Annotated in this window: 40 protein-coding genes and 1 pseudogene; 16 read left to right on the top strand and 25 right to left on the bottom strand. The window is 61.4% G+C overall.

Going from position 1 to position 45202, the window contains the following annotated elements:
• Positions 1-122: 122 nt before the first annotated feature.
• Positions 123-1739: an NADP-dependent glyceraldehyde-3-phosphate dehydrogenase gene (locus tag DYL61_RS24120; protein WP_135310415.1), complete on the bottom strand. Its 1617-nt coding sequence runs from the start codon at positions 1737-1739 to the stop codon at positions 123-125.
• 127 nt (positions 1740-1866) lie between these two features.
• On the opposite strand from DYL61_RS24120, the gene DYL61_RS24125 reads away from it, so the two are divergent.
• Positions 1867-2742 carry a Dyp-type peroxidase gene (locus tag DYL61_RS24125; protein WP_135310416.1) on the top strand — a complete coding sequence of 292 codons (876 nt, stop codon included), beginning with the start codon at positions 1867-1869 and terminating at the stop codon, positions 2740-2742.
• A 21-nt stretch (positions 2743-2763) separates the two neighbouring features.
• Here DYL61_RS24125 and DYL61_RS24130 read toward each other — a convergent pair whose 3' ends face one another.
• From DYL61_RS24130 to xylA, 4 genes are all read right to left on the bottom strand, one after another.
• Positions 2764-3900, bottom strand: a complete 1137-nt coding sequence (locus DYL61_RS24130; RefSeq protein ID WP_135310417.1) for a sugar ABC transporter permease — start codon at positions 3898-3900, stop codon at positions 2764-2766.
• Positions 3901-5457: a D-xylose ABC transporter ATP-binding protein gene (xylG, locus tag DYL61_RS24135; RefSeq protein WP_420825089.1), complete on the bottom strand. Its 1557-nt coding sequence runs from the start codon at positions 5455-5457 to the stop codon at positions 3901-3903.
• Positions 5454-6446, bottom strand: a complete 993-nt coding sequence (xylF, locus tag DYL61_RS24140) for a D-xylose ABC transporter substrate-binding protein (protein WP_135310419.1) — start codon at positions 6444-6446, stop codon at positions 5454-5456. Before xylF ends, xylG begins: the two co-directional genes overlap by 4 nt.
• Positions 6447-6655: 209 nt before the next feature.
• Positions 6656-7972, bottom strand: a complete 1317-nt coding sequence (xylA, locus tag DYL61_RS24145; protein WP_135310420.1) for a xylose isomerase — start codon at positions 7970-7972, stop codon at positions 6656-6658.
• Positions 7973-8111: 139 nt separating this feature from the next.
• Between xylA and DYL61_RS24150 the strand changes: the two genes are divergently transcribed.
• Positions 8112-9290 carry a XylR family transcriptional regulator gene (locus DYL61_RS24150; RefSeq protein WP_135310421.1) on the top strand — a complete coding sequence of 393 codons (1179 nt, stop codon included), beginning with the start codon at positions 8112-8114 and terminating at the stop codon, positions 9288-9290.
• Between the two features lie 105 nt (positions 9291-9395).
• Here DYL61_RS24150 and dctA read toward each other — a convergent pair whose 3' ends face one another.
• Together dctA and DYL61_RS24160 are read right to left on the bottom strand one after the other, a co-directional pair.
• Positions 9396-10712: a C4-dicarboxylate transporter DctA gene (gene dctA / locus DYL61_RS24155; protein WP_135310422.1), complete on the bottom strand. Its 1317-nt coding sequence runs from the start codon at positions 10710-10712 to the stop codon at positions 9396-9398.
• 82 nt (positions 10713-10794) lie between these two features.
• Positions 10795-11964, bottom strand: coding sequence for a mandelate racemase/muconate lactonizing enzyme family protein (locus DYL61_RS24160; RefSeq protein WP_135310423.1), 1170 nt, complete (start codon positions 11962-11964; stop codon positions 10795-10797).
• A gap of 99 nt (positions 11965-12063) precedes the next feature.
• Between DYL61_RS24160 and DYL61_RS24165 the strand changes: the two genes are divergently transcribed.
• Positions 12064-12933 carry a LysR family transcriptional regulator gene (locus DYL61_RS24165; RefSeq protein WP_135310424.1) on the top strand — a complete coding sequence of 290 codons (870 nt, stop codon included), beginning with the start codon at positions 12064-12066 and terminating at the stop codon, positions 12931-12933.
• Between the two features lie 73 nt (positions 12934-13006).
• Positions 13007-13984, top strand: coding sequence for a sugar-binding transcriptional regulator (locus DYL61_RS24170; protein ID WP_135310425.1), 978 nt, complete (start codon positions 13007-13009; stop codon positions 13982-13984).
• 184 nt (positions 13985-14168) lie between these two features.
• Here DYL61_RS24170 and dhaL read toward each other — a convergent pair whose 3' ends face one another.
• From dhaL to DYL61_RS24195, 5 genes are read right to left on the bottom strand one after another with little or no spacing between them, the layout of a single operon-like run.
• Positions 14169-14816, bottom strand: coding sequence for a dihydroxyacetone kinase subunit DhaL (dhaL, locus tag DYL61_RS24175; RefSeq protein ID WP_135310426.1), 648 nt, complete (start codon positions 14814-14816; stop codon positions 14169-14171).
• 3 nt (positions 14817-14819) lie between these two features.
• Positions 14820-15821: a dihydroxyacetone kinase subunit DhaK gene (locus DYL61_RS24180; protein WP_135310427.1), complete on the bottom strand. Its 1002-nt coding sequence runs from the start codon at positions 15819-15821 to the stop codon at positions 14820-14822.
• A 36-nt stretch (positions 15822-15857) separates the two neighbouring features.
• Positions 15858-16616 (bottom strand): SDR family oxidoreductase, encoded by a 759-nt coding sequence (locus DYL61_RS24185; protein ID WP_135310428.1) that lies wholly within the window; start codon positions 16614-16616, stop codon positions 15858-15860.
• Positions 16617-16630: 14 nt separating this feature from the next.
• Positions 16631-17608: an ABC transporter permease gene (locus DYL61_RS24190; RefSeq protein ID WP_105699094.1), complete on the bottom strand. Its 978-nt coding sequence runs from the start codon at positions 17606-17608 to the stop codon at positions 16631-16633.
• Positions 17605-19092 carry a sugar ABC transporter ATP-binding protein gene (locus tag DYL61_RS24195; RefSeq protein WP_135310429.1) on the bottom strand — a complete coding sequence of 496 codons (1488 nt, stop codon included), beginning with the start codon at positions 19090-19092 and terminating at the stop codon, positions 17605-17607. The genes DYL61_RS24190 and DYL61_RS24195 overlap by 4 nt, the downstream gene beginning before the upstream one ends.
• A gap of 244 nt (positions 19093-19336) precedes the next feature.
• Between DYL61_RS24195 and rpiB the strand changes: the two genes are divergently transcribed.
• A complete protein-coding gene (gene rpiB / locus DYL61_RS24200) occupies positions 19337-19822 on the top strand; it encodes a ribose 5-phosphate isomerase B (RefSeq protein WP_135310430.1) in 486 nt (161 codons plus the stop codon).
• Between the two features lie 6 nt (positions 19823-19828).
• On the opposite strand, the gene DYL61_RS24205 is transcribed toward rpiB, so the two are convergent.
• From DYL61_RS24205 to DYL61_RS24230, 6 genes are all read right to left on the bottom strand, one after another.
• Positions 19829-21094, bottom strand: coding sequence for a carbohydrate porin (locus tag DYL61_RS24205; protein ID WP_135310431.1), 1266 nt, complete (start codon positions 21092-21094; stop codon positions 19829-19831).
• Between the two features lie 58 nt (positions 21095-21152).
• Complete coding sequence (locus DYL61_RS24210; protein ID WP_135310432.1) at positions 21153-23561, bottom strand: glucose/quinate/shikimate family membrane-bound PQQ-dependent dehydrogenase; 2409 nt, start codon at positions 23559-23561, stop codon at positions 21153-21155.
• A gap of 194 nt (positions 23562-23755) precedes the next feature.
• Positions 23756-24517 carry an SIR2 family NAD-dependent protein deacylase gene (locus DYL61_RS24215; protein WP_135310433.1) on the bottom strand — a complete coding sequence of 254 codons (762 nt, stop codon included), beginning with the start codon at positions 24515-24517 and terminating at the stop codon, positions 23756-23758.
• 22 nt (positions 24518-24539) lie between these two features.
• Positions 24540-25019 (bottom strand): DUF4760 domain-containing protein, encoded by a 480-nt coding sequence (locus DYL61_RS24220; RefSeq protein WP_135310434.1) that lies wholly within the window; start codon positions 25017-25019, stop codon positions 24540-24542.
• Entirely contained in the window at positions 25012-25440 is a 429-nt protein-coding gene (locus DYL61_RS24225) for a DUF1810 domain-containing protein (RefSeq protein WP_135310435.1), read from the bottom strand. The genes DYL61_RS24220 and DYL61_RS24225 overlap by 8 nt, the downstream gene beginning before the upstream one ends.
• 211 nt (positions 25441-25651) lie before the next feature.
• Entirely contained in the window at positions 25652-26695 is a 1044-nt protein-coding gene (locus DYL61_RS24230) for an LLM class flavin-dependent oxidoreductase (RefSeq protein ID WP_105699084.1), read from the bottom strand.
• Between the two features lie 188 nt (positions 26696-26883).
• On the opposite strand from DYL61_RS24230, the pseudogene DYL61_RS31965 reads away from it, so the two are divergent.
• A pseudogene (locus DYL61_RS31965) lies at positions 26884-27912 on the top strand (cache domain-containing protein); the annotation flags it as partial.
• A gap of 201 nt (positions 27913-28113) precedes the next feature.
• Positions 28114-28818, top strand: a complete 705-nt coding sequence (locus DYL61_RS31970) for a methyl-accepting chemotaxis protein (RefSeq protein WP_420825090.1) — start codon at positions 28114-28116, stop codon at positions 28816-28818.
• 170 nt (positions 28819-28988) lie between these two features.
• Here DYL61_RS31970 and DYL61_RS24240 read toward each other — a convergent pair whose 3' ends face one another.
• Positions 28989-29474: a flavin reductase family protein gene (locus DYL61_RS24240; protein ID WP_135310437.1), complete on the bottom strand. Its 486-nt coding sequence runs from the start codon at positions 29472-29474 to the stop codon at positions 28989-28991.
• Between the two features lie 323 nt (positions 29475-29797).
• On the opposite strand from DYL61_RS24240, the gene DYL61_RS24245 reads away from it, so the two are divergent.
• From DYL61_RS24245 to DYL61_RS24255, 3 genes are all read left to right on the top strand, one after another.
• Complete coding sequence (locus tag DYL61_RS24245) at positions 29798-31204, top strand: purine-cytosine permease family protein (RefSeq protein ID WP_135310438.1); 1407 nt, start codon at positions 29798-29800, stop codon at positions 31202-31204.
• A 172-nt stretch (positions 31205-31376) separates the two neighbouring features.
• Complete coding sequence (locus tag DYL61_RS24250; RefSeq protein ID WP_135310439.1) at positions 31377-32372, top strand: hypothetical protein; 996 nt, start codon at positions 31377-31379, stop codon at positions 32370-32372.
• A 2-nt stretch (positions 32373-32374) separates the two neighbouring features.
• Positions 32375-32734 (top strand): hypothetical protein, encoded by a 360-nt coding sequence (locus DYL61_RS24255; RefSeq protein ID WP_135310440.1) that lies wholly within the window; start codon positions 32375-32377, stop codon positions 32732-32734.
• A 5-nt stretch (positions 32735-32739) separates the two neighbouring features.
• On the opposite strand, the gene DYL61_RS24260 is transcribed toward DYL61_RS24255, so the two are convergent.
• On the bottom strand, positions 32740-33336 hold the full coding sequence (locus tag DYL61_RS24260) for a helix-turn-helix domain-containing protein (RefSeq protein ID WP_167497995.1): 597 nt from the start codon (positions 33334-33336) through the stop codon (positions 32740-32742).
• Positions 33337-33602: 266 nt separating this feature from the next.
• Here DYL61_RS24260 and glnT point away from each other — a divergent pair, with 266 nt between their 5' ends.
• The 5 genes from glnT to DYL61_RS24285 all read left to right on the top strand — a co-directional run bounded on the left by glnT (position 33603) and on the right by DYL61_RS24285 (position 39398).
• Positions 33603-34937 carry a type III glutamate--ammonia ligase gene (glnT, locus tag DYL61_RS24265; RefSeq protein WP_135310441.1) on the top strand — a complete coding sequence of 445 codons (1335 nt, stop codon included), beginning with the start codon at positions 33603-33605 and terminating at the stop codon, positions 34935-34937.
• 22 nt (positions 34938-34959) lie between these two features.
• Complete coding sequence (locus tag DYL61_RS24270; protein WP_105699136.1) at positions 34960-35862, top strand: class II glutamine amidotransferase; 903 nt, start codon at positions 34960-34962, stop codon at positions 35860-35862.
• Positions 35863-35871: 9 nt separating this feature from the next.
• Entirely contained in the window at positions 35872-36546 is a 675-nt protein-coding gene (locus DYL61_RS24275) for a GltB/FmdC/FwdC-like GXGXG domain-containing protein (protein ID WP_105699137.1), read from the top strand.
• 15 nt (positions 36547-36561) lie between these two features.
• Positions 36562-37884, top strand: coding sequence for an FMN-binding glutamate synthase family protein (locus DYL61_RS24280; RefSeq protein WP_135310442.1), 1323 nt, complete (start codon positions 36562-36564; stop codon positions 37882-37884).
• Between the two features lie 203 nt (positions 37885-38087).
• Entirely contained in the window at positions 38088-39398 is a 1311-nt protein-coding gene (locus tag DYL61_RS24285; RefSeq protein WP_135310443.1) for an ammonium transporter, read from the top strand.
• 134 nt (positions 39399-39532) lie between these two features.
• On the opposite strand, the gene DYL61_RS24290 is transcribed toward DYL61_RS24285, so the two are convergent.
• The 5 genes from DYL61_RS24290 to ribBA all read right to left on the bottom strand — a co-directional run bounded on the left by DYL61_RS24290 (position 39533) and on the right by ribBA (position 44783).
• A complete protein-coding gene (locus DYL61_RS24290) occupies positions 39533-40687 on the bottom strand; it encodes an ABC transporter ATP-binding protein (protein ID WP_135310444.1) in 1155 nt (384 codons plus the stop codon).
• Between the two features lie 17 nt (positions 40688-40704).
• A complete protein-coding gene (locus tag DYL61_RS24295; RefSeq protein WP_105699141.1) occupies positions 40705-41514 on the bottom strand; it encodes an ABC transporter permease in 810 nt (269 codons plus the stop codon).
• A gap of 6 nt (positions 41515-41520) precedes the next feature.
• Positions 41521-42426, bottom strand: a complete 906-nt coding sequence (locus DYL61_RS24300; protein WP_135310445.1) for an ABC transporter permease — start codon at positions 42424-42426, stop codon at positions 41521-41523.
• Entirely contained in the window at positions 42423-43448 is a 1026-nt protein-coding gene (locus DYL61_RS24305) for an ABC transporter substrate-binding protein (protein ID WP_135310446.1), read from the bottom strand. Before DYL61_RS24305 ends, DYL61_RS24300 begins: the two co-directional genes overlap by 4 nt.
• Positions 43449-43673: 225 nt before the next feature.
• The gene (gene ribBA / locus DYL61_RS24310; protein ID WP_135310447.1) at positions 43674-44783 is read right to left on the bottom strand and encodes a bifunctional 3,4-dihydroxy-2-butanone-4-phosphate synthase/GTP cyclohydrolase II; all 1110 of its coding nucleotides are present in this window, start codon (positions 44781-44783) and stop codon (positions 43674-43676) included.
• Positions 44784-44853: 70 nt separating this feature from the next.
• On the opposite strand from ribBA, the gene DYL61_RS24315 reads away from it, so the two are divergent.
• Entirely contained in the window at positions 44854-45147 is a 294-nt protein-coding gene (locus tag DYL61_RS24315; RefSeq protein ID WP_135310448.1) for a DUF1330 domain-containing protein, read from the top strand.
• The last annotated feature ends 55 nt before the right edge of the window (positions 45148-45202 follow it).

Consider the following 45202-nt stretch of genomic DNA (forward strand, 5'->3'; position numbering starts at 1 on the left):
CTGGCATTAGGGCAAGCCCCCGATTGCAGGAGTTCAGCCAGCACATCTGTGATTGACCGACCGCCATCGGGGGCAAGTCGAATCGTCGCACCGCCCCTCCCACATTGTTGCTCTGCGACCATTCAGAAGATGTAGTCGGTCGTCAGGAAGCTCGAGTCACGGTTTCGCAGAATATCGCTGACCAACGCCTTGTTGCTCTCCTGAAACTTGGTCGCCACCAGGGTGCGGATCGAAAACACCCGCAACGCGTCATGTACCGACAACGTGCCCTCGGCCGAGTTCTTGCGGCCGTTGAACGGGAACGTATCCGGCCCGCGCTGGCATTGGGCGTTGATATTGATGCGACCGACCTGGTTGGCGAAGGTGTCCACCAGGCGCCCGACTTCCACGGCGTGGGTGCCGAAGATGCTCAGTTGCTGGCCAAAGTCCGAGTCCAGCACGTACTCGATCACGGTCTCCAGGTCGCGGTACGGCACGATTGGCACCACCGGGCCGAACTGCTCCTCGTGGTACACGCGCATCTGCGGGTTCACCGGGTACAGCACCGCCGGGTAGAAGAACGAGCCGCGGCTTTCACCGCCGTTGGGGTTCACCACCCGGGCGCCGTGTGCGGCGGCGTCGGTCACCAGGCCGTTGAGGTAATCCACCTTGCCCACTTCCGGCAGCGGCGTCAGTGCTACGCCGTCGTCCCATGGCATCCCCGGCTTGAGGGTGGCGAGCTTCTGGTTGAATTTCTCGATAAAGCTTTCGACCACATCCTCATGCACAAACAGGATTTTCAACGCGGTGCAGCGCTGGCCATTGAATGACAGTGAGCCGGTGACGGCCTCGTTCACCGCATTGTCCAGGTCTACCTCGGGCAGCACGATGCCTGGGTTTTTCGCATCCAGGCCCAGCGCCGCACGCAGGCGGTGTGGCTTGGGGTGCAGTTTTTTCAAATCGCTGGCGGCCTTGTTGGTGCCGATAAACGCAAAGATATCGATCTTGCCGCTGGCCATCAGCGCGCTGACGGTTTCGCGGCCGCTGCCGTAGATCACGTTGATCACCCCGGCCGGGAAGCTGTCGCGGAACGCTTCCAACAGTGGGCGGATCAGCAACACGCCGAGCTTGGCCGGCTTGAACACCACGGTGTTGCCCATGATCAATGCCGGGATCAGCGTGGTGAACGTCTCATTGAGCGGGTAGTTGTAAGGGCCCATGCACAGCGCCACGCCCAGCGGCACGCGGCGGATCTGGCCGAGGGTGTCCTGTTCCAGCTCGAAGCGGCTGGAGCGGCGGTCCAGTTCCTTGAGGGCGTTGATGGTGTCGGTGATGTAGTCACAGGTGCGGTCGAACTCTTTTTGCGAGTCCTTGAGGTTCTTGCCGATTTCCCACATCAGCAGCTTGACCACCGTGTCGCGCTGTTCGCGCATGCGCCGCAAAAACGCTTCGACGTGCTGGATGCGCTCGGCCACGCGCATCGTCGGCCACTCGCCCTGGCCACGGTCGTAGGCGCGCACGGCGGCGTCGAGGGCGGTGAGGGCGGTGTCGGCGTCCAGCAACGGCGTGCTGCCGATATGTACCCGCGTGTCGCCCAACTGCACCGGGCTTTGCACCTTGGCCAGCGGGCCGTCCCACACCTGCAACTGGCCGTCGACCAGGTAATCACGCTGTTCAATGGGCGCGCCGAGTTGGAATTGCTCGGGAATCTCGGCGGCGGAGTTGGGAAACAGCTGGGCGAGCAGATTGCTGGTGGTCATGTCGCTACCCCTGGAATAGTTGCAAAACATGACTAGAGAGTCACCCAACAACAGGCTCTATGGCAAGGCTTGCGCGCTTTCTTGTTCATCGCCGGGTAAACTGCGCGGCTTTCTTGAAGGAGTTCACATGAGTCAGTACCAGCCGGGCATTCTTGCCGCACCGGTGCCATTGCAGGCACGCCATCTGTTTTTTGCCGTGGATTCCCTGGCCGCTGTACCCGCTGCGCTGGACGCACTGGTGCAGTTGACCGATTCGGCGGCAGTGGTCGGGTTCGGCGAGCCGCTGGTAAGCGCACTGGGTGCACAGGTCGAAGGCCTGCGCAGTTTCCCGACCGTCAGCGGGCCGGGGGCGCATAACCCGTCGACCCAGCAAGCGCTGTGGGTGTGGCTGCACGGCGAGGATCGCGGTGAACTGTTGCTGCGCAGCCGTGGGTTTGAAAAGGCCCTGTCCCCGGCCTTTCGCCTGGTGCAGATGACCGAAGGCTTCCGCTACAAGACCGGTTTCGACCTCACCGACTACGAAGACGGCACCGAAAACCCCCACGACGACGCCGCCGTCGAAGCCGCCCTGACAGGCAGCGGCGCCAGCTTTGCCGCGATCCAGCAATGGCAGCACGACCTCGACGGTTTCGCCGCATTGCCGGCCCAGGAGCGCGACCACATCATTGGCCGCCGCCATGGCGACAACGAAGAACTCGACGACGCCCCCGCGTCCGCCCACACCAAGCGTACGGCCCAGGAAAGCTTCACCCCGGAAGCCTTCGTGGTACGCCGCTCCATGCCATGGGCCGAAAACGGCCAGGCAGGGTTGATGTTCCTGGCGTTCGGCCATTCCTTCGAGGCGTTCGAAGCGCAATTGCGCCGCATGAGCGGGCTGGAAGACGGCATTGTCGATGGCCTGTACCGCATCAGCACACCGTTGACCGGTGGCTATTACTGGTGCCCACCCATCAAGGAGGGGCATCTGGACCTGAGTGCGTTGGCGGTTACCCCTAACAGCTGACTGTGTGAGCGGGGCGACGACTCACCGTCGCCCCGCTCGCGTACTCACATCCACCCAGACCGCTACCACCAAAATGCTGCCCTTCACGATCATCTGCCAGTAACTGTCCACGTCCAGCATCGACATACCGTTATCCAGACTGGTAATCACCAACGCCCCCAGCAACGCGCCATACACCGTGCCCGAGCCGCCGCGCATCGAGGTGCCGCCGATAAAACACGCGGCGATGGCATCCAGTTCGCCCATATTCCCCGCAGACGGTGACCCCGCCGCAAGGCGTGCCGTGTTGACCAAACCGGCGAGCGCGCACATCACGCCCATGATGCCGAAGATCCACAACTTGACCGCCTGCACGTTGATACCCGACAGGCGCGTGGCTTCCATATTGCTGCCCACCGCATAGACGCGACGGCCGAATACGGTTTGGCTGGTGACGTAGCTGAATACGCCCAACAGAACCAGCAATAGCAGCACCGGCACGGGAATGCCGTCATAGCTGTTGAGGGTGCTGACAAATCCGGCCAACACCGCACCGATCACCGCAACACGCACCAGATCACGTACCAGTGAGTGCGCCGCCAACCCATGCAGTGCGCGATTGCGCCGCTGTTTCCAAGTTAAAAAAAGCGTCAACGCAAACAACAAAACGCCGAGCCCGATACCTACCGAGTGGGGCAAATACCCCTGGCCCACATACACCAGCGATGGCGACACCGGCGCAATGGTGGTGCCGCCGGTAATCCCCAGCAGAATCCCGCGAAACGCCAACATCCCGCCCAGACCGACGATAAACGAGGGGATACGCAGATAGGCCGTCATGTACCCATTGGCCAACCCAATCATCAGCCCGCACAACGCCACCAGACTCAGGTTGGCCAGCAACGGCACGTGATACACCACGTCCAGAATCGCCGCCAACCCGCCCAATAATCCCAGCAACGAGCCCACCGATAAATCAATCTCGCCGCTGATAATCACCAGCACCATGCCGCACGCCAATATCCCGGTGATCGACATCTGCCGCAGCAAGTTGGACAGGTTGCGCGGCGTGAGAAACCCACCCTCGGTCTGCCAACTGAAAAACACCCAGATCACCGCCACGGCGATCACCAGGGCGAGCATTTTGTAGCGGGTAAACAGCTGTTTCACCTGGGTCATCTACGCGGTCTTCCGATCATTATTGTTGTTATGGCTGAGCGCGGCGGCGAGCACCTGTTCCTGGGTGAGGCCTTGGTTGATGAAGTCGCCGCGCAACTGACCTTCGCCGATCACCAGCACGCGGTCGGACACCCCCAGCACCTCGGCCAACTCCGAGGAGACCATGATGATCGCCACCCCTTCAGCCGCGAGGGCGCCCATCAACTTGTAGATCTCATACTTGGCGCCCACGTCCACGCCGCGTGTGGGTTCATCGAGGATCAGCACACGGGGCTTGGCCATGAGCATTTTTGCCAGCACCGCTTTCTGCTGATTGCCGCCGGACAGGCTGGTGATCGGCAGGAACGGGCTGGCGGTTTTCAGGTGCATGCGGGCGATTTGCCGGTCGATACTGCCCAGTTCGGCCTCGCCGTCGATGCGGGTCATGTTGGCGTAGGTGTCGAGCACCGCCAGGGTGATGTTCTGGCCCACGCCGAAGTCGGGGATGATGCCTTGGCGCTTACGGTCTTCGGGGACCATGCACAGCCCGGCGCGGATGGATTTGAGCGGGGTGCGCGTGTCGATTACCTGGCCGTCCAGCCACACTTCAGCGCTGTAGCGGCCGGGATAGGCGCCGAACAGTGCCGACACCAACTCGGTGCGCCCGGCGCCCACCAGCCCTGCGATACCAAGGATTTCCCCGCGCTTGAGCGCGAAGGAAATATCGTCCACGCGTTTGCGCTTGGGGTTGTCCACGTCATAACAGGTGACGTTGCGTGCCTCGAAAATCACCTCGCCAATGGTGTGCGGCTCAGTGGGATAGAGGTTGCTCATCTCACGGCCGACCATCTGGGTGATGATCTTGGTGATGTCCATCTCAGCCATTGCGGTGGTCGCGATGTGCTTGCCATCGCGAATCACCGCAATGGTGTCGCACACCGCCGCCACTTCATCGAGCTTGTGGGAAATGTACACGCAGGCCACGCCCTTGGCCTTGAGGCCTCGGATGATGTCCAGCAGCACTTCGATTTCCGAGCGGGTCAGGGCCGAGGAGGGCTCGTCGAGAATCAACAGGCGCGCCTGTTTGTTGAGGGCCTTGGCGATTTCCACCAGTTGCTGGTAGCCGCCGCCGTACTGCGACACCGGCAGCGCCACGTTCATGTCCGGCACCTTGAGTTCACGCATCAAGGCTTCGGCGCGGTGGAGCATGGCCGGGTAGTTCATGCGCCCGCCGGGCAAGGTCAGCTCGTGGCCCATAAAGATGTTTTCAGCCACGGAGAGGTCGGGCACCAGGGTCAGTTCCTGATGGATGATCACGATCCCGGCGGCCTCGGTTTCGCTGATGGACTGGGCCTTGAGCGGTTGCCCGTCCCAGAGGATTTCGCCCTCCCAGGTGCCGTGGGGATAGACCGCCGACAGCACCTTCATCAAGGTGGATTTTCCCGCACCGTTCTCGCCGCACAGGCCGACGCATTCCCCCGGCCGCACGTGGAGGTCGATGCCGTTGAGGGCTCTGACACCGCCAAAGGTTTTGACGATGCCGTTCATTTGCAGCAGGGAGTCGGGCATGGCGGTCATTGCCCGGCAATCTGCTCTTTGGTATAGAAACCGTCCTTCTCCAACAGATCGATATTGGCCTTGGTCAGCGGTGTGGGGGTGAGCAGGATGGTGTCGACCTGTTTGCTGCCGTTGTCGTATTGCGAGCTGTAGGTGGGTTTTTCATTGCGTGCCAGTTGCACCGAGAGCTTGGCGGCTTCCGAGGCGATCAGCTTGAGGGGCTTGTACACGGTCATGGTCTGGGTGCCGTCGATCACGCGTTTGATGGCAGCGAGGTCGGCGTCTTGCCCGGAGATCGGCACCTTGCCCGCCAGTTTCTGCGCGGCCAGGGCCTGGATCGCACCGCCGGCGGTGGCGTCGTTGGAGGCGACAATGGCGTCGATTTTGTTGTTGTTACGGGTCAGGGCGTTTTCGACGATGCTCAGCGCCTCGGTGGGGTTCCATTCCTTGACCCATTGCTGGCCCACCACCTTGATATCGCCCTTGTCGATGGCCGGTTGCAGCACCTTCATCTGGCCTTCGCGCAGTACCTTGGCGTTGTTGTCGGTGGGCGCGCCGCCGAGCAGGAAGTAATTGCCCTTGGGCGCCGCTTGCAACACACCGCTGGCCTGCATTTCGCCGACCTTTTCGTTATCGAAGGAGATGTAGGCGTCGATATCGGCGTTAAGGATCAGACGGTCATAGGACACCACCTTGATCCCGGCCTTCTTGGCCTCGGCCACGGCGTTGGTGAGTACGGTGGCGTTGAACGGCACGATGACGATCACATCGACGCCACGGGAGATCAGGTTTTCGATCTGGGATATCTGTTTTTGCTCATTGGCATCGGCCGATTGCACGAAGACCTTGGCGTCGAGTTTTTCCGCAGCGGCGACGAAATAGTCACGGTCGCGGGACCAGCGTTCCAGGCGCAGGTCGTCGATGGAAAACCCGATTTTCGGGTGGGCCGAGTCGGCCATCACCGGCAAGGCGAGCAGGGCGAGGGCAGTGGCGATAAGCGTGCGTTTCATGGTTGTGCGTCCTTTTATTTTTGTTGGAAGACTCAAAACAAACACTTACTTGTTGTAGTGAGCGGGCTTGCCCCGCGCTGGGCTGCGAAGCGGCCCCAACCCAGGCACCGAGTTTCTCCAGTTACAACGAGATGTCAGGTTTTGGGGCGGTTTCGCCACCCAGCGCGGGGCAAGCCCGCTCACTACAATTGCATCGTCGTGACACAGGGTTAACGATAAATAAACCGATTCACGATCCCTTCAAGCATCTCCTGTCGACCACTCACCGCTTGCGGGTTCAGCTCATTGGCAAACGCATGCTCAGCCAACGACTCCAGGCTGAATTCCCCCGCCAACACGGCCTGGCCCAGCGGCTGCTGCCAACCGGCGTAACGCTGGTCCTTGAACTGCTGCAATCGGTCGTTCTGCACCATGGCTGCGGCACGTTCCAGCGACAGGGCCAGCACATCCATGGCGGCTACATGCCCGTGGAACAGGTCCACCTCATCCAGGCTCTGGCGACGGACCTTGGAATCAAAGTTATAGCCGCCATTCTTGAAACCACCAGCCTTGAGGATTTCATAGGTGGCCAGGGTCATCTCCTCGACACTGTTGGGGAACTGGTCGGTGTCCCAGCCGTTCTGCGGGTCGCCCCGGTTGGCGTCGATGCTGCCGAAGATCCCCAGGGACACGGCAGTGGCGATTTCATGATGAAAACTGTGCCCGGCCAGGGTGGCGTGATTGGCCTCGATATTGACCTTGATTTCGTGTTCCAGGCCGTACTCATGCAGGAAGCCGAACACCGTGGCGCTGTCGTAATCGTATTGGTGCTTGGTCGGCTCCTGGGGCTTGGGCTCGATCAGCAGGTCGCCTTTAAAACCTATCTTGTGCTTGTGCTCCACCACCATGCGCATAAAGCGCCCGAGCTGTTCGCGCTCGCGTTTCAGATCGGTGTTGAGCAGGGTTTCATAACCTTCACGACCACCCCACAGCACGTAGTTGGCACCCTTGAGACGCCGTGTTGCATTCATCGCACTGAACACCTGGGCGGCCGCCACGGCGAATACTTCCGGGTCCGGGTTACTGGCGGCGCCGGCGGCAAAACGCGGGTTGCTGAAGCAATTGGCGGTGCCCCACAGCAGCTTGATCCCCGTTTGTTCCTGATGCCGCTCCAGGTGATCGACCATCTGCGCGAAGTGGTTGCGGTATTCCTTGAGTGAGCTGCCTTCGGGGGCGACGTCCGTGTCGTGAAAGCTGTAGTAATCGATGCCCAGTTTGGAGAAGAACTCAAACGCCGCCTCCGCCTTGCCGATGGCCACTGCCATGGGCTCGCCGCTGCGTTGCCAAGGGCGCTTGAACGTGCCCACCCCAAACATATCTGCGCCTGGCCACACAAAGGTGTGCCAATAACAGGCCGCCATGCGCAGGTGTTCGCGCATGGGTTTGCCGAGGATGAGTTTATTGGCGTCGTAATGGCGAAAGGCGAGGGGAGAATCGCTGTCGGGGCCTTCGAAGCGAACCTGCTCGACACCGGGGAAGTACGGCATGGCGTTTTCCTTATTGTTCTTGGCGGTGCCTGGATACTAGCAACGGGGCTGGGGGCGAAAATTATGAAAATCACCAAGGGGTGGTGCGATTTTGAGTGGCGAGGTCTAGTCTGTCTCGACCGGCCTCAGGACAACAACAATGAAAACCCTACCGCCCGTGCACCGCATCGCCTTGCTCTTCAACGGCAGCAAAATCTACGACCGCGGCATCATCGCCGGCATCGGCAATTACCTGAGCAGCACCCGTGCGTCCTGGGACTTGTTCCTCGAAGAGGATTTTCTGTGCCGTCTCAAGGGCATCGAGCGCTGGCAGGGCGACGGCATCATTGCCGACTTCGATGACCCGTTGATCGGCGAGGCGCTGGCGGGGAGCACGTTGCCAGTGGTGGCGGTGGGGGGCTCGTATGCCGATGGGCGGGCGTATCCGAAGGGCATTCCCTACGTGGCGACTGATAACCATGCCTTGATGAAGTTGGCCTATGAACACTTGATCGAGGCCGGCCTGACCCGCTTTGCCTGTTTCAGCCTGCCCGAAGCCCAGGCCAACCGCTGGGCCCAGGAGCGGGAAAAAGCCTTTCGCAGCTTGATGCAACGCGATGGTTTGCCGGTGGAGATCTATCGCGGGCTCGGCACCAGTGCGCCGTTGTGGGACAGCGCCGTGGAGCAGCAGATCGCCTGGCTGCAAAGCCTGCCCAAACCCATCGGCATCATCGCCGTCACCGACGCCCGCGCCAGGCAGCTATTGCAGGCCTGCCTGACCGCCGGGATTGCCGTGCCGGAAGAAGTCGCCTTGATCGGCATCGACAACGACCCACTGACCCGCACCCTCACACGGGTGCCGCTCAGCTCGGTGATCCAGGGCACGGAAACCATGGGCCGCACTGCCGCTGCACTGTTACACCAGATGCTTCACGGCAAACCCTGCACCGCCGAGCAGATCCTGGTGCCGCCGGAGGCGATCAATGTGCAGGCGTCCAGTCTGCATCAACCGTTGGGCAACCCCTACGTGATGCAGGCCTTGTTGTTTATCCGCCAATACGCGTGCCAGGGCATCAAGACTGCCCAGGTGGCGGCTTATGTTGGGGTGTCGCGCTCATCGCTGGAATCGCACTTTCGCAAGGAGCGCGATTGCAGCGTGCATGACGAGATCCTGCGCTTCAAACTCGCCAGCGCCGCCAAGGGCCTGCAAGGCAACCGCCTGGCGATTGCCGATATTGCCCAGCAGTGCGGGTTCAAGTCGGCGCAGTACCTGCACACGGTGTTTCGCCGCGAGTTTGGGTGTACGCCTCGGGAGTATCAGCAGGGGGTTTCGCTATAGGTGTCGGTATCTACTGTGGGAGGGGGCTTGCCCCCGATAGCGGTGGGTCTGCTGGCAGGTGTGCTGACTGACAAGACGCTATCGGGAGCAAGCTCCCTCCCACACTCATGATTTGCTCTCCTGGGCCACCAACGCCTTGCGCGACGCCTTCTCGTGTTTCATCGCCGCAATCTCACGCTCACACGCCGCCACGTCAAACGAGTTGTCCCACTTGGCAATGGCCAGGGTGCCAATACCGTTGCCGATCAGGTTGGTGACCGCCCGCGCTTCATTGAGGAAGCGGTCGATACCCAGCAGCAAGACCAGCCCCACCAACGGGATCGAGTGGATGGTGGTGAGTGTTGCTGCCAAGGTGACGAAACCTGCACCGGCCACGCCCGCCGAACCTTTGGAGGTCAGCAGGAACACCCCCAGCAGAATCATCTGGTCCATGAACGTCAGCGGCGTGTTGGTGGCCTGGGCGATAAAGATCGCCGCCATGGTCAGGTAGATGCACGTACCGTCCGCGTTAAAGGTGTAGCCGGTGGGCAGCACCATGCCGACCACGGACTTCTTGCAGCCCAGTTTTTCCAGTTTCACCATCATGCGCGGCAGCACCGCCTCGGTGGAGCAGGTGCCCAGGGTGATGAGGATTTCATCCTTGAAGTAACGCAAGAACACCATCAGCGGCATGCCCGACCAGCGCGCCACCGCGCCCAGCACCACCACGATAAATATCAACGTGGTCACATACAGCGCCACCAGCAGTTGGCCGAGGGAGAGCAGGGTGCCGATCCCGTATTTACCGATGGTGAAGGCCATGCCCGCACCGGCGCCGAGGGGCGCGAGGCGCATCACCATGGCCACGATCTTGAACAGGCCTTGCAGGAACAGGTCGATGGTATTGATCAGCGGCTTGCTGGTTTCACCCATTTGCACCAGGGCCACACCCATCAGCACCGACAGCAGGATGACTTGCAGCATCACGCCATTGGAAAACGCACCCAGGAAGGTGTGCGGGATGATATTCAGGAAAAAGTCGATGGTGCCGCCTTGCTCGCTCGCGGCCTGGCTGTACTTGCTGATGGCGCTGCCGTCCAGCGTGCCGGCGTTGATGTTCATGCCTTCACCGGGCTTGACCAGGTTGACCACGATCAGGCCGATCACCAGGGCGATGGTGGACAAGATCTCAAAGTACAGCAGGGCTTTGACGCCGATTCTGCCGACCTCCTTGATGCTGCCCATTTTGGCGATACCCACCACCACCGTGCCGAAAATGATCGGCGCCAGCAGCATCTTGATCAGCTTGATAAAACCATCGGCAAACGGCTGCAATTTGGCACCGAACTGCGGTTGCAGGTAGCCGATGGCGGCGCCGATCACGATGCCGATCAGCACTTGGACATACAGCTGGCTGTACCAGCGGGATTTGGAGTTTTCCACGGGAGCACCTCATTTTATTGTTGTGATGGTGTGTGTGGTTAAGCCCGGGCCTCTGTTGCCAGGAGGCCCGGGCCTGTGATCATCAGCCTTCGCCCAGCTCACGCATCACGGCGTACAGCGCGGACTTGGCTTCAAAGCCGACGCCTGGAATATCCGGCAGGCCGACATAGCCGTTCTCGACGCGAATACCGTCGGCAAAACCGCCGAATGGCTGGAACACGTCCGGGTACGACTCGTTGCCGCCCAGGTGCAGGCCGGCGGCGATGTTCAGCGACATCTGGTGACCACCATGGGGCACCACGCGGCGCGACGACCAGCCCATGTCTTCCATGACCGTGAGGGTGCGCATGTACTCCACCAGGCCATAGGACAGGGCGCAGTCGAACTGCACAAAGTCGCGGTCCGGGCGCATGCCGCCGTGGCGCAACAGGTTGCGCGCGTCCTGGTGGGAGAACAGGTTTTCGCCGGTGGCCATCGGCAGGTCATAGTGGTTGGCCAGTTCGGCTTGCAATGCGTAGTCGAGCGGGTCGCCGGCCTCTTCGTACCAGAACAGGTTGTACGGCTTGAGGGCTTCGGCATAGGCAATGGCGGTGGCCTGGTCGAAGCGACCGTTGGCATCCACCGCCAGGCGGCGACCGTCGCCCACCACCTTGATCACCGATTCGATACGGCGGATATCGTCCGCCAGCGGTGCGGCACCGATCTTCATCTTGACCACGTCATAGCCGCGATCCAGGTAGCCGCGCATTTCGTCTTGCAGCTTGGCGTCGTCCTTGCCTGGGTAGTAGTAACCGCCGGCGGCGTAGACCCAGACTTTGTCGTCGGCCACGCCGTTGCGATAACGGTCCGCCAGCAGGCGGTACAGCGGCTTGCCTTCGATCTTGGCCACCGCGTCCCACACCGCCATGTCGATAGTGCCCACGGCCACTGAACGCTCACCGTGGCCGCCGGGTTTTTCGTTGGTCATCAGGGTTTTCCAGATGGCAAACGGGTCGAGGTTGTCGTGCTCCTTGTCCAGCAGGGATTCAGGGTCGGCTTCGGTGATACGTGCCAGGAAACGGTCGCGCATCAGTGCGCCTTGGCCGTAGCGGCCGTTGGAGTTAAAACCGTAGCCGATCACCGGTTTGCCGTCGCGAATCACATCCGTGACAACGGCGACCACCGAGCAGGTCATTTTCGAGAAATCGATATAGGCATTGGCAATGGGCGAGGCGATGGAAACGGTTTTTTCGCGGATGTCTACGATACGCATGACGGGTTCCTCTTGTTGTAGGTGGCCCCACGTTAGGCGTTGCGAGGGCACCCGCCCAATGCTATTAATGCCGCGCCCTATGCACAGGAGGCATGGCCCTTGGAATTGGTTTGGCTTGAAGATTTTTCCGCCCTGGCCGAGTACGGCAGTTTCGTACGGGCCGCCGAAGCGCGGCATGTGACGCAACCGGCGTTCAGCCGCCGCGTGCGCTCCCTGGAGCATTGGATGGGCGTCGAGCTGTTCGTGCGCACCCCGCAAGGCGCCACGCTGACCGAGGCGGGCCGGCAGATTCTGCCGGGTGCCCAGGAGGCCGCGCGGCGCTTGTATCGCCTGCGCAACGAGGCCCAGGAAGTCGCCGGGATGGCCGCCAAGACTCTGAATTTTGCCGCTACCCACTCGTTGTCATTCACCTTCTTTCCGCGCTGGTTGCGCAATGCGGAGAAGGGCGCGCCCATCGAGGCGGTGCAACTGCATTCGGACAGCATGGTGGTGTGCGAACAGATGCTGATCCACGGGCAGGTGCAATTCCTGCTGTGCCATCGTCATCCGGATGTACCGCCGTTGCTGGCGCCGGATCAGTTCATCAGCAAGAAGGTGGGTGAGGATGTGCTGGTGCCATTGGCCAGCCCCTCGGCCAACGTCGACACCTCTCCAGCGGCATTGCCGTATCTGGCCTACACCCATGAGTCGGGCCTGGGGCGTATCGTCGGTCATCGCCTGCGCGGCAAGGAAGACTACCTGCACCTCAAGCCCTTGTTCAGCAGCCATCTGGCGGCGGTGTTGATGTCCATGGCCCTGGAAAGCAAAGGCGTGGCCTGGCTGCCCAAGAGCCTGACCGAGCAGGAAGTGACCGACGGCCGCCTGGTACGGGCGCTCGATGAGAGCTGGGATATCCCCTTGGAAATCCACCTCACGCGGCCCTCGGCGCCCATCAGTTCTTCGGCGCAAGTGTTCTGGGACACGCTGTAAGGCGCATTCGCCGCTGGACTTGCACCGCAGAGTCTAGGGAGAATGGTTTTTTGTGGCGTAAATGGAAGCTCCCATGACCGACAGTGCCCAGCGTGCCGCCAGCGACATCGACCTGATGACCGAAGTGGCCATGCTTTATTACCTCGACAACATCACGCAGGAAGCCATTGCCAAGCGCTTCGACCTGTCCCGGGTCAAGGTCAGCCGCTTGCTCAAGCGCGCCCGTGATGAAGGGGTGGTGGAGGTTCGGGTGTTGCAGCATCCGGCCTTGAACACTGAGCTGGAGCAGGCGTTGGTGGCGCGCTTCCAGTTGGATCGGGCACTGATCGCGGTGGACCACGGCGACCCCGACACCCAGCGCTCGGCCGTGGCCAGCCTGGTCGCCAACTACCTGAACAAGACCCTCAGCGACGGCATGATCGTCGCCGTGGGCATGGGCCGCAACGTCGGCGCGGTGGCCGATAATGTGTTCCTGCCGGTGACGCGCAACTGCACCTTTGTGTGCGCGATTGGCGGCTCGCTCAAGGCCGGCGAATACATGAACCCCGACCATATCTGCCGGCGCCTGGCGTTGCGCTTCGGCGCCGAGAGCGAAACGTTGTACGCCCCGGCCCTGGTGGCCAACCCGGAACTGCGCAGTGTGCTGATCAACAACGACACCGTGCGCTCCACCCTCGACCGTGCGCGCCGCGCCGATATCGCCCTGATCGGCATCGGCGACATGAGCGAGAACAGCAACATGGTGCGCATGGGCTGGTTCTCACCCCAGGAAATCGCCCAGGCCCGGGTGTCCGGCACCGTCGGCGACATGATGGGCTACGACTTTATCGACATCCACGGCCAACCGGCGATCAACGCCATGCAGGGCAGGGTGATCGGCTTGACGGTGCAAGAGCTGGTGCGTATTCCGGACGTGGTGGCGATTGCCAGCGAAAACACCAAGGCCGCAGCCACCCTTGGCGCGTTGCGTTCTGGGGTGATCAATACGTTGGCGACGACTGTGTCGAATGCCTACACGATCCTCGCGCTGGATGATGCGACACGGCGGTAGGTCTACAGATGGGGGGAGGGGCGGTGTGCTTGGTTTTCGAGCCAGGCACAGAGCTAAATGTGGGAGGGGGCTTGCCCCCGATAAGGGTGTGTCAGCCAATAAATCTGTTGCTGATACACCGCTATCGGGGGCAAGCCCCCTCCCACATTTGATCTCATGCATCAGGTCGAGGGCGGTGTGTCCGTTAGGCCACCAAGCGCGCTTCGACCGATTCGGCGAGGTTGGTGAGGATCAGGCAGCACGACACCGCACCAGCATCCAGCACACCAAGAGAGCGTTCCCCCAGACGACTGGCGCGACCAATCCTGGCCACCAGATCTCGGGTGGAATCACGGCCCTGGGACGCTGCGCTTTTCATCTGGTTCAGGGCATCACGGAACGACGCGCCACTGGCTTGCGCGCGTTCAAACGCTTCCACCGCCGGAATCAGCGTATCCATCAAACACTTGTCGCCCACCCCCGCATCACTGATGTCCTGCAATGAAGTCAGGCCTCCCCGCAGCAGTTTGGCGAAGGTCGCCGCATCGATGCTATCGCGGCCACGCACCTCGTCGGCCATGCCGATAAACAGGCTGCCGTAGAGCGGCCCCATGGAGCCGCCGATGCCTTCCATCAGCGCCAGGGTCAGTTCGTCCAGCGCTTCGGCCAAGGAGAGTTCACGACCTTCCAGGGTCTTGCCACAACGGGAAAAGCCCTTGGCCATGTTGATGCCGTGGTCGCCGTCGCCGATGGCGCCGTCTACTTCGCTGAGGTATTCGCGATTGGCAACGATGATCGACACCAGGTTGGTAACGATAGCGCTGCCGGTATTGCTGGGGAAATGCTCGCTCATGGGCTACTCCGCCTGGGTCATGCCGATGGACCGGCAGGGTTGGTCGATCAGGTTGCTCAGTTCGGCATCGAGGCCGAGCAGGGTCAGGGTCACGCCCATCATTTCCAGCGAAGTGAAGTAGTTGCCCACGTAGCAACGATGAACCCGCAGGCCCTTGGCGCGCAGTTGTTGCTCGACCTCGGCGTAGAAAATATACAGCTCCATCACCGGCGTGGCGCCCAGGCCCGACACCAGCACCACCACGCTCTGGTCCTGGTTGAAGTCGCGGTCGGCCAAGATGGGCGCGAGCATGCGCTCGGCCATGGCCGCGGCCGACTCCACCGGCACTACTTCGATGCCCGGCTCGCCATGGTGGCCGATGCCCAGTTCCATCAGCCCATCGGCAATCTGGAAGTTCGGCTTGCCCACCGCCGGGATGGTGCAGGGCGTGAGGCCCACGCCGATGGAGCGGCAGTGGTCCACGGCTTTCTGTGCCACGCGGATGACGCCGTCGAGGTCGTAGCCTTGGGCAGCAGCGGCACCGCCGATCTTCCACATGAAGATCTCGCCGGCCACGCCGCGACGCTTGGCGATATCGGCGGGCGGGGCGGAAGCCACGTCGTCGTTGGCCACCACCGTGCGGATCTGAAGGTCTTTGCTGGCGGCCATTTTCATCGCCAGCTTCACGTTCATATTGTCGCCGGCGTAGTTGCCGTACAGACACGCCACGCCCGCGCCCTGGTCGGCGGCGCGGAATGCATCGAAGAAACTTTTGGCGGTGGGCGAGGAGAAGATTTCACCGACCGCCACCGCGTCTACCAGCCCCGGGCCGACATAACCGAGAAACGCCGGCTCATGCCCCGAGCCGCCACCGGTCACGATGCCGACCCGTCCGGCGGGTGAGGTTTTAGCCTTGCGAATGACCCGTGGGTTGCTTTCGTACTGCACCAGTTCCGGGTGCGCCAGGAGGATGCCCGCGAGCATGTCCTCGACCACCAGGTCTGGATCATTGATGACTCGATTCATAGGGTGTGTCCTTGTTCTTATTCGTCTGGAATCGGATTACTGAATGCTGTAGCCGCCGTCGATCACCACGTTTTCGCCGGTGATCATCTTGGCCGCGTCGCTGACCAAATACAGCACCAGCCCGGCGATTTCTTCTGGCTGCGCGAAGCGGCCCACCGGGATCTGCAACTTGGCCCGTTCCCCCAGCTCACCGGCCCAGGCTTTCTTGCCCAGGGCGGTTTCGACGATGGTCGGCGATACGGCGTTGACGTTGATGCCATGGGGTGCCCATTCCATCGCCAATACCTTGGTCATGCCCACCACCGCCGCCTTGCTGGCGCAGTAGGCCACATGCCGGTCCAGGCCGATTACCGCGGCTTGGGAGGCAAGGTTGACGATGCGCCCGCCACCGCGCTCGATCATGTGTCGAGCGCAGGCCTGGGCCACGAAAAAACTGGCCTTGAGGTTGATGTCCAGGGTGGTGTCCCAGGCGCTTTCGCTGACGTCCAGCGCCTTGTCCAGCAGCGCGACACCGGCGCTGTTGACCAGGTAATCAATGCGCCCAAGCCCGGCGACGGCTTGATCCACTGCAAGCTGTACCGATTCCAGCTGGCGCAAGTCGGCGACCAGCCCTAAATGACCGCTGCCAAGGCTGGCCGCCACGTCGACCACCGACGGATCACGATCCAGCAAGGCGACCCTGGCGCCACGCTCCACCAACAAATTGGCACAGGCCAGGCCGATACCGGCGGCGCCCCCGGTGATCACGGCGCAACGGCCGGTGAGGTCGAACGCCTGGTTCCAGAAATTGGACATTGCACACACTCCACTTAGCGTTTTTTCTTGCGCCAGACATCGATCAACACCGCCAGCACGATGATCAACCCCTTGGCCACTTGTTGGTAATACGAAGACACCCCGAGCAGGTTCAAGCCGTTGTTGATCACGCCGATCAGCAGCGCGCCGAACAAGGTGCCGACAATGCTGCCGGTGCCACCGGAGAGGCTGGTGCCGCCGATCACCACCGCCGCAATCGCGTCCAGCTCATAAGACACACCCGCCTGGGGCAACGCCGAGGTGGTCCGCGCCGCCAGCACCACACCGGCCAGGCCTGCCAACAGCCCGGAAATCACATACACCGAAAACGTCACCTTGCGCACGCCGATGCCGGAGGTGCGCGCGCTTTTTTCATTGCCGCCCACCGCGTACACATAGCGCCCGTAGGTGGTGTAGCGCAGCACCATCCAGAAGATCAGCGCCACCACCGCAAAGATAATGATCGGCACACCGATAGGCCCAAGCTTACCGATGCCCATGGCGAGAAACGCGTCCGGCAGGTCAGTGACCGGGCTGCCGTCGTTGAGGATAAACGTCATGCCCCGCGCCACGCTGAGCATGCCGAGGGTGGCCACGAACGGCGGGATACTCAGGTTGGCCACCATAAAGCCGTTGACCACGCCCAGCATGGCCCCGGCAAACATCCCCGCGCTCACCGCCGCCAGCAGGCCGTAGCCCTGGGTGGCGACCAAGGCGCTGCACAAGCCGGCGAAGGCCAGGATCGAGCCCACCGACAGGTCGATGCCCTTGGTCAAGATCACGTAGGTCATGCCCACGGCGAGGATGCCGTTGATGGAGGTCTGGCGCAGGATGTCCATCCAGTTGCGCCAGGTCATGAAGTATTCGCTGGAAAACGCCATCACCACGCACAGCAGGATAAACACCAGCGGCAGGCCGAAGCGGTCGAGGGACAGGCGCAGGCGATTGCGCGGCGGGGCAGTGACGGGGGCGGCAAGGACTTTACTGTTCATGAGGCAAGACTCAACAAGGCTTCCTGGGAAAGGGCGGTGTCGCTGCTGACGGTCACCAGGCGGCCGCCCTTGAACACCGCGATTCGGTCACTCAGGTGCAACAGCTCCGGCGCTTCAGACGACACCACAATCGCCGCGCCACCGGCCCGCACGAACTCGTCCAGCAGGTGATAGATCTCCTGCTTGGCGCCCTCGTCGATGCCGCGTGTGGGCTCATCGCACAACAGGCAGATCGGCTGGGTCGACAGGCATTTGGCGAGCACCACTTTCTGCTGGTTGCCGCCGCTCATGGACTCCACCGGCAAGTCCAGGGACGAGATTTTGATTTGCAGGCGCTTGACCATGCTTTCGGCCAGGGCGTTTTCCTTGCGCGCATTGATCACCGACCAGCTCGACAGTTGCTTGTAGGCCGACAGCGCAATGTTGGCGAGGATGCTGCCACTGAGCACCAGGCCGCTGTCTTTGCGGTCTTCGGTGACCAGCGACATGCCGGCGCGAATCGTCGCGGCGGGCGTGCCGGTGGGCAGCGGTTGGCCTTGCAGGGTGGCGCTGCCGGCATCCGGCAGGGTCAGGCCGTACAGGCAATTGAGGAATTCGCTGCGCCCGGAGCCCATCAGCCCATAGATGCCGAGGATCTCGCCCTGGCGCAGTTGCAGGCTGATGTCCTGGAACTCGCCGTTGCGGCTGAGGCCGCTGACGTCGAGGCAGGTGGTGGCGGCGCATTCGCGGCCGACCTTGTGGTCGATGCGTTGCAGCTCCTGGCCAACGATGCCGCGCACCAGGTGGGCGCGGTCAATATCTGCCATGCGCCCGCTTTCGACAAAGGCGCCGTCACGGAAGATGCTGTAGTCATCGGCAATCTGCGCCAGTTCGCTGAGGCGGTGCGACACGTAAATGATGCCGGCGCCTCGGTCGGTCAGGCGGCGGATGGCCCTGAACAGGGTTTGCGCTTCGTGTTCGCCGATGGCCGAGGTGGGCTCGTCCATGATCATCACTTGGCAGTCATGGCTGAACGCCTTGGCGATTTCCACCAGTTGAATCTGAGCCACGCTCAAGCGGTGCATGGGGCTGGTGGCGTCCACCTCGAACTCCAGGCTTTGCAGCAGCTCGCGGGTACGTCGGTTCAGTTCCTTGGTGTCGACGATGCAACCCGCGCGGCGCGGCTCGCGGCCCAGCCAGATATTCTCCGCCACCGTCATATAAGGGATGGGTTCCAGCTCCTGGGTGATCATCGCCACGCCGGCAGTGAGGGCCGCGCTGGGGCGATCAAACTGCACCGGCTGACCATTGAGCAGGATGGTGCCGGCGTCACGCTGGGTGATGCCCATCAGGATACTGAGGAAAGTCGATTTGCCGGCGCCGTTGCCGCCACACAGGGCGTGCACGCTGCCAGCGCGAAGGGAGAGGCGCCCGTCTCGCAGGGCCGGGACGCCCGCGTAGGCTTTGGAAACGTGTTCAGCCTGGAGCAGTAATGGCGTGGCCATCGGTGTGTCCTCTTGCTGATTTTCTTATTAGGTGTATCTGATCATATGATCGGATAGTGATCATATGTTTAAACTGCTTGGGGCGGTTTTGTCAATGGTCTGGCACGGGCTCATCCAGTGGATTTACAGTTTTAACCGGTTTCACGCTTTAAATAAGGCTTGACAACGTCCAGTGAGTCATTCGCTAATGGTTGTGCATAATTTCAGTGAGTGATCATTTGATCGTTCTGTCGGAGAAACAGTGATGGGTGCACAAACAAGGTTTTCGGTGGCCGTTGGCTGCGATGAGGCGGGGTTCGAGCTCAAGGCATTACTCAAGCACTACATCGAAAGCCTGGGCTACGGGGTTGAGGATTTCGGCTGCTATTCGTCCAGCCCGGTGTTGTACCCGGACATTGCGGCGGCGGTGGCTATGGCGGTGGGAGCAGGTGAACAGCGTTTGGGTGTGTTGATTTGCGGCACCGGTATCGGCATGGCGATTTCGGCGAACAAGATCAAAGGCGTGCGGGCGGCCCAGGCCCATGACACTTATTCCGCCGAGCGCGCACGCAAGAGCAACGATGCGCAGATCCTGTCCATTGGTGCACGGGTGATCGGGCCCGAGCTGGCCAAGAGCATCGTTAAAGTCTTTTTGGAATCGGAGTTCGAAGCAGAGCGCTCCGGGGCGAAAGTCGAGCGCATCACTGCGCTCGAACAGGCGAACAGGGCCTTGCCGCCTGGCGACAAGTGAGCCGGTTCAGAATACCGCTTTGACCTGCAGGCCAAGCACCAGTGCGTTGTCGATGTTGTCACCGGAAAACGCCCCTGGCTCGATGATGTATTGCACATCCGGGCGCAGGGTCAGCCATGGGGTAGCCTGGTAGCCGTAGCTGAGTTCGATCAGCTGTTCGGCATTGTTCAGGTTGGGGTAGTCGGTGCCGGCGTTGAACGCGGCCAGCTCCTGCACCTCACGACTGCGCGGATTGGGCACGGCGCGACCGTAGCCCAGGGCCAGGGTGTCACGTGGTCGGCCTTCGAACGGCTTGTACAGCACCACGCCTGCGCCATACCACTTGCTGAACGGCGAGGCCGCTTCGCTGGCGGCGGAGTACTGACCGAAGGCGTGCAGCACACGACCGGCGGAGGTGTCCGAGGCCCATACGGCCTGGTCGATCAGCAAGTAATGGCCGCTGCGACCGCTGACGTCCTTGTTGCTGCCGATGCGCTTCACGTCGGAGCTGTCGTAGTAGTAGCCCAGCTTGTATTCGCCCGGCAGTTTGCCTGCGTGTTTGTACACCAGTTCAATCGGCACCACGGTGCCGGTGGTGTGCTTGGGGCTCAGCTTCCAGGCGCGGCTGGAATTGCCGTTGCTCTCCGGGTCGACGTTGAACGCCGCCACGCGCAATTGCCAGTTGGGCGAGAAGTCATATTTCACCCGCGCGCCCAATCGGGCATTCGGGTAGTTGGTCCAGCCGCTGCCGCCGGACATGTTCAGCGGGTGTCCGCAGAAACCGGCGTTCATGAAGTTGCACAGGATGCCGCTGTCCAGGCCGCCGAGGTCATTGCCCATGGCCATATAGCCGAGCTTGACGTTGAGTGCCGGAGTAAACAGCGTGCGCTCGTAGCTCAACTCGGTGAGGCGGGTATAGAGGCCGCCGTAGTTTTCCTGGATCGGCAGGCGGTTGCCCACCAAATCCTCGGAAGCACTGTTGCCGCGACGGTCGTTGATGGTGAGCTGGATGCGGTCGCCATTGTTGAAGCCGTACAGCTTGCCCAGGTCGAACTGCACGCCGAGCTTGAGGTTCTGCGAATAGCGCGCCGAGCGGTGCAGGCCGCCGTTGGCGTTGTAGGCGGTTTCGCCGCTGTAGTCGCCGGTAAAGCGGATGCCTTGCTCGTCGAGTTCGCGGCGCAGGCCGCCCCAGTCGCCGGTCAGGGTGGTGTCATCGGCTTGCACGGGCAGTGCGGCACCCAGGGCCAGGCCCAGCAGCAGGCGCCCAAGGGGAAGATGAGAAGTAGGGGTCATGCGGGTTATTCCAGGCAGAAAGCGCGGTGCCGGGGGAGCACCGCGCGAACAGGGAGCGTTAAGGCAGGGCGTAGGCGATCACGTAGTCGCCACGGTCAGTGGACTGACGCGCACCGCCCGCGGTGATGACCACGTACTGCTTGCCGGTTTTCGGCGAAACGTAGGTCATCGGACCACCCTGGCTGCCGACCGGCAGGCGGGATTTCCAGATTTCATCGCCGTTGGCGCTGTTGAAGGCGCGCAGGTAGAAGTCCTGGGTGCCGGCGATAAAGATCAGGCCGCCTTGGGTCGACAGGGTGCCGCCCAGAGTTGGCAGGCCGATCTTGATCGGCAAGTGCATGCGGATGCCCAGTGGGCCGGTGTCTTCAACGGTGCCCACCGGTACTTGCCAGGCGACCTTCTGGGTCTTCATGTCGATCGCGGTCAGGGTGCCGAACGGCGGCGCCTGGCATGGAATGCCGGCCACCGACAGGAAGCGGTTTTTGTTCACGGCATACGGCGTGCCCTTGAGCGGCACGGCGCCCATGCCGGTGTTCAGCGCTTCGCCACCGGACGAGGCCTGGGCCTTGTTCTGCGACGGGATCATCTGGATCCACAGGCCCAGGCGCATGTCGTTGACGAAGATAAAGCCGTGCACCGGGTCGGTGGAAATGCTGCCCCAGTTCATGCCGCCGAGCGAGCCCGGGAAGCTCAGGGATTTATCCATGCCAGGCGCGGTGTACAGGCCTTCGTAGCGCATGCCTTTGAAGTCGATGCGGCACAGCAGCTGGTCGTACGGCGTGGCGCCCCACATGTCCGATTCGGTCAGGGTTTGCGCGCCGATCTGCGGCATGCCGACCGATTTCGGTTGGGTGGGCGAGTACGGCTCGTTCGGGATGTTGGCGGCCTTGACCGGTACTTCTTTGACTTCGGTCAGCGGCTTGCCGGTGGCGCGGTCCAGTACGTAGATCTGGCCGGCCTTGGTGCCGATCACTACCGCAGGGACGGCCTTGTCGCTACCCGGTGGGGTGAAGTCGATCAGGCTTGGCTGCATCGGCAGGTCGAAGTCCCACAGGTCGTTGTGGACGGTCTGGTACACCCACTTTTCAGCACCGGTGGAGGCGTCCAGTGCCAGCACGGACGCGCCGTATTTGTGGTTGAGGTTAGTGCGTTCCACACCGTAGATGTCGGTGGACGAGCTGCCCATCGGCAGGAATACGGTATTCATCAGCGGGTCGTAGGACATCGGCGCCCAGCTGTTCGGGGTGCTGCGCACATAGGTGCTGCCCTCGGCTGGCGCTTTTTTGTCTTCCGGGTTGCCCGGGTCGAAGGCCCAGCGCATTTGCCCGGTGATCACGTCGAAACCACGGATCACGCCGCCTGGCATATCGGTTTGCACGTTGTCAGCGACGCGGCCGCCGACGACCACGGTGGTGCCTGCCATCAGCGGGGCGGAGGACAGTTGGTAGTAGCTGTCGGGCACATTGCCCAGGCCGGCTTTCAGGTCGACTTGGCCATGGGTGCCGAAGTCTTCACAGAATTTGCCGGTGTCGGCATCGACTGCGATCAGGCGGGCATCGATGGTGTTGGTCAGCAAGCGGCGTTGGCATTGCGCGCCAGGGACGACGGTGCCGGCAATGATCGGCGAGCTGTTGGGCTGGGTTGGCTGGGCAATCGGCGCGGTGGCGTCGAAGTAGGCCATGCCACGGCAACGCTGCCATACCGCCGACTTGGCGTTGACTTCGTTCTTCCACAGCTCTTTGCCGGTGTCGGCGTCGAGGGCGATCAGGTTGTTGTGCGGTGTACAGATGAAGACTTTATTGCCGATCTGCAACGGAGTGAGCTGGTCTTCCGCGCCGTTGCCGTCGCTGATTGCCACGTCACCGGTGTGGTAGGTCCACGCCACTTTGAGTTTGTCGATATTGTCGCGGTTGATCTGGTCCAGCGCGGCGAAGCGGCTGCCACCTTCGGTGTTGCCGTAGTGGGCCCAGTCTTTCTGTGCATCGGCTGCGGCCACTGGCGTGATGCCTGGGCCGTTGCCGGTTGGCGCAACGCTTGGGTGGGCGACAAACATATTGCCCGCCGCCACTGCCACGCCGACGGCCAATACCGCCGCAACGCCGTAGGCGCCCCGTGCAGGCCGGCCGACCAATTGTGGGTAAACCAGCGCTACCACCATGCCGATGGCGGCAAACATGAACACGCGGGAGAACAGCGGCCAGAACACCAGGCCAACGTCGGCGATGGCCCAGATGGCCGTGCCGACCAGGAACGCGGCGAACAACCAGGCACCGGCCGGCTTGCGGCGGGCGATCAATAGACCGGAAATGGCCATGGCCAGGCCGCCGATCAGGAAGTACCAGGAGCCCCCCAGGGTGACCAGTTTGACGCCGCCAACGGCCAGCGCCACGCCGAGCAGGGCGATGATCACGCCCAGGCCCAGCAGGATGAATCTAGAGACGCCAGCGGCGCGCGATGCTCGTTTCATATCGATAAATGCTCGAAGGTGAGAGGGCAAAGACGCGATTTTAGCAAGATAAGTAACTGGTTAGTACATTAGAGTCCTGCAATAGACTATTACAGGTGCTGCGATGATGGAGTGTGGCTAAATGTCGCCCAGGGTGTGAAGTAGGTAGGCCTATCGCACATCACCGGCAGCGCGCGTCAACGCTGCCTTAAGGTTTAGACGGCGATCAAGGCGTGTGCAAGCCTGGGTAGCCAGGTGGTTGCAGGCCCTACCAAGGTGCTGCCCGCCGCCGTTGAAGACGCTTCGAGATTGATGTGTACGACCCAGGCTCCTTGTTCAAAGGCCCTTGTTGGAAGGAATACCGCTGGCGCTACATTGCCGGAGGTGCCGATGGACAGCATCACGTCGCAGTCAAGTACTGCTGCGCGGGCGCGTTGCAGTTCGTCCTGCGGCATGCCTTCGCCGAACCAGACGACGTTGGGGCGAATCAGGCCTCCGCAGTGTTGGCAATTGGGCGGGTCCAAGGGGCCTGCTTCTGGATTGGCAATCACCGGCAGGGTGTCGAGATAGGGTTTGCTGCAGGTAAAGCAACGAGCAGTGGCCAAGTGCCCGTGAAGGTGGATCGCATCTTTTGAGCCCGCTCGTTCGTGCAGATCGTCTACGTTTTGCGTGATGAGGGTCACGCGAGGCAGGCACTGCATGAGCGCTGCGACGGCCTCATGCGCCGCATTGGGCTGCGCATTTCTGACCTCCATGCGTCGCCATGTATACCAGCCCCAGACCAGTGCAGGGTTGCGCTCAAAAGCTTCGACCTTAGCCAGCTCACCGCTTTTGTAGCGGGACCAGAGCCCGGTTGAAGGGGCGCGAAACGTGGCGATGCCACTTTCAGCGGAAATACCGGCGCCGGTAGAAATAACCACATGTCTGGCTGTCCGCAGCCGTTCGACGGTCTGGTTGAAAATGGCTTCTGACTTCACTGTCTCACCTCAACAAATGCGTTCAGCTTCGAGGGCATTGATCGCGCAGCCAATCGAAGTTGCTCCAGTATTTACGGTCGCCACCGGCCAGGATGCGTTTTTTCTCAATAAAAGGAGAAAGCACTCGGTGGCAATGAATAATGCTGGGCGCCCAGTTTTCGATAATGACGTGTTTGTTCTGGATCAGATCTACGCGCAGAAGTGCTGCCACCACATCGTAATTGGCGCAGGCCAGCGAGGCATGCTGGTTTTGTCGCTCATCCCACGCGTCATGATGCAGTTCGGACAACTTTGCCCGGACCGTTTCCCGTGCTTCGCGCGCCTCGGTGGTCTGCAAGAACTCAACAATCGAAATAATGCTCTGTGCTTCAGAAGCCAGTTGCGTGGCCTTGAGCTGAGAGGTCAGGATCTTGATCTGTCGCACCACCAGGTACACGGAGATGAAGGCAAGTATTGCCACGACGATTTGGACCACAGAGGCCAACTTTTCATAATCACTCATTACCATTTTCTTGCTCGCTCAGTATCTCAAGTGTTTTTGTATCCGCGTCGCACAAGCGCTTCAGCGCCCTTGCATAGATAGAACCGTCATTCGCGACATGTGCAAACAACGTCATGCAGGAGGCGAATTTCAGTGCATCAATCTCCCCGAATAAGTCCAGTAGCGGTGTGGATGAATCCAGTACTGCCTGTGTGACACATTCGAGTCTCGGGCCCAGGTACGGGTGTAGAAGGTAGGCACGTGCCTCTTCGGCACCTTGCAGTCCGTAATAGATTGCGTTCTCGCTGAAACCCAGGCCGCGTAGTTGAGGGAAGATGAACCACATCCAGTGGCCATGTTTTTGGCCGCATTCAAGCTCGGCCAAGGCCTGCTTGTAGGTTGAGCTTTGGGCCTGGGTAAACCGTTCGAGTGATTGAGTCATAGGGCCTTCCGATGGCAAATAAACTTACGCGTACGCCTGCTTGAACGCTTTGAGCGGTCAGAGCGGATCGGCGTTCAAGGAGGGGAACGGCAAATGCCAGTTAGGAAGGCATGAACAGGAGGGTAGTGTAGGGCAAGAGAGGTGGGTGATTCCAGTTTGATATCAACCGCTGTCAGGGCAGCTCGGCGGCAGCTGCCCTTTTTTCACTTAATCAGCGAAACGCCGGCACCACCTGCTCGATAAACAGCGCCAACGACTTCTTCTTCTCGGCATGGGACAGGCTGTTGTCGCACCAGAAGCTGAACTCATCCACTCCCAGTTCCTGGTAGTACTGGATGCGCGGGATGATCTCGGCGGCGGTGCCGATCATTGCGGTCTTGTGCAGGCTGTCCAGTTCGAACTCTGGGCGCCCGGCGAATTTCTCTTCCGGGCTTGGCTCAAGGAAGCCATTGACCGGCACGCTCTTGTTGCCGAACCAGGCATCGAAGGTGCGATAGAACTTCGCGATCGCCTTGGCCCCGACTTTCCAGCCTTCCGGATCATTTTCAGCGTGGACGTGGGTGTGACGCAGCACCATCAGTTGCGGGCGCGGTACGTCGGGGTTGTTGTCCAGCGCAGCCTGGAATTTGTTTTTCAGGTCGAGGACTTCTTCGTCGCCTTTCATCAACGGCGTGACCATCACGTTGCAGCCGTTGGCCACCGCGAAGTTGTGGGAGTCCGGGTCGCGGGCGGCGATCCACATCGGCGGGGTGGGCTGCTGCAGCGGCTTGGGCACGCTGGTGGAGGTGGGGAATTTCCAGATATCGCCGTCGTGGGCGTAGTCGCCTTTCCACAGCGCACGCACCACCGGCACCATCTCGCGCAGGGCCTGGCCGCCGCTGGAGGCGGGCATGCCGCCGGCCATGCGGTCGAACTCAACCTGGTAAGCACCACGGGCCAGGCCGACTTCCATACGACCGTTGCTGATCACATCGAGCAATGCGCATTCGCCCGCCACCCGCAGCGGGTGCCAGAACGGCGCGATGATGGTGCCGGCGCCGAGGCGGATGGTGGTGGTCTTGGCTGCGAGGTAAGCCAGCAGCGGCATCGGGCTTGGCGAGATGGTGTATTCCATGGCGTGGTGTTCGCCAATCCAGACGGTGCTGAAACCACCGGCCTCGGCCATCAGGGTCAGTTCGGTCAGGTCTTCGAACAATTGACGGTGGCTGACGCTCTCATCCCAACGTTCCATGTGTACGAACAGGGAAAACTTCATGACGCTTACCTCGGATCTATTGTGATCGGCCTGTCGACTGCGGGCCCTTAAGTACTCTCGCCAATCTGGAGCGTGCCAGTGATGACAGCTGTTCGGCGGATTGAATGTTGGTATACCATAATACGAAATATCCGCAAAACTTTTCTCTCCAACGGTTGCACACTCACCTCACAAGGAAGGCGAGCTCGATGAACATAAAACAAAAACTGATCCTGGCCTTTGCGGTGATCGCCAGCCTGCCGGTAATAGTGGTAGCGGTGCTGATTATCCTCAATGTGCGCCAGGACGCTCGGGACGGATTTGTCGACAGCAGCGGGCGTGAGATTCGCCAGGTCGACAATGCCATGCAGCTGTTTTTCGAAGGCATCAGCCAGAACGTCGCTTACCTGGCGGCGCACCCGCAATTGCAGGGCATCAATGGCCAGGTGAAGCGCTACCTGGCCAGCGATGCGGCGCAGATCGCGCCCGGCGAGCACGACCAACAACTGTTCAAATTGTTCGAGGGGTTGGCCAAGAGTCATTCGGCCTACACCTACCTCTCTTTAGGCACCGAAGACGGCGGCTATGTGTTCTGGCCCGGCGACCCAGCGCTTGCCAGCTACGACCCACGCACGCGGCCCTGGTACAAGACCGCCATGGCGCAACCGGGCAAGACCCTGCGCACCGAGGCCTATTACTGGGCGGCCGATGATGTGGTGCTGGTGAGTACCGTGCAAAGTTTCAACGACCGCAGCGGCGTGGTGAACATTGACGTGTCCCTCAAGCAACTCACCGACCTGGTCAAGCAGATCAAGTTGGGGGAGAGCGGTTACCTGATGTTGATGGAAGCCAACAACACCGTGTTGGTAGACCCCCATGACCCGTCCCACAACTTCAAGAAGCTCGGTGAATTGGGCGAAGGCTATCGCCAGTTGAGCGAAGCCGGCCAAGGCTTGGTGCAGGTGGAACTGGCAGGCGAGCGCTATATGGCGCTGGTGTGGCCGTCCAAGGCATTGGGCTGGCGCTTTGTCGGGCTGGTGCGCGAGAGCGAAGTGATGGCCGGCGCGGCGCGGCTGACTTGGTTGATCGCGGCGATTGCGTTGGTGTGTGGCCTGGTGTTTGCCGTGGTGGGGGCGTGGTTTGCCGGGTTGATCGTCAAGCCGATTCGCGGCGTGGCCAGCGGGTTGGAAGGCATCGCCCTGGGTGAAGGCGACCTCACGGCACGTCTGGACGTAAGAGGTCGCGATGAGACGGCGCAACTCGCCGGCTGGTTCAACCAGTTCCTGGAGGCGATTCGCACGTTGATCCAGCGTATCGGCCAGGCAGCCGGGCAGATCCACAGTAGCTCCGGCAGTGCCACGGAAGTGTCGGTGGAAATGGCCGAGGTTGCCGAGCGCCAGCGCGAGGCGGTAGACATGGTGTCAACGGCGTTCCATGAGATGGTCGCCACGTCCAACGAGGTGGCGCGCTCGTGCAGCCAGGCCGCGGACTCGGCCGACAACGGCCAACGCCAGGCCCATACCGGGCAGCAGCAGATTGACGCGGCGGTGAGCAGCGTCGGGCGTTTGAGTGAAGAGATCGGCCATTCCGCCCAAGCCATGGAACAGCTGGAGCGCGACAGCAACGATATCCAGTCGATCCTTGGCACCATCCGTTCCATCGCCGAGCAGACCAATTTGCTGGCGCTCAACGCCGCCATCGAAGCGGCGCGTGCGGGTGAACAAGGCCGTGGGTTTGCCGTGGTGGCGGATGAAGTGCGCGCATTGGCCAAGCGCACGGCGGACTCTACCGGCGAGATCGACGGGCTCTTGGGCAACCTGGCGCGCCGCACCCATCAGATGGGCAAGCAGATGCACGCGAGCCTGGAGGTGTCTCAGGAGACCGTGGTGTCGATCAATGACGCGCGGGCCAGCTTCGGTTTGATCCGTGAATCGGTGGACGTGATCCGCGACATGAACACCCAGATTGCCACGGCGGCAGAAGAACAGCACCAGGTGGCCGAGGACATCAACCGGCATATCAGCCAGATTCACGGGGATGCGCAATTGGTGGCAAGCCTGGCCGACTCCACCCGCCAGGACGCGCAGCAGTTGACGGCGTTGTCGCAGACGTTGAATCAGTTGGTCAGCCGGTTCAGGACCTGAGTCGTGCCGCTTTCTATTCTTTGAAATGCAATCAAATGTGGGAGGGGGCTTGCCCCCGATGACGGTGTATCAGCCACAGATATGTTGACTGAACCACTGCCATCGGGGGCAAGTCGAATCGTCGCACCGCCCCCCCACAGTTTGATTTGTAGTGACTTTAAAAATGGCGGTCAGGCCACTAAAGGCAACGCCCCCATCTTCCCATTGCAATACACCATCGGCCCGGCATCCTGCGCAGGCACGATCAGGTTCTTCACCGACCCCACCATGATCGCGTGATCCCCACCTTCATATTCACGCCACAGCTCGCATTCGATCACCGCCGTGGCATTCGCCAGGATCGGGTTGCCCAATTCACTCAGCGTCCATTCGATGCCTTGCGCCTTGTCCTTGCCCTTGCGCGCAAAGGCATAGGCCTCATTCTGCTGCCCGCCGGACAGCACATGGATGGCAAAGCGCTTGTTCTTGATCAGCACCGGGTACGAATCCGAGCTGTAGTTGGGGCAGAACAACACCAGGGCCGGGTCCATGGACAATGAGCTGAACGCGCTGGCGGTCAGCCCGACGATTTGCCCGTCGTCATCCAGGGTGGTGATCACGGTGACTCCGGACGGAAACGAACCCATCACTTGTTTGTAGATGGCGGCATCGATCATGGGGCGGTCCTCTGGCGGTGTTGCGGGTTTTTATGAGTTTGTAGGTCTGATGGTATACCGTAATACAATCCTTGCAACAGCTTTTTCAACCACCCGATGAACGTGCGCCTTTGGTCTTATAACCAATAAATACGGGGGTTAAGGGCAGAGTCGAGCGGCAGCCCTGTGGCACAATTGCGGATCAGATGGGCGTTTAGACTACGGATCAGTCTTGTGAAAATGTTGGAATACCATAATATGGTGTTCATCTGAGGGGTCGCCGAAGAGCTCCCCCGGTTTGGCGTCAAACAACTATAAGATCAGACCAACGCGAGTTCATTTCCATGCCCCAGATGTCACGGCAAGACCCTTTGATCGAGAATCACACGGTCGATTACGTTCCCCTCGCAGAGCGCCATGGAAAGGCCCGCGACTTGTTCACCTTATGGTTCAGCACCAACATCGCGCCGCTGCCCATCGTCACCGGTGCCATGGTGGCCCAGGTGTTTCATCTCAACCTGATGTGGGGGCTGCTGGCGATTGCCCTCGGGCATATGCTCGGCGGTATCGTGATTGCCCTCGCGTCGGCCCAGGGCCCGCGCATGGGTATTCCGCAGATGGTGCAGAGCCGTGGTCAGTTCGGGCGCTATGGCGCGCTGCTGATCGTGTTTTTCGCGGCACTCATCTACATCGGCTTTTTCATTTCCAATATCGTGCTGGCGGGCAAGTCCATCGTCGGCATCGTCCCGGAAGTGCCGGTGCCGGCCAGCATCCTGATCGGCGCCCTCAGCGCCACGGCCATTGGCGTGATCGGCTACCGCTTTATCCATACCTTGAACCGCATCGGCACCTGGGTGATGGGCAGCGCATTGCTCGCGGGCTTCATTTACATCTTCGCCCATGACCTGCCAGCGGACTTTCTCAGCCGTGGCGGCTTCAACCTGGCCGGCTGGTTGGCTACCGTGTCCCTCGGGGTGATCTGGCAGATCAGCTTTTCGCCGTACACCAGCGACTACTCGCGCTACCTGCCGGCGGATATCGGCATCACCCGGCCGTTTATCGCCACCTACCTGGGCGCCACCCTCGGCACCATCCTGTCGTTCGCCTTTGGCCTGGTGGCGGCACTGGCCACGCCCGAAGGCACCGAAGCCATGGTCGCGGTCAAGCAAGCCACCGGCTGGCTGGGGCCGATCCTGATGGTGTTGTTCCTGCTCAATATCATCAGCCACAACGCCCTGAATCTGTACGGCGCGGTGCTGTCGATCATCACCTCGATCCAGACGTTTGCCAGCCACTGGACCCCCAGCATCAAGGTGCGCGTGGTGCTCTCCAGCGTGATCCTCGCCGCGTGCTGCATGGTGGCGTTGGGGGCGTCGGCGGATTTCATCTCGCAATTTATCGGCCTGATCCTCGCCCTGCTGCTGGTGCTGGTGCCGTGGGCGTCGATCAACCTGATCGACTTCTACATCATCAAGCGCGGCCACTACGACATCGCCTCGATCTTCCAGGCCGATGGCGGGATCTACGGGCGCTTCAACCTGCACGCCATCGTCGCGTACTTCATCGGCATCATCGTGCAACTGCCGTTCGCCAATACGTCGCTGTACGTGGGGCCGTGGGCCAACCTGGTGGACGGCGCCGACCTGTCGTGGCTGGTGGGGTTGGTGGTGACCTGCCCGTTGTACTACTGCCTGGCGACACGTCAGAAAACCCAGCGGAGCAGGGCGGTGAAGCTCGGTTATACCGACTGATCAGCGCGTTGACCCCAATGCCCGGCCTTTGCCGGGCATTTTTCTGTAGTCAGTTTTTCCTCTCCAGGTAGGCAACTTCCCTTTTTTCGTTTGGCCTTCCCGGCGTGCGCCCGGGCCCTGTTTGCTTGCTTATATTCCGACGCCATCGCTCATTCGACTCGGGATGCAGGGCATGGCACAGAGCTTTATCAACCGTCAGACAATCGACTACGACAGCCTGAAATCGCTCCTGATGGGGCGAGGGTTGAGCCGCCCGCGCTCCGATCATTTTGATGTGCTCAACCGCCACCTGCGGCCCGGGTTGGTGACGCCGGGGCAACTGGTGATTATTCCCGATGCCTACAGCGTGGAATGCTCCAGGGAAGAAGCCTGGTTGATGCGCCATGCCGAGCAAGTGCGGCGTGAGCTGGAACGAAACGCCTCGACCGGAACAGCGGTACTCAATGACTACGACCTGCTGCAAAGCCTGCTGACGTATGGCTCCCTCGGCGTCGGCAGTGCGACATCCGCCTGGGCGCGGCATCTGGATGACGTGGTGCAGACCCTGGATGAAATCGAGCGGCTGCATCAACGAATGAAAACGGGTGAGCTGGGGCGCGACGCATTCATTCGCCAACGGCAGGTTTTGTTTCAGCTGTTGGACACCCAACTACGGGGTGCAGCGCGCTTTGGCACGGGGCTGCGGGGTAACCAGTCGTTGAAGAAGGTGCTGGGCATTTCGACCAACAGCTATTTGCACAAAGGCGAAATTGCCGGGTATGCCGAACGGATCGGGGCGGTTGCGAAGGTCTCGAAGTGGTTGGGCAAGGGCACGTACGTGGGATTGGCGATGGACGTGGGGGCGGCGGGGTTGGAGATCAAGGAGGCGTGTGTGACGGGGCGGGAGGCGCAGTGTCGGAGTGCGAAGTATGTGGAGACGGGGCGGTTGGTGGGGAGTGTGGCGGGGGCGACTGTCGGTGGGAAACTTGGCGCTGATTTAACCCGTACTCTTTGTAAAGTTGTATTAGGTATTGCGACTAAAGGCACCGGTGCGCTCCGCTGCGGGATAATCGGCGGCGCTGCGGGAGGCTATGCAGGAGGCTCTTTTCTTGGGGATGGCGGCGCTTTTTTGGGGGGAGAGGTCGTAGAGGTTGATGGCGTTTTTTTATTTCAACCAGAGGGAGCTTAACGATGTCGTTTGTTCTGATTTACACGATTGTGTTGTTTGCCAGCACGTTCGTTATCTTGGGATTGATGCTATTTGCCGAGTACAAAAAGCTCGACGAGCTGGAAAGCTACTTCAGTGAAAATGAAACGGTTCGTCGACATAAGCGTTTCTGGGGAAGAAACCGGCGAATCGACAGGTTCCATCGCATGGGACTGATGATCGACTTCATGCGTCTCTCAAAGCGCCACCTGAAAGCAGGCGTCGTGACCGAGGCGGAACTGGCATCAGTGCCTTTGTCGCTTAAACGATGGGCGCTATGGCCTTACCGGCTTGGCTACATTTGGGTGGTCATGGCATTCATCAAATATTTCTGGATCAGGTAACTCAATCACTCCTTATCCCCATAATTCATAATCGACAACAACCGAATCGGCACCCGCACCAACTGCTCCGGCCCATGAGGCACCTCACCTTCAAACGTGAGGCTGTCCCCAGCCTCCATCCGATACAGTTGATTGCCATGCCGATAAATCAGCTCCCCCTCCAGTAAATGCAAAAACTCCGTGCCTGGGTGGGAGAACGTCGGAAATTCCTCGCTCGCATCATCCATGCTCACCATGTACGCCTCGAAACTCTTCTTCGGCCCGCGCGTATGGTTCAGCAGATGATAGGTATGCCCCTTCTCGGTCCCGCGCCGCACCACCTCCATGCCCTGGTCAGCCTTGACCAATAACGCACTGCCATCCTGCTGATCGTACTCACTGAACAGCTTTGAGAGCGGCAAGCCCAGCACATCACACAGACGGCTCAAGGTGTCGAGGCTGGTGGAGACCTGGGCGTTTTCGATCTTGCTCAGCATGCCTTGGCTGATGTCGGCGATTTTCGCCACGTCAGACAACTTCAACGCCTGGGCCTGGCGCTGGCGTTTGATCTGCAAGCCCAGGTATTGCTCGAGCTTGAGGCGTGGGGCGGTTTCGGTGGGCATCGTCATCACGTCCTGCACGGTTTCCGTTCAGCAATATTAGTTTCGCACTGGGAAAGTGCAATCCACGGCTCTTGGCGGCCAACCCTCGGGGCGCATATTCCCGAGGGGAAAAGAATATTCCCATATATATCGCACAATTGCGCTCACTGCGGCATTCGCTGGCGAATCTGGCAAGGCTATTGCATTCCTGTGATGAAACTAACTTTCTTTTTAGGAATAAAAAGACGGTGTGGCCCATCCAGCTTTTTTGCCAGGAGTGACGAGCAATGTTGCCAGCAGAAACCCAGCGCATCATCGACAAGCACGGGATCAAATACGTGCTTGCTCAGTTTGTAGATATACACGGCGCCGCCAAGACCAAGTCGGTGCCCATCTGCGGGCTGAAGACGGTGGCGGAAGAGGGCGCGGGGTTTGCCGGGTTTGCCATCAGCGGCATGGGCATGGAGCCCCACGGGCCGGACTTTATGGCGCGGGGCGACTTATCCACGCTGACCCCGGTGCCCTGGCAGCCGGGTTACGGGCGGGTGGTGTGCGTCGGGCATGTGGACGGCAAGCCTCACCCCTACGACAGCCGCTACGTCCTGCAACAACAGGTGCAGCGCCTGCAAGACAAGGGCTGGACGCTGAATACGGGCCTGGAGCCGGAATTCAACCTGATGCGCCGCGACGAGCACGGCAAGCTGCAACTGGTGGACGCCAGCGATAACCTCGACAAGCCCTGCTACGACTACAAGGGCTTGTCCCGCTCGCGGGTGTTCCTGGAGCGCCTGACCGAAGCCCTGCAAGCGGTGGATTTCGAGGTCTATCAAATCGACCACGAAGACGCCAACGGCCAGTTCGAGATCAACTACACCTACAGCGACGCGCTGACCTCGGCCGACCGTTTCACCTTCTTCCGCATGGCCGCTGGCGAGATCGCCAATGACCTGGGCATGATCTGCTCGTTCATGCCCAAGCCGGACCCGAAGCGCGCTGGCAATGGCATGCACTTTCACCTATCCATCAGCAGTGCCGACAACAAAAACCTGTTCCATGACGCCAGCGACCCCAGCGGCATGGGCCTGTCCAAACTCGCCTATCACTTCGCCGCCGGTTTGCTGGCCCACGGCCCGGCGCTGTGTGCGTTTGCCGCGCCGACAGTCAACTCCTACAAGCGCCTGGTCGTTGGCAATTCGTTGTCCGGCGCAACCTGGGCGCCGGCGTTTATTGCCTTCGGTGCCAACAACCGTTCGGCCATGGTCCGCGTGCCCTACGGGCGCCTGGAATTCCGCCTGCCGGATGCCGGCTGCAACCCCTACCTGGTCAGCGCCGCGATCATCGCCGCCGGGCTGGACGGCATCGACCGCCAGTTGGAAATCGACCAGGTCTGCAACGAAAACCTCTACAGCCTGAGCCTCGAACAGATCGCCGCGCGAGGCATCAAGACGCTGCCCCAATCCCTCAAGGAGGCCTGCGACGCGCTGGAGGCCGACCCGCTGTTTGCCGAAGTGCTGGGCCCGCAGATCGTGGGGGAGTTTATCCGCCTCAAGCGCATGGAATGGGTGGAATACAGCCGCCATGTGAGCGACTGGGAAATCCAGCGCTACACCGAATTTTTCTGACACCGTGTGACGGAGACTTGTTATGTGTGGAATCGTAGGCCTGTACCTGAAAAACCCCAAGCTGGAACCCCAGCTCGGCCAGCTGTTTGAACCGATGCTGCAAGCCATGACCGACCGTGGTCCGGACAGCGCCGGGTTTGCCATCTACGGCGATGAAGTCGCCGACGGCTGGGTCAAGCTGACCCTGCAAGCCACCACTGACACCTTTGACTGGCAGGCCCTGATGGGCGAGCTGGAAGGGCGCCTGGGCTGTTCGCTGGACTGGTTCCAGAACGCCAGCGCCGCCGTGTTGAAGGTGCACACCGACGAGGCGGCTGCGCGCCAGGCCTTGGCGGAACTGGCGCCGGGCGTGCGCATCATGAGCGCCGGGCAAAGCATCGAGATCCTCAAGGGCATGGGCCTGCCTGAGGAAATCTCCCAGCGCTTCGGCCTGGCAAAGATGCAAGGCAGCCACATTATCGGCCACACCCGCATGGCCACCGAAAGCGCGGTGACCATGGAAGGCAGCCACCCGTTTTCCACCGGCGCCGACCTGTGCCTGGTGCACAACGGCTCGCTGTCCAACCACTTCCGTTTGCGCCAGGTACTCAAGCGCGAGGGCATTCAGTTTGAAACCGACAACGACACCGAAGTCGCCGCCGGTTACCTGACCTGGCGCCTGCAACAGGGCGATTCCCTCAAGGACGCGCTGGACCATGCCCTGGAAGACCTCGACGGTTTCTTCACCTTCGCCATCGGCACGCGCAACGGTTTTGCGGTGATCCGCGACCCTATCGCGTGCAAACCGGCGATCCTCGCCGAGACCGACGACTACGTGGCCATGGCCTCCGAATACCAGGCGCTGTCGAGCCTGCCGGGCATCGAAAATGCCCGTATCTGGGAGCCGGCACCGGCCAAGTTATACCTCTGGGAACGCCAGGCTTAAGGAGCGCACATGAAAACCATCGATCTTTCCACCGCCAGCGTGCGTGACCTCAACCAAGCGCTGCACGGCCAGTCCATTGACAGCGAGTGGCGCGTCACCCATGCCAACGGCAAGCACAACCTGGCCGTTGGCGTAAACCAACCGGTGTCCATCGATATCGAGGGGCACGCCGGCTACTACTGCGCGGGCATGAACCAACAGGCGTCGATCACCGTACACGGCAACGTCGGCGTGGGCTGCGCCGAGAACATGATGTCCGGCTCGGTGCGCGTCAAAGGCAGCGCGTCCCAGGCGGCCGGGGCCACGGCCCATGGCGGCTTGCTGGTGATTGAGGGCGACGCGGGCGCGCGCTGCGGCATCTCCATGAAGGGCATCGACATTGTGGTGGGCGGCAGCATCGGTCATATGAGCTGCTTCATGGGCCAGGCCGGGCGTTTGGTGGTGTGCGGCGATGCCGGCGATGCGCTGGGGGATTCTCTGTATGAAACCCACATCTACGTCAAAGGCACGGTGGAGTCCCTGGGTTCGGACTGCATCGAAAAAGAGATGCGCAGCGAGCACCTGCAAGAACTGCAAGCCCTGCTGGACCTGGCCGGTTTCGCCCATCAGGCGGCGGACTTCAAACGCTACGGTTCGGCCCGCCAGCTGTACAACTTCAAAGTCGATAACGCGTCCGCGTACTGATCCAGGAGCTTCAACATGAGCGAACAACACACTCCGGTATTGCGCGAGTCGGCCACCTTCGACCGCCTGACCATCCAGGAAATCCAGCGTGCCGCCGAAACCGGCATCTACGACATTCGCGGCGGTGGCACCAAGCGCAAGCTGCCGCATTTCGATGACTTGCTGCTGCTTGGCGCCAGCGTGTCGCGCTATCCGTTGGAAGGCTATCGGGAGAAGTGCGGCACCGATGTGATCCTCGGCAACCGCTTTGCCAAGAAACCGATCCACTTGAAGATCCCGGTGACCATCGCCGGCATGAGCTTCGGCGCGCTGTCGGCCAATGCCAAGGAAGCCCTGGGCCGTGGCGCGACCATCGCCGGCACCAGCACCACCACCGGCGACGGCGGCATGACCCCGGAAGAGCGCGGCCAGTCGCAACACCTGGTGTACCAATACCTGCCGTCCCGCTACGGCATGAACCCCGATGACCTGCGCAAGGCCGACGCCATCGAGATCGTCCTCGGCCAAGGCGCCAAGCCCGGCGGTGGTGGCATGTTGCTGGGCATGAAAGTCACCGAACGCGTGGCTGGCATGCGCACCTTGCCCATCGGCGTGGACCAGCGCAGTGCCTGCCGCCACCCGGACTGGACCGGCCCGGATGACCTGGCGATCAAGATTGCCGAACTGCGCGAGATCACCGATTGGGAAAAACCGATCTACGTGAAAATCGGTGCCAGCCGCCCGTATTACGACGTGAAGCTGGCGGTGAAGGCGGGGGCCGATGTGATCGTGCTCGACGGTATGCAAGGCGGTACGGCGGCGACCCAGGAAGTGTTTATCGAACATGTCGGCATCCCGATTCTGTCGGCAATTCCGCAGGCGGTGCAGGCGTTGCTGGAGATGGGCATGCACCGCAAGGTGCAGTTGATTGTGTCCGGTGGCATCCGCAACGGCGCGGATGTGGCCAAGGCCATGGCGATGGGCGCGGATGCGGTGGCCATCGGCACGGCGGCGTTGATTGCGCTGGGCGACAACCATCCGCGTCTGGACGAAGAATTGAAAAAAATTGGCTCCGCCGCCGGCTTCTACGACGACTGGCAAAACGGCCGCGACCCGGCCGGCATCACCACTCAAGACCCAGAGCTGTCCAAGCGCCTCGACCCGGTGGAAGGCGGACGCCGCCTGGCCAACTACCTGCGGGTGATGGTGCTGGAAGCGCAGACCATGGCGCGGGCGTGCGGCAAGTCGCACCTGCATAACCTGGATCCTGAGGACCTGGTGGCGTTGACGGTGGAGTCAGCGGCGATGGCGCGCGTGCCGTTGGCGGGTACTGGCTGGATCCCCGGCTCAGGCTACTGACCTTGTAGTGAGCGGGCTTGCCCCGCGCCGGGTGGCGAAGCCGCCCCAAATCCACTCACCCGGATTTTCCTGAAATACCGCGGTGCCTGGGTTTAGGGCGGCTTCGCCACCCAGCGCGGGGCAAGCCCGCTCACTACAAAACCATTCACCACAACAGCCCCGTATCCCCCAACCAAACACTTCCCATTGCAGGAGCTTTGAACATGATCAATCGTCTTCTTGCTGTCGGGGTGGCCGGAGCATTCATGCCCCTGGCCCACGCCGCCGAAACCCCCACCCTCAACACCGGCAGCACCGCCTGGATGGTCACCGCCACCGTGCTGGTGCTGTTCATGTGCCTGCCGGGCCTGGCGCTGTTCTATGGCGGGCTGGTCCGCGCGAAAAACATGCTGTCGTTGTTCACCCAGTGCTTTGGCATCGCCGGTCTGGTGGGCGTGCTGTGGGTGATCTACGGCTACAGCATGGTGGTCGACAGCACGGGCATGGTGGAGGGGCAGGTGACCTTCAACAGTTTTGTCGGCGGCTTGAGCCGTGCGTTCCTCGCGGGCATGACCCCGGACAGCCTGGTGGGAGATATTCCCGAGGGCGTGTTCGTGACCTTCCAGATGACTTTCGCCATCATCACCCCGGCGCTTATCGCCGGGGCCTTTGCCGAGCGCATGAAGTTTTCGGCAGCGCTGCTGTTCATGGCGGTCTGGTTCACCCTGGTCTACGCGCCAGTGGCGCATATGGTCTGGGGCGGTTCGGGCGCGCTGATGCACAACTGGGGCGTGCTGGACTTTGCCGGCGGCACTGCCGTGCATATCAACGCCGGTGTGGCGGCGCTGGCGGCGTGCCTGATCCTGGGCAAGCGCAAGGGCTACCAGAACACGCCGATGCCCGCGCATAACCTGAGCCTGACCATGGTCGGCGCGGCGATGCTGTGGGTCGGGTGGTTCGGTTTCAATATCGGCTCCGGCGGTGGTTTGAATGGCACTTCGGGGATCGTGATGCTCAACACCCAGTTGGGTGCCTGTGCGGGGATTCTCGGCTGGATGTTCACCGAGTGGTTCAAGGTCGGCAAACCGAGCGCCCTGGGTTTGGCCAGCGGCGCGTTGGCCGGTCTGGTAGGGATTACCCCGGCGTGCGCCTATGTCGGCGTGGGTGGTGCGCTGGCTATCGGCCTGTTGTGCGGGGTGTTCTGCTACCTGAGCGTGACCGTATTGAAACGTCGCCTGGGCTACGACGACAGCCTCGACGTGTTTGGCCTGCATGGCATTGGCGGCATGATTGGCGCAGTGCTGACCGGCGTGTTCTGCGTGCCGTCCATGGGTGGGTTGGTGGAGGGCGTGACCATGGGTGCCCAGGTGGTTGCGCAGATCAAGGGGGTGCTGTTGACCACGGTGTATTGCTTTGTGGTCAGTTGGATCATCCTCAAGGTCGTTAACGCCGTGGTCGGCTTGCGTGCGCACGAGTCTGTGGAAGAAATGGGATTGGATTTGGCCGAGCATAACGAGCGGGCCTACAACCACTGATCCTGCAAAGCGCTGTTCAAAATGTGGGAGGGGGCTTGCCCCCGATAGCGGTGGATCAGTCAGCTAATTTATAGCTGACCCACTGCAATCGGGGGCAAGCCCCCTCCCACATTTGCTCTCTGCATGGCTTCAGATCAGTGGGCGCCTGCGGCCTTGTTCAGATCACTTTCCGCCCACTCGGTGTAGACACACGCATCCGCCGTCGCCCAGCGCACGCGCACCGGGTCACCGGCCTTGAGCGGCATCCCCGCAGCAGACAGCGCCTTGACCGTCATCGACGTCCCGCCGAGGGTTTTCACCGTGCAGGTCTGGCTCTCGCCCAGGAACAGCACCTCGCCGACGATCGCCGACACCTCATTCCAACCCGCCGCCAACGGCTGCTCGGTGGCTTGTTCGACGCTCAGCGCCAAGGCTTTTTCCGGCCGTACCATCAGCAACACATCCTGCTCGGTGCGCAGCCCCGTCGTAAGCCGAATCGACAGCGACTGGCCTTCGAATGAAGCGGCAGCATTGCCTTGCGCCTTGAGCTTGAGGAAATTGGAGTTACCGAGAAACGACGCCACAAACGCATTCGGCGGGTTCTGGTACAGGTCAAACCCGCTGCCCAGTCCCACAATCTTGCCGTGGCTGAAAATCGCGATGCGCTGGGACAAACGCATGGCTTCTTCCTGGTCGTGGGTCACATAGACAATGGTGATGCCCAGGCGGCGATGCAGTTGGCGCAGTTCGTCTTGCAGGTCTTCACGCAGTTTCTTGTCGAGGGCGCCGAGGGGTTCGTCCATCAGCAAAATGCGTGGTTCGTACACCAGCGCCCGGGCGATGGCCACCCGTTGCTGCTGGCCGCCGGAGAGTTGGGAAGGGCGGCGATGGGCAAACGGTTCCAACTGCACCAGCTTGAGCATGGCGTCGACGCGTTTGTCCCGTTCGGCGCTGGGCAGTTTTCGAATGGCGAGAGGAAAGGCGATGTTGTCGCGCACCGACAAATGCGGGAACAGCGAATAACGCTGGAACACCATGCCGATATCGCGCTTGTGCGGCGGCACGTTGACCAGGGACTGGCCGCTCACCAGGATCTCGCCGCTGCTGGGCGTTTCGAACCCGGCAAGCATCGACAGCGTGGTGCTCTTGCCCGAGCCGCTGGAGCCGAGGAAGGTGAGGAATTCGCCGTCCTGGATATCCAGCGAGATATTGTCCACGGCGGCAAAATCGCCGTAATGCTTGTTCAGGTTGCGCAGGCTCACCAAAGGTTGGCCGGCGCTCTGTGGGACATCGTTGATCACTGCACTCATGTCTTGATCCTCGGCGCTCAGGCGCGGGTTTCAGTGCGTCGACGGGCGACGGCGGCAATCACCATGACCAGTACCGACAGGCCGATCAGCAGCGTCGAGGCGACGGCGATCACAGGCGTCAGGTCCTGGCGCAGGGTGGTCCACATTTTGACGGGAAGGGTTTGCAGGGTCGGGCTGGCCATCATCACGCTGAGCACCACTTCGTCCCACGAGACGAGGAAGGCGAACAGCGCACCGGCGACCATCCCCGGGCGAATCGCCGGGAACGTCACCTTGAACACCGCCTGCAAGCGCGACGCGCCGCAGATCACCGCCGCGTCTTCAATCGACTGGTCGAACAGCTTCAGCGAATTGATGATCGAGATGATGGTGAACGGCAGGGCGACGATCACATGGCTGACCACAAACGCGAACATCGTGCCGGTGTAGCCGAGCTTGAGAAACAGCGCGTACACCGCCACGGCGATGATCACCAACGGCACGATCATCGGCAGGGTGAACAACCCATACAGCAGCTCGCGCCCAGGAAAGCGCCCGCGCACCAGGGCAAACGCCGTCGGCAGGCCCAGCGCCACGGCGAACACGGTGGTCAGCACGGCCACCTTGAGGCTGGCCATCGCCGCGTTCATCCAGTCGGCATTGGAGAAGAACTGGCCGTACCATTTCAGCGTCCAGCCCGGTGGCGGAAACACCAGCCACTGGGACGAACCGAACGACAGCAGCACGATAAACACGATCGGCAACAACAGGAACAGACCGATGAGACCGGTGGTGGTGTAGAGGCCCCAGCGCATCCTGCGGCTCATGGCATTGGGTGTCAGGAGCATGACGGCTTACCTCGCGTGGCTGGCGCCAACCGGGGATTCCGGCTGGAGCTTCAGGTAGAAGTAGAACAGCACCAGCGTGATAACGATCAGCAACGCCGCGCCGGCACTGGCCAGGCCCCAATTAAGGAACGATTGCACCTGCTGGATGATGAACTCGGGCAGCATCATGTTCTGCGCCCCGCCCAGCAGCGCCGGCGTGACGTAGTAACCGAGGGACATCACAAACACCATCAGGCCACCGGAAAACAGCCCCGGCCGACACAGCGGCAAAAACACCCGGAAGAAGTTGGTCCAGGGACTCGCACCGCAAATGGAGCCGGCTTGCAGGATCATCGGGTCGATGGCCTGCATGGTCGCCTGCAACGGCAGCACGATAAACGGGATCATGATGTAGCTCATGCCGATCACCACGCCGGTCAGGTTGTGCACCATCTCCAGCGGCTGATCGATGATGCCCATGGCCATCAGCGCCTTGTTGATCACCCCCGAGGCTTGCAGCAATACCAGCCAGGAATAGGTGCGGGCCAGCAGGCTGGTCCACATCGACAACAGCACGATATTCAGGATCCAGCGGCCCCAGCCCCGTGGCACCAGGGTAATCGCCCAGGCCAGCGGAAAGCCCAGCAACAGGCTGAACAGGGTCACCAGGCCGGCCACCGAAAAGGTATTGAGCAACACCCGTGCATAGGCCGAGTTGGCGAACAGTTGCTCGTAGTTACCCAGGCCCGGTGTCGGCTCCAGCACGCCGCGCAGTAACAGGCCGATCAACGGCGCGAGGAAGAACAGGCCCAGGAACAGCAGGGCCGGGATCAGGTTGCTCGAACCTTTCCAGCGCTGCATCAGTGCTTTACCCGGAACCGCGCCGGCAGCGCCCAGGGCGCTCCCGGTCGGTGTGGTTGCCGTCATTTTCATTTGACTAGCCATTCATTCCACCGTGTCGCAATGGCCGGACCGTTCTTGGCCCAGTAGGCGAAGTCCAGGGTGATCTGGTCCTTGGCATACGCCGTCGGCAGGTTCGGTGCGAGGACGGAGTCCAGGCGCTGCACGCTGTCGATGTTCACCGGTGCATAAGCGGTCAGGTTGGAAAAGTCCGCCTGGCCCTTGGCGCTGCTGGCGTTGGCCAAAAACTTCATCGCCGCGGCTTTGTTCTTGCTGCCTTTAGGCACGACGAGGATGTCGGCCATGACCAGGTTCTGTTTCCAGCTCACACCCACCGGTGCGCCGTCTTCTTGAAGGGCGTGGATGCGACCGTTCCAGAACTGGCCCATGCTGACTTCGCCGGAGGCCAGCAGTTGCTGCGACTGCGCGCCGCCGCCCCACCAGACGATGTCTTTTTTAATGGTGTCGAGTTTCTTGAAGGCGCGGTCCAGGTCCAGGGGGTAGAGCTTGTCGGCGGGAACGCCGTCGGCCAGCAGCGCCAGTTCCAGCACGCCGGGGCTTGGCCATTTGTAGAGGGCGCGTTTGCCGGGGTAGGTCTTGGTGTCGAACAGCGCGGTCCAGTCTTGGGGTTTGCCGGCGCCGAGCTTGCCTTCGTTGTAGCCGAGCACGAAGGAGAAGAAGAACGAGCCCACACCGTGGTCGGAGACGAAACGGGGGTCGATCTTGTCGCGCTGGATCACCGAGAAGTCGAGGGGTTCAAGCAAGCCTTCGGCGGCGGCGCGCAGGGCGAAGTCTGCCTCTACGTCCACTACATCCCACTGCACATTGCCGCTTTCGACCATGGCCTTGAGCTTGCCATAGTCGGTGGGGCCGTCCTGCACGACGGTGATCCCGCTGGCCTTGCTGAACGGGTCAGCCCACGCCTGCTTCTGCGCATCCTGGGTGCTGCCGCCCCAACTGACGAAATTGACGCTTTCGGCCGCCGTGGCCGCGTGGCTGGCCGTGGCCAGTAAACCCGCGAAAAGCACCGCGGTTGCACGTTTGTTCAACACCATGTTCACGCCCTCATTTGTTTTGTTATTGAGCGGGCTGGGTAATGCCCGCCTATCGGGAGCAGTAGGTAAAACGGGGCCTTTCATCAGGGCCCAAAAGCGACCGTGCCAAGAGCTGTTATCGGTGCTTTCCCTGGCGGGTGCACTTGGCGGAAACCTTCGGTCTATGGAATATCATATTATGGTATTCCAAACTTTGTGCAAGCACTTTGCCTTACCGGTTATCCGTCATTCGGTAAAGGCAATGCTCTCCACAACTTCAAGGTCGTAGCCGGTCAGCCCGGCGTATTTCAAGGGCGGGCCGAGGTGGCGCAGCTTGCCGACGCCCAGGTCCTGCAAGATCTGCGCCCCGGTGCCCACCTCGGAATAGATGCGCGATTGCGAGCGGCTGAACTGGCGCGGCGCCTGGGTCAACTGCGGTACGCGCTCCAGCAGCGCCTGGGAGGATTCGTGGTTGGCGAGCACCACCACCACGCCGCTGCCTTCCGCCGCCACCCGTTGCAACGCTGCCCACAGCGTCCAGTTCGACGGGCCGCTGTATTCGGCGCCCACCAGGTCGCGCAGCGGGTCGATCACATGCACGCGCACCAATGCCGGCTCATCGCGGCGCAACTGGCCCATCACCATGGCCATGTGCACGCCGCCGTCGATGCGGTCTTCAAAGGTGATCAGGCGGAACGTGCCGTGCACCGTCGGCAGGTCGCGCTCGCCAATGCGCACCACGGTGCGTTCGGTGCTGAGGCGGTAGTGGATCAGGTCGGCGATGGTGCCGATCTTGATGCCGTGCTTGCGTGCGAACACTTCCAGGTCGGGGCGGCGGGCCATGGTGCCGTCATCGTTCATCACTTCCACGATCACCGACGCCGGCGTGTGCCCGGCCAGGCGCGCCAGGTCGCAGCCGGCTTCGGTGTGCCCGGCGCGGGTGAGTACGCCACCGTCCTTGGCACGCAAGGGGAAGATGTGGCCAGGCTGCACAATGTCCGCAGGGCCGGCGTCGGGATCAACCGCTGCGGCGACTGTACGCGCCCGGTCTGCGGCGGAAATGCCGGTGGTCACGCCGGTGGCGGCTTCGATGGATACGGTAAAGGCGGTGCTGAACACGCTGCCATTACTCGGCACCATTTGCTCCAGGCCCAGGCGCTGGCAGTGTTCATCGGTGAGGGTCAGGCAGATCAGCCCACGGGCTTCGCGCGCCATAAAGCTGATAGCCTCGGCGGTGCAGCACGCAGCGGGCAGCAACAGGTCGCCTTCGTTTTCGCGGTCTTCATCGTCCACCAGCAGCACCATCTTGCCCTGGCGGTAGTCTTCGATGATTTCTGCGATGCTGTTGAAGCTCATAGTGGGGTGCTCGATTTGTTGGTTGTATGTATTATGGTATACCACAAAATTTGAAGAAGAGGATGTCCCGATGAAGGCTTACTGGATTGCCCATGTGGATGTGACGGATGCCGAGCAGTACACGCAGTACACCAGCCGCGCACCGGCGGCGTTTGCCAAATATGGCGCGCGGTTTTTGGCCAGGGGCGGGCGTAGCGAAGCGCTGGAAGGCGGGCCGGCACGCCAGCGCAATGTGGTGATCGAGTTTGATAGCTATGAGCAGGCGGTGGCGTGTTATGAGTCGGCTGAGTATCAGGACGCCAAGGCCCATCGTGAAGGGGTAGGGCAGGCACAGATCATTATTGTGGAAGGATTGGCGCCGTAGATTTCCCAGGCCGATCGCAGGTCGAAATGTGGGAGGGGGCTTGCCCTAATGCCAG

This window comes from Pseudomonas nabeulensis (genome assembly GCF_004682045.1).
In the GTDB taxonomy this organism is placed as follows: domain Bacteria; phylum Pseudomonadota; class Gammaproteobacteria; order Pseudomonadales; family Pseudomonadaceae; genus Aquipseudomonas; species Aquipseudomonas nabeulensis.

Excerpts from the sequence above, each read along its gene's own strand:
- DYL61_RS24195 (WP_135310429.1), bottom strand. The coding sequence starts at position 19,092 with ATGGCCACGCCATTACTGCTCCAGGCTGAACACGTTTCCAAAGCCTAC.
- DYL61_RS24305 (WP_135310446.1), bottom strand. The coding sequence starts at position 43,448 with ATGGTGTTGAACAAACGTGCAACCGCGGTGCTTTTCGCGGGTTTACTG.
- dhaL (WP_135310426.1), bottom strand. The coding sequence starts at position 14,816 with ATGAGCGAGCATTTCCCCAGCAATACCGGCAGCGCTATCGTTACCAAC.
- xylA (WP_135310420.1), bottom strand. The coding sequence starts at position 7,972 with ATGCCGTACTTCCCCGGTGTCGAGCAGGTTCGCTTCGAAGGCCCCGAC.
- DYL61_RS24210 (WP_135310432.1), bottom strand. The coding sequence starts at position 23,561 with ATGAAACGAGCATCGCGCGCCGCTGGCGTCTCTAGATTCATCCTGCTG.
- DYL61_RS24185 (WP_135310428.1), bottom strand. The coding sequence starts at position 16,616 with ATGTCCAATTTCTGGAACCAGGCGTTCGACCTCACCGGCCGTTGCGCC.
- DYL61_RS24300 (WP_135310445.1), bottom strand. The coding sequence starts at position 42,426 with ATGAAAATGACGGCAACCACACCGACCGGGAGCGCCCTGGGCGCTGCC.
- DYL61_RS24190 (WP_105699094.1), bottom strand. The coding sequence starts at position 17,608 with ATGAACAGTAAAGTCCTTGCCGCCCCCGTCACTGCCCCGCCGCGCAAT.
- DYL61_RS24240 (WP_135310437.1), bottom strand. The coding sequence starts at position 29,474 with ATGATCGATGCCGCCATCTACAAACAAGTGATGGGTTCGTTTCCGTCC.
- DYL61_RS24280 (WP_135310442.1), top strand. The coding sequence starts at position 36,562 with ATGAGCGAACAACACACTCCGGTATTGCGCGAGTCGGCCACCTTCGAC.
- DYL61_RS24160 (WP_135310423.1), bottom strand. The coding sequence starts at position 11,964 with ATGCGTATCGTAGACATCCGCGAAAAAACCGTTTCCATCGCCTCGCCC.
- ribBA (WP_135310447.1), bottom strand. The coding sequence starts at position 44,783 with ATGAGCTTCAACAGCATCGCAGAAATCATCGAAGACTACCGCCAGGGC.
- DYL61_RS24315 (WP_135310448.1), top strand. The coding sequence starts at position 44,854 with ATGAAGGCTTACTGGATTGCCCATGTGGATGTGACGGATGCCGAGCAG.
- DYL61_RS24245 (WP_135310438.1), top strand. The coding sequence starts at position 29,798 with ATGCCCCAGATGTCACGGCAAGACCCTTTGATCGAGAATCACACGGTC.
- DYL61_RS24220 (WP_135310434.1), bottom strand. The coding sequence starts at position 25,019 with ATGAGTGATTATGAAAAGTTGGCCTCTGTGGTCCAAATCGTCGTGGCA.
- DYL61_RS31970 (WP_420825090.1), top strand. The coding sequence starts at position 28,114 with ATGGTCGCCACGTCCAACGAGGTGGCGCGCTCGTGCAGCCAGGCCGCG.
- DYL61_RS24285 (WP_135310443.1), top strand. The coding sequence starts at position 38,088 with ATGATCAATCGTCTTCTTGCTGTCGGGGTGGCCGGAGCATTCATGCCC.
- DYL61_RS24275 (WP_105699137.1), top strand. The coding sequence starts at position 35,872 with ATGAAAACCATCGATCTTTCCACCGCCAGCGTGCGTGACCTCAACCAA.
- DYL61_RS24260 (WP_167497995.1), bottom strand. The coding sequence starts at position 33,336 with ATGCCCACCGAAACCGCCCCACGCCTCAAGCTCGAGCAATACCTGGGC.
- DYL61_RS24125 (WP_135310416.1), top strand. The coding sequence starts at position 1,867 with ATGAGTCAGTACCAGCCGGGCATTCTTGCCGCACCGGTGCCATTGCAG.
- DYL61_RS24205 (WP_135310431.1), bottom strand. The coding sequence starts at position 21,094 with ATGACCCCTACTTCTCATCTTCCCCTTGGGCGCCTGCTGCTGGGCCTG.
- DYL61_RS24255 (WP_135310440.1), top strand. The coding sequence starts at position 32,375 with ATGTCGTTTGTTCTGATTTACACGATTGTGTTGTTTGCCAGCACGTTC.
- DYL61_RS24250 (WP_135310439.1), top strand. The coding sequence starts at position 31,377 with ATGGCACAGAGCTTTATCAACCGTCAGACAATCGACTACGACAGCCTG.
- rpiB (WP_135310430.1), top strand. The coding sequence starts at position 19,337 with ATGGGTGCACAAACAAGGTTTTCGGTGGCCGTTGGCTGCGATGAGGCG.
- DYL61_RS24180 (WP_135310427.1), bottom strand. The coding sequence starts at position 15,821 with ATGAATCGAGTCATCAATGATCCAGACCTGGTGGTCGAGGACATGCTC.
- DYL61_RS24225 (WP_135310435.1), bottom strand. The coding sequence starts at position 25,440 with ATGACTCAATCACTCGAACGGTTTACCCAGGCCCAAAGCTCAACCTAC.
- xylG (WP_420825089.1), bottom strand. The coding sequence starts at position 5,457 with ATGACCGCCATGCCCGACTCCCTGCTGCAAATGAACGGCATCGTCAAA.
- DYL61_RS24290 (WP_135310444.1), bottom strand. The coding sequence starts at position 40,687 with ATGAGTGCAGTGATCAACGATGTCCCACAGAGCGCCGGCCAACCTTTG.
- DYL61_RS24130 (WP_135310417.1), bottom strand. The coding sequence starts at position 3,900 with ATGACCCAGGTGAAACAGCTGTTTACCCGCTACAAAATGCTCGCCCTG.
- DYL61_RS24120 (WP_135310415.1), bottom strand. The coding sequence starts at position 1,739 with ATGACCACCAGCAATCTGCTCGCCCAGCTGTTTCCCAACTCCGCCGCC.
- DYL61_RS24295 (WP_105699141.1), bottom strand. The coding sequence starts at position 41,514 with ATGCTCCTGACACCCAATGCCATGAGCCGCAGGATGCGCTGGGGCCTC.
- DYL61_RS24170 (WP_135310425.1), top strand. The coding sequence starts at position 13,007 with ATGACCGACAGTGCCCAGCGTGCCGCCAGCGACATCGACCTGATGACC.
- DYL61_RS24230 (WP_105699084.1), bottom strand. The coding sequence starts at position 26,695 with ATGAAGTTTTCCCTGTTCGTACACATGGAACGTTGGGATGAGAGCGTC.
- DYL61_RS24270 (WP_105699136.1), top strand. The coding sequence starts at position 34,960 with ATGTGTGGAATCGTAGGCCTGTACCTGAAAAACCCCAAGCTGGAACCC.
- glnT (WP_135310441.1), top strand. The coding sequence starts at position 33,603 with ATGTTGCCAGCAGAAACCCAGCGCATCATCGACAAGCACGGGATCAAA.
- DYL61_RS24150 (WP_135310421.1), top strand. The coding sequence starts at position 8,112 with ATGAAAACCCTACCGCCCGTGCACCGCATCGCCTTGCTCTTCAACGGC.
- xylF (WP_135310419.1), bottom strand. The coding sequence starts at position 6,446 with ATGAAACGCACGCTTATCGCCACTGCCCTCGCCCTGCTCGCCTTGCCG.